Origin of the sequence: Achromobacter sp. Bel (assembly GCF_012928505.1) — a bacterium.
In the GTDB taxonomy this organism is placed as follows: Bacteria; Pseudomonadota; Gammaproteobacteria; order Burkholderiales; family Burkholderiaceae_B; genus Achromobacter.
This window is the reverse complement of sequence record NZ_JABBJN010000002.1, coordinates 168,241-225,911: the sequence shown is the minus strand read 5'-3', so window position 1 is coordinate 225,911 and position 57,671 is coordinate 168,241. Positions and strand designations below refer to the sequence as shown.

At 59.6% G+C, this 57,671-nt stretch carries 41 protein-coding genes (2 of these 41 only partly in view); 25 read left to right on the top strand and 16 right to left on the bottom strand.

Features of this window, described 5'->3' with window-relative positions; genetic code table 11:
* A protein-coding gene (locus HG262_RS02335) for a PQQ-dependent sugar dehydrogenase (protein WP_169269497.1) crosses the window boundary here: on the bottom strand, nt 1-1,145 show its 5' portion. Its footprint begins 28 nt before the window's first position; the window shows 1,145 of its 1,173 coding nt (coding positions 1-1,145); it begins with the start codon at nt 1,143-1,145; its stop codon lies beyond the left edge, outside the window.
* Between the two features lie 136 nt (nt 1,146-1,281).
* Here HG262_RS02335 and HG262_RS02330 point away from each other — a divergent pair, with 136 nt between their 5' ends.
* Entirely contained in the window at nt 1,282-1,893 is a 612-nt protein-coding gene (locus tag HG262_RS02330) for a glutathione binding-like protein (protein WP_169269496.1), read from the top strand.
* 45 nt (nt 1,894-1,938) lie between these two features.
* Here HG262_RS02330 and HG262_RS02325 read toward each other — a convergent pair whose 3' ends face one another.
* Complete coding sequence (locus tag HG262_RS02325; protein ID WP_169269495.1) at nt 1,939-2,910, bottom strand: LysR substrate-binding domain-containing protein; 972 nt, start codon at nt 2,908-2,910, stop codon at nt 1,939-1,941.
* A gap of 120 nt (nt 2,911-3,030) precedes the next feature.
* On the opposite strand from HG262_RS02325, the gene HG262_RS02320 reads away from it, so the two are divergent.
* Genes HG262_RS02320 through HG262_RS02310 form a run of 3 tightly spaced genes read left to right on the top strand, consistent with a single transcriptional unit; the run spans nt 3,031 to nt 6,238 of the window.
* Nucleotides 3,031-4,008: a tripartite tricarboxylate transporter substrate binding protein gene (locus tag HG262_RS02320; RefSeq protein WP_169269494.1), complete on the top strand. Its 978-nt coding sequence runs from the start codon at nt 3,031-3,033 to the stop codon at nt 4,006-4,008.
* Between the two features lie 3 nt (nt 4,009-4,011).
* The gene (locus HG262_RS02315; protein WP_169269493.1) at nt 4,012-5,493 is read left to right on the top strand and encodes a D-aminoacylase; all 1,482 of its coding nucleotides are present in this window, start codon (nt 4,012-4,014) and stop codon (nt 5,491-5,493) included.
* Nucleotide 5,494: 1 nt separating this feature from the next.
* On the top strand, nt 5,495-6,238 hold the full coding sequence (locus HG262_RS02310) for an amino acid racemase (protein WP_169269492.1): 744 nt from the start codon (nt 5,495-5,497) through the stop codon (nt 6,236-6,238).
* A 119-nt stretch (nt 6,239-6,357) separates the two neighbouring features.
* Here HG262_RS02310 and HG262_RS02305 read toward each other — a convergent pair whose 3' ends face one another.
* The 7 genes from HG262_RS02305 to proC form a co-directional block, all read right to left on the bottom strand.
* Nucleotides 6,358-7,059, bottom strand: a complete 702-nt coding sequence (locus HG262_RS02305) for an ABC transporter ATP-binding protein (protein ID WP_054421987.1) — start codon at nt 7,057-7,059, stop codon at nt 6,358-6,360.
* The gene (gene livG / locus HG262_RS02300; protein ID WP_006222166.1) at nt 7,059-7,826 is read right to left on the bottom strand and encodes a high-affinity branched-chain amino acid ABC transporter ATP-binding protein LivG; all 768 of its coding nucleotides are present in this window, start codon (nt 7,824-7,826) and stop codon (nt 7,059-7,061) included. The genes HG262_RS02305 and livG overlap by 1 nt, the downstream gene beginning before the upstream one ends.
* Nucleotides 7,823-9,058, bottom strand: coding sequence for a high-affinity branched-chain amino acid ABC transporter permease LivM (locus HG262_RS02295; RefSeq protein WP_169269491.1), 1,236 nt, complete (start codon nt 9,056-9,058; stop codon nt 7,823-7,825). The genes livG and HG262_RS02295 overlap by 4 nt, the downstream gene beginning before the upstream one ends.
* Entirely contained in the window at nt 9,058-9,984 is a 927-nt protein-coding gene (livH, locus tag HG262_RS02290) for a high-affinity branched-chain amino acid ABC transporter permease LivH (protein WP_169269490.1), read from the bottom strand. Before livH ends, HG262_RS02295 begins: the two co-directional genes overlap by 1 nt.
* 191 nt (nt 9,985-10,175) lie before the next feature.
* Complete coding sequence (locus HG262_RS02285; RefSeq protein ID WP_169269489.1) at nt 10,176-11,291, bottom strand: high-affinity branched-chain amino acid ABC transporter substrate-binding protein; 1,116 nt, start codon at nt 11,289-11,291, stop codon at nt 10,176-10,178.
* 443 nt (nt 11,292-11,734) lie between these two features.
* Nucleotides 11,735-12,289, bottom strand: a complete 555-nt coding sequence (locus tag HG262_RS02280; protein ID WP_169269488.1) for a queuosine precursor transporter — start codon at nt 12,287-12,289, stop codon at nt 11,735-11,737.
* On the bottom strand, nt 12,286-13,119 hold the full coding sequence (gene proC, locus HG262_RS02275; protein WP_169269487.1) for a pyrroline-5-carboxylate reductase: 834 nt from the start codon (nt 13,117-13,119) through the stop codon (nt 12,286-12,288). The genes HG262_RS02280 and proC overlap by 4 nt, the downstream gene beginning before the upstream one ends.
* Nucleotides 13,120-13,313: 194 nt before the next feature.
* On the opposite strand from proC, the gene ugpB reads away from it, so the two are divergent.
* From ugpB to HG262_RS02255, 4 genes are all read left to right on the top strand, one after another.
* Nucleotides 13,314-14,627, top strand: coding sequence for a sn-glycerol-3-phosphate ABC transporter substrate-binding protein UgpB (gene ugpB / locus HG262_RS02270; protein ID WP_169269486.1), 1,314 nt, complete (start codon nt 13,314-13,316; stop codon nt 14,625-14,627).
* 200 nt (nt 14,628-14,827) lie between these two features.
* Nucleotides 14,828-15,709 carry a sn-glycerol-3-phosphate ABC transporter permease UgpA gene (ugpA, locus tag HG262_RS02265; protein ID WP_006219636.1) on the top strand — a complete coding sequence of 294 codons (882 nt, stop codon included), beginning with the start codon at nt 14,828-14,830 and terminating at the stop codon, nt 15,707-15,709.
* Between the two features lie 21 nt (nt 15,710-15,730).
* On the top strand, nt 15,731-16,582 hold the full coding sequence (ugpE, locus tag HG262_RS02260; RefSeq protein ID WP_105558202.1) for a sn-glycerol-3-phosphate ABC transporter permease UgpE: 852 nt from the start codon (nt 15,731-15,733) through the stop codon (nt 16,580-16,582).
* Nucleotides 16,583-16,628: 46 nt separating this feature from the next.
* Nucleotides 16,629-17,717 carry a sn-glycerol-3-phosphate import ATP-binding protein UgpC gene (locus HG262_RS02255; RefSeq protein ID WP_169269485.1) on the top strand — a complete coding sequence of 363 codons (1,089 nt, stop codon included), beginning with the start codon at nt 16,629-16,631 and terminating at the stop codon, nt 17,715-17,717.
* A 95-nt stretch (nt 17,718-17,812) separates the two neighbouring features.
* On the opposite strand, the gene HG262_RS02250 is transcribed toward HG262_RS02255, so the two are convergent.
* From HG262_RS02250 to HG262_RS02230, 5 genes are all read right to left on the bottom strand, one after another.
* On the bottom strand, nt 17,813-18,556 hold the full coding sequence (locus HG262_RS02250; RefSeq protein ID WP_348984355.1) for a MipA/OmpV family protein: 744 nt from the start codon (nt 18,554-18,556) through the stop codon (nt 17,813-17,815).
* 242 nt (nt 18,557-18,798) lie between these two features.
* On the bottom strand, nt 18,799-19,899 hold the full coding sequence (locus tag HG262_RS02245; protein WP_169269483.1) for a serine hydrolase domain-containing protein: 1,101 nt from the start codon (nt 19,897-19,899) through the stop codon (nt 18,799-18,801).
* A 140-nt stretch (nt 19,900-20,039) separates the two neighbouring features.
* A complete protein-coding gene (locus tag HG262_RS02240) occupies nt 20,040-21,347 on the bottom strand; it encodes an ATP-binding protein (RefSeq protein ID WP_169269482.1) in 1,308 nt (435 codons plus the stop codon).
* Nucleotides 21,340-22,041 (bottom strand): response regulator, encoded by a 702-nt coding sequence (locus HG262_RS02235; protein WP_169269481.1) that lies wholly within the window; start codon nt 22,039-22,041, stop codon nt 21,340-21,342. Before HG262_RS02235 ends, HG262_RS02240 begins: the two co-directional genes overlap by 8 nt.
* Nucleotides 22,042-22,262: 221 nt before the next feature.
* Nucleotides 22,263-23,390, bottom strand: a complete 1,128-nt coding sequence (locus HG262_RS02230) for a branched-chain amino acid ABC transporter substrate-binding protein (RefSeq protein ID WP_169269480.1) — start codon at nt 23,388-23,390, stop codon at nt 22,263-22,265.
* 270 nt (nt 23,391-23,660) lie between these two features.
* Between HG262_RS02230 and HG262_RS02225 the strand changes: the two genes are divergently transcribed.
* The 9 genes from HG262_RS02225 to HG262_RS02185 all read left to right on the top strand — a co-directional run bounded on the left by HG262_RS02225 (nt 23,661) and on the right by HG262_RS02185 (nt 46,093).
* A complete protein-coding gene (locus HG262_RS02225; protein ID WP_169269479.1) occupies nt 23,661-24,257 on the top strand; it encodes an alpha/beta hydrolase in 597 nt (198 codons plus the stop codon).
* A gap of 743 nt (nt 24,258-25,000) precedes the next feature.
* A complete protein-coding gene (locus HG262_RS02220) occupies nt 25,001-32,620 on the top strand; it encodes a type I polyketide synthase (protein WP_169269478.1) in 7,620 nt (2,539 codons plus the stop codon).
* Nucleotides 32,621-32,640: 20 nt separating this feature from the next.
* Nucleotides 32,641-33,972, top strand: a complete 1,332-nt coding sequence (locus tag HG262_RS02215; RefSeq protein WP_169269477.1) for an aminotransferase class I/II-fold pyridoxal phosphate-dependent enzyme — start codon at nt 32,641-32,643, stop codon at nt 33,970-33,972.
* Between the two features lie 301 nt (nt 33,973-34,273).
* A complete protein-coding gene (gene wecB, locus HG262_RS02210) occupies nt 34,274-35,416 on the top strand; it encodes a UDP-N-acetylglucosamine 2-epimerase (non-hydrolyzing) (protein WP_169269476.1) in 1,143 nt (380 codons plus the stop codon).
* The gene (gene wecC / locus HG262_RS02205; protein WP_169269475.1) at nt 35,413-36,687 is read left to right on the top strand and encodes a UDP-N-acetyl-D-mannosamine dehydrogenase; all 1,275 of its coding nucleotides are present in this window, start codon (nt 35,413-35,415) and stop codon (nt 36,685-36,687) included. Before wecB ends, wecC begins: the two co-directional genes overlap by 4 nt.
* A gap of 116 nt (nt 36,688-36,803) precedes the next feature.
* Nucleotides 36,804-42,074 (top strand): glycosyltransferase, encoded by a 5,271-nt coding sequence (locus tag HG262_RS02200; protein ID WP_169269474.1) that lies wholly within the window; start codon nt 36,804-36,806, stop codon nt 42,072-42,074.
* Nucleotides 42,075-42,272: 198 nt separating this feature from the next.
* Nucleotides 42,273-43,808, top strand: coding sequence for a heparinase II/III family protein (locus HG262_RS02195; protein ID WP_169269473.1), 1,536 nt, complete (start codon nt 42,273-42,275; stop codon nt 43,806-43,808).
* Nucleotides 43,809-43,877: 69 nt separating this feature from the next.
* Entirely contained in the window at nt 43,878-45,515 is a 1,638-nt protein-coding gene (locus HG262_RS02190) for a heparinase II/III family protein (RefSeq protein ID WP_169269472.1), read from the top strand.
* 20 nt (nt 45,516-45,535) lie between these two features.
* Nucleotides 45,536-46,093, top strand: coding sequence for a hypothetical protein (locus HG262_RS02185; RefSeq protein ID WP_169269471.1), 558 nt, complete (start codon nt 45,536-45,538; stop codon nt 46,091-46,093).
* Between the two features lie 59 nt (nt 46,094-46,152).
* On the opposite strand, the gene HG262_RS02180 is transcribed toward HG262_RS02185, so the two are convergent.
* Nucleotides 46,153-47,229, bottom strand: a complete 1,077-nt coding sequence (locus HG262_RS02180; protein WP_169269470.1) for a glycosyltransferase — start codon at nt 47,227-47,229, stop codon at nt 46,153-46,155.
* Nucleotides 47,230-47,428: 199 nt separating this feature from the next.
* Between HG262_RS02180 and HG262_RS02175 the strand changes: the two genes are divergently transcribed.
* The 6 genes from HG262_RS02175 (at nt 47,429) to HG262_RS02150 (ending at nt 54,450) form a co-directional block, all read left to right on the top strand.
* Complete coding sequence (locus tag HG262_RS02175) at nt 47,429-48,277, top strand: ABC transporter permease (protein WP_169269469.1); 849 nt, start codon at nt 47,429-47,431, stop codon at nt 48,275-48,277.
* 7 nt (nt 48,278-48,284) lie between these two features.
* Nucleotides 48,285-48,938 (top strand): ABC transporter ATP-binding protein, encoded by a 654-nt coding sequence (locus tag HG262_RS02170; RefSeq protein ID WP_169269468.1) that lies wholly within the window; start codon nt 48,285-48,287, stop codon nt 48,936-48,938.
* 18 nt (nt 48,939-48,956) lie between these two features.
* Complete coding sequence (locus tag HG262_RS02165; RefSeq protein ID WP_169269467.1) at nt 48,957-50,063, top strand: ABC transporter permease; 1,107 nt, start codon at nt 48,957-48,959, stop codon at nt 50,061-50,063.
* A 111-nt stretch (nt 50,064-50,174) separates the two neighbouring features.
* Entirely contained in the window at nt 50,175-51,215 is a 1,041-nt protein-coding gene (locus tag HG262_RS02160; RefSeq protein ID WP_169269466.1) for a polysaccharide biosynthesis/export family protein, read from the top strand.
* A gap of 8 nt (nt 51,216-51,223) precedes the next feature.
* Nucleotides 51,224-53,227, top strand: coding sequence for a capsular polysaccharide biosynthesis protein (locus HG262_RS02155; protein WP_169269465.1), 2,004 nt, complete (start codon nt 51,224-51,226; stop codon nt 53,225-53,227).
* Nucleotides 53,224-54,450 (top strand): capsular biosynthesis protein, encoded by a 1,227-nt coding sequence (locus tag HG262_RS02150; RefSeq protein WP_169269464.1) that lies wholly within the window; start codon nt 53,224-53,226, stop codon nt 54,448-54,450. The genes HG262_RS02155 and HG262_RS02150 overlap by 4 nt, the downstream gene beginning before the upstream one ends.
* A gap of 15 nt (nt 54,451-54,465) precedes the next feature.
* Here HG262_RS02150 and HG262_RS02145 read toward each other — a convergent pair whose 3' ends face one another.
* A complete protein-coding gene (locus tag HG262_RS02145) occupies nt 54,466-55,548 on the bottom strand; it encodes a hypothetical protein (RefSeq protein ID WP_169269463.1) in 1,083 nt (360 codons plus the stop codon).
* A 285-nt stretch (nt 55,549-55,833) separates the two neighbouring features.
* Here HG262_RS02145 and HG262_RS02140 point away from each other — a divergent pair, with 285 nt between their 5' ends.
* Entirely contained in the window at nt 55,834-57,390 is a 1,557-nt protein-coding gene (locus HG262_RS02140) for a hypothetical protein (RefSeq protein ID WP_169269462.1), read from the top strand.
* Nucleotides 57,387-57,671: the beginning of a glycosyltransferase gene (locus HG262_RS02135; RefSeq protein ID WP_169269461.1), read on the top strand. The gene runs 885 nt beyond the window's last position; 285 of the gene's 1,170 nt are visible here — the first part of the coding sequence; it begins with the start codon at nt 57,387-57,389; its stop codon lies off the right edge, out of view. Before HG262_RS02140 ends, HG262_RS02135 begins: the two co-directional genes overlap by 4 nt.

The following is a 57,671-nucleotide window of genomic DNA, read 5'->3' as shown; positions in this document are numbered from 1 at the left end:
CGCAGCAATTGGCCGGGAGAGGCGTCGGTCAGCACATACACGTACCCGTCCGGACCTTGCCGGACGTCGCGTATCCGGCTTTTGCGGTCCACCAGCAACCATTCCTGCCCCACCACCCGATTGCCGTCCAGCGTCAGGCGGATCAGATTCTGATTGGCCAGCGCGCCGATGAAGACCGAGTTCCGCCATGCTGGAAATCGGTCGGCGCTATAGAAGGCCATGCCGCTGATCGCGGGCGATTTGGCCCACCAGAACAGCGGCGGCTCGGTACCCGGCGCGGTTTCGCCCTTGGCCTCGGGAATCGGCTGCCCCGAATAATTGATGCCGTAGGTCGCCAGCGGCCAGCCGTAGTTCTTGCCCGGCTGGACCAGATTGATTTCATCGCCCCCGCGCGGCCCGTGCTCGTTTTCCCAAAGGTCCCCGGACCACGGATTCAGCGCCATCCCTTGCGGGTTGCGGTGGCCGTACGACCAGATCTCGGGCCGGGCGCCGGCCTTGCCGGCAAAGGGATTGTCGGGGGGCACCGAACCGTCGGCTTTCAGCCGCACCACCTTGCCCTGGAGCTTGTCCAGATCCTGCGCAGTCGGCCGCTGATTGTTTTCGCCCAAGGAGATGAACAGGTATCCCTTGCCGTCGAACACCAGGCGCGAACCGAAATGCAGGCCCGAGGACAGCTTGGGCGCTTGCCGGAACAACACCTTGAAGTCCTGCAAGCCCGTGGCGTCATCGGCCAGCCGCCCCCGTCCGACGACGGTGCCGCTTTTATCGCCATCGGATTCCGCATAGGACAAATACACGTAACGGTCGGTCGCGAAGTCCGGTGACAGTGCCACGTCCAGCAAACCGCCCTGCCCCGAAGCCGCCACCTTGGGTACGCCCGAGAGCGGCTTGGACAGTCCCCCCGGCGTGCGCAGCAAACGCAGGTTGCCGGGCCGTTCGGTGATGAGCACCCCGCCGTCGGGCAGGAAGGCCATCGCCCACGGGTGATCCAGACCGCCCACGACGGGCGTGACGCGGGCGGCCACCGAGGGCGGCTCCTGGGCGGCTCGCGCAGGCGCCGCAGCGTGGAAGGCGCCCACGACGGCCAGCAATGAGGATACGGCAAGGGGAATCGCGCGCGAGCTCGCGGCGGTGCGTGACGACATGGACATCTCCGGCGGCAACTGGGTTGAATGCGGGCACGGATGGCATGGCAAGATGGCGCGGCCCTGGCCGCGGGTGGCGTACCATAGCGCCCAGGGACGGGTGTCTCCCGTCCTTCCTCTCAGGAGACCCCATCACATGAAACTGTACTACATGCCCGGCGCGTGCTCGCTCGCTTCCCACATTGTCCTGGAGTGGGTCGGCAAGCCTTACGAGACGCACAAGCTCAGCCGTGACGAGCTCAAGGGTCCGGACTTTCTGAAAGTGAATCCGCTGGGCGCCGTACCTGCGCTGGTCGACGGCGACTGGGCCGTGACGCAGAACGCCTCGATCCTGGAATACATCGCCGAACAAGCCCCCGAGAGCAAGCTGCTGGGCGACGGCTCGGCGCGCTCGCGCGCGGAAGTGCGCCGCTGGCTGGGCTTCATCAATTCCGACATCCACAAGACGTTCTCGATGATCTTCGGCGCGTCCCGCTTCCTCGGCGACGAAGACGCGCAGAAAGAACTGGCGGGCTCGGCCTCGAAGCTGCTGACCAAGTTGTTCTCGCAGTTGAATGCGCAACTGGCCGGCAAGCCCTACCTGACGGGCGACGCGCCCTCCATCGCCGACGCCTACCTGTACGTCGTGCTGCGCTGGGCACATGCCAAGGAAGTCGACCTATCCGGCCAGGACAACCTGGCGGCGTTCTTCACGCGCATGGAAGCCGACAAGGGCGTTCAGGCCGCGTTGAAGGCTGAGGGGCTGTAGCGCCAAACCGGGCGGCTGGCGGCTTCCCGCCGCTGCCTTTCCGGTTCAACCTGCATCCGGCGCGCTGGCCGTCCCGCCGGTCAGCGACTCCCCTTCCAGGGTTTTCTTCACCGCCGCCAGGAAACGCCGAGCCAACAGCGGCGGCGCGCTCAGGTTCGAATGCGTGGCCCAGATCTCGACGCTGGCCTCGGGCTCGATAGGCCTGAGCACCATCTGCGCGGCCTGGTCGGGCGCCACGCACCACGCGTCCACCAGCGCCGGCCCAAGCCCCTGCTGCACGAACGAACAGGCCGTCACCGGGGAATGGACCTCAACCGCCGCCGCGCATCGCGGCCCGTCGCCGAAAAAGGGCTGCAACGCCCGTCCCAGCGGCGTGTCGCGCGGGTAGCCGATCCATGCGGCCGACGCGAAATCGTCCGGGCGCACCACATCATGGCTGGCCAACGGGTGCGACTTCGGCATCACGCAGACCACCGGCACCTGCGCCAGCCGGACCGACGTCAGGTTGGGATGATCGGGCGGCTGCATCGAGATGCCGATGTCCGCCTGTCCGGACAGGAAATACGCCGCCAGTTCGTCGAACGTGACGCTGCGGTAGTCCACCCGAGCATCCGCATTCCGCCCTCGAAATCGCTCCAGCGCCATCGGAACCAGGCGTTGACCAAAGCTGGCGCTGGCCACGATCTTCAGCATGCCCGCGCCCGACTGCCCCAGGCTGGCGGCAAGGTCGTTCACGCGCTGGATGCCGCCATACACCTGCTCAACCTCGGCGTACAGCCGACGCGCCTCGGCCGTAGGCGACAAGCGGCTCTTCACGCGTTCGAACAGGCGGTATCCCAGCCGGCTCTCGGTCAGTGCCAGCACCCGGCTGACGGCAGGTTGCGATACATGCAGCATCCGCCCCGCGCCGCTGATCGAGCCGGACATCATGATCGCCCGGAACACCTCGATCTGGCGAAGGTTCAACGGCCGTCCGGCACTGGGCCCGACCTCATCGGCATAGGCATCCGCATCCAAATTTCTTCCCCTTGATCGATAACGACGGATTATAGGATTGCCACATTTTTCGATGATGCAGCGCCGCAATGCGGGTGTAATCTGCGCCCCTCAACACAACAAAACAAGGGGAATACCACCATGCACCGCAATGTTTTCCGCACCCTCTCCGCGCTGGCCCTGAGCGCCTTGCTGATCGGCCCCGCCGCCGCCGGTCCCTATCCCGACAAACCCATCACGTTCATCGTGCCGTCCGCTGCGGGTGGATCGCCCGACGTGCTGTCGCGCCTGATCACCACGCAGTTGGCTCGCGACACCGGGGCGACGATGGTCGTCGAGAACCGCCCGGGCGCCGCCGGCAACATCGGCATCGCGCTGGTCAAGCGCGCCGCGGCCGACGGCTACACCGTGGGCTACGGCAACATCAACACGCTAGCCGTGAACCGCTCGCTGTTCAAGCGCCTGCCCTACGATGTGGACCAGGACCTGACGCCTGTTGCCCACATGTTCGACCTGTACAACGCGCTGATCGTGCCGGCCGATTCCCCGGTCAAGAGCGTGCAGGACCTGATCGAGCTGGCCCGCAAGCAGCCCGGCCGCCTGTCCTATGGCGCCTCGGGCGTGGGCACTACCGGCCACATGGGCGGCGAACTCTTCAAGAGCATGGCCAAGCTGGACGTGATGTTCATCCCCTACAACGGCGGCCCCGCCGCCATCCAGGATCTACTGGGCGGCCGCCTGGACTATCTCTTCGTCAACACCTCGGAAGCGGCGCCCCTGGTCAAGAGCGGCAAGGTCCGCGCCATCGGCGTCAGCAGCCTGAAACGCCTGTCCTTGATGCCTGACGTGCCGACGCTGGACGAATCCGGCCTGAAGGGCTACGAGACGGTCGCCTGGGGCGGCGTCGTGGCGCCCAAGGGCACGCCCGCCGACGTGGTGGCCACGCTGAACGCCGCTATCCAGAAGGCCTTGCAAGCCCCTGACGTGCGCACCGGCCTCGCCACGCTCGGCGCCGTCCCGGCTACCGGCTCGCCCGAGGACTTCAAGCAGCTGATCGATCGTGAAACCGCCAAGTGGCAGAAGATCATCGACACCGCCGGCATCGAAAAACTGGACTAGGCAATGACGGATCGCATCTTGCAGGCAGACTTCATCGTAGCGGGGGCCGCGCTTATCGACGGTTCCGGCGGACCGGCGCGTCAGGGTGACCTGGCCGTGCTGGGCGAACGGATCGTCGCGGTGGGCAGCTTTGCGCACCCCGCCGGCGTGCCGGTGATCGACGGCCGGGGCCAAGTCCTCGCCCCCGGTTTCATCGATTCGCATACCCACGACGACGGCTACCTGCTGGCGCATCCGGACATGCTGCCCAAGGTATCGCAAGGCATCACCACAGTCGTCACCGGCAATTGCGGGATCAGCCTGGCGCCGCTTGAGCGCGAAGGCATCCCGCAGCCGCTGGACCTGCTTGGCCCGTCCGAGCTGTTCCGCTTCGGCACGTTCCGCGCCTGGATGGACGCCCTGCGCGCCACGCCCCCCGCCGTGAACGTCATCCCCCTGGTGGGGCACACGACGCTGCGCGTCGCCGTCATGGACGACACGTCGCGCGCCGCCGACGACCGCGAACGCGCCGCGATGCGCGCTCTGATGCAGGAAGCGCTGGACGCCGGCGCCTTCGGCGTCTCCACCGGCACGTTCTATCCGCCGGCCAGCGCCGCGCCTACCGACGAGATCATCGACGTCTGCCGCCCGTTGAAGGACCTGCGGGAATCGGGTCGCCTTGGCCTGTACGCCACCCACCTGCGCGACGAAGCCGATCACATCGTGCCCGCCATGGAAGAAGCGTTGCTGATCGGCCGCGAACTTGACTGCCGCGTGGTGTTCTCCCACCACAAGCTGGCGGGCGAACGCAACCATGGCCGCACGCGCGAGACGCTGGACTTGATCAGCCGTGCAGCCGCCAGCCAGCCCGTGTGCCTGGACTGCCACCCCTACCCCGCCACCTCCACCATGCTGCGCCTGGACCGCGCGCGGCTCGCCAGCCGGACCATGATCACTTGGTCCAAGGGCTACCCCGAGGCCACCGGCCGCGATTTCAGCGAGGTCATGCAGGAACTGGGCCTGGACGACGAAGCCGCCGTCGCGCGCCTGGCTCCCGCCGGCGCGATCTATTTCCTGATGGCCCCGGCCGACGTCAACCGCATCTTTGCGCACCCGCTGACGATGGTCGGGTCTGATGGCCTGCCCTTCGATCCCCATCCGCACCCCCGCCAGTGGGGCACGTTCACCAATGTGCTGCGCACGATGGTGCGCGAGCAGCGGCTGCTGTCGCTGGAAGCCGCCATCCACAAGATGACGGGTCTGGCGGCCGCCCAATATGGAATCGCCAAGCGTGGACTGCTGCACGAGGGTTATCATGCTGACCTGGTGCTGTTCGATCCTGCCACGGTGACAGATGTGGCCACTTTTTCAGCTCCCATTCAGGCAAGCCAGGGCATCCACGCGGTGTGGGTCAATGGCAAGCAGGTATGGGACGGGGAACGGACTGGCGCTGAACGCCCGGGACAGGTCCTGACGCCCGGCGACGCATTACCTCGGAGTTTATAAAGTGAAGACGTTTTCCCAGGGCTGCTACCTGGGTGTATTGGGCGGCATGGGCCCGATGGCCGGTGCGGCTTTCGCCCTTCGCCTGGCGGCGCTGACGCCGGCCGCGATAGACCAGCAACACATCCCCACGCTGCTGCGCAACGACCCCCGAATCCCCGACCGATCCAGCGCCTATATGGCGGGCGGCGAAAGCCCCCTTCCCTCCATGGTCGACGGCGTGCGTTTCCTGGAAGCGTCGGGCGCGCAACTGATCGCCATTCCCTGCAACACGGCCCACCTCTGGTACGACGAGATCGCCGCGTCCACCGGCGTGCCCGTGCTGCACATCATCCAGGCGGTCATCGACGACCTGCGCCGCCTGGGCCTGCCGCGGGGCCGCATCGGCCTGATGGGCACCGCGGCCACGTTGAAGCTGGGGCTGTATCAGAAGCATCTTGAGGCCCAAGGCTACGCGTGCATCGTGCCGGACGACGAAGAAGTCGAGCGCTACTGTATGGGATCGATCCGCGCCGTCAAAGGCAACCAGCTGGAAGCCGCCTTCGCGCCTGCCGCCGAGTGCATCGCCCGCCTGAAAGCGCGCGGCGCCGACGCCGTGGTGCTGGGCTGCACCGAACTGCCACTGGCCGTGCCGCACGCGCTGCGCCCGAGCCTGGGCGTGACGCTGACGGACTCGATCGACGCGCTGGCCCGCGCCGCGATCGCGCACTACGAAGCCGACCAGGCCAAGCAACTGATCGCGGCGTGAGGGGTGACGCGCGCTGACGGTCTCGGCCATTTCCATGGACGTCGCGCGTGCCACCCGAAAAAAAAGCGCATCTTTCGATGCGCCCCAATTTCCCTTCGCGGGGAATAACGTTCTGAACGTCAGCCGCCCAGGTAAGCCTTGCGGACCTGATCGTTGACCAACAAATTAGCGCCCGTGTCCTGCAGCACGACACGGCCGTTCTCCAGGACATAACCGCGATCGGCCACGCCCAGCGCCTTGTTCGCGTTCTGCTCCACCAGGAACACCGTCACGCCTTGTTCCCGGATTTCGCGGATGATGTCGAAAATCTGAGCGATCACCAGCGGTGCCAGGCCCAGCGTGGGCTCGTCCAGCAGCAACAGGCGCGGACGCGTCATCAGGGCACGGCCAATGGCCAGCATCTGCTGTTCGCCGCCGGACATCAACCCGGCGCGCTGCGCCGAACGCTCTTTCAAGCGGGGGAACAAACCGTAGACGTGTTCGATACCCGCTTCGATTTCCGCCCGCTTGGAAAAAAAGCCCCCCATCATCAGGTTTTCGGCAACTGTCAGGTCCTTGAAGACACGGCGACCTTCCGGCGAAATGGCGATGCCATTGCGCATGATGTGGTGCGTATCCTTGTTGGTGATGTCCTCGCCTTCGAACGTGATCTTGCCTTCGCGTGCCCGGGGATTGCCGCAGACCGTCATCAGCAACGTCGTCTTGCCGGCGCCGTTGGCCCCGATCAAGGTCACGATTTCGCCTTTATTGACGTCCACCGACACCCCGTTCAACGCCTGGATGGCGCCGTAGTAGGTGTGTATGTTTTCCAGCTTAAGCATCATTCCTCCCCCAGGTACGCTTTGATGACGCGCTCGTCGTTGCGCACCTGCTCGGGGGTGCCGGTCGTGATGGGCTTGCCGTGCTCCATGACGAGGATACGGTCGGAAATACCCATGATCAGGCTCATGTCGTGCTCGATCAGCAGCACCGCGACGCCGAACTCGCGCCGCAGTTGGTCGATCAGCGATTGCAGATCGCGCTTTTCCTGAGGGTTCAGGCCAGCCGCCGGTTCGTCCAGCATCAGCAGGCGCGGCTTGGTGATCATGCAGCGCGCGATCTCCAGGCGGCGTTGGTGGCCGTACGCCAGATTACCGGCTTCGCGGTTGGCGAATTCCCGCAGGCCCATGAAATCCAGCCACTGCGCCGCACGCGACAGCGCGTCGGTTTCGGACTGGCGATAGCCCTTGAGCTTCAAGAGCCCCGGCAGCAGCCGGGACTCCACCTGGGTGTGTTGCGCCACCAGCAGGTTCTCAAGCACGGTCAACTGCTTGAACAGGCGCACGTTCTGGAACGTGCGCACCAGTCCATGCCGGGCGACCTTATGGCTGGGCAAGCCGGTGATCGGCTTGCCGTCCATGATGATGTCGCCCGCGGTCGGCGCGTAGAAGCCGCCGACGCAGTTGAACACCGTGGTCTTGCCCGCGCCGTTGGGGCCGATGATGGCGAAGACCTCGTCGGATTTCACTTCGAACGCCACGCTGTCGACGGCCAGCAGGCCGCCGAACCGCATGGTGAGCCCGGATACTTTAAGCAATGCCTCGCTCATTTAGACAGCTCCACGTGGGGACGCTTCATGGGCAACAACCCCTGCGGACGCCACATCATCATCAACACCATCACCAGACCGAACATCAGCATCCGGTACTCGGCAAATTCGCGCGCCAGTTCGGGCAAGACCGTCAGCAGGATGGCCGCCAGGATCACGCCCACCTGCGAACCCATGCCGCCCAGCACCACAATGGCCAGGATCAGCGCGGATTCGATGAAGGTGAAGGATTCCGGGTTCACCATGCCTTGGCGCGCCGCGAAGAACGCGCCGCCGAAGCCGGCAAACGTGGCGCCGAGGGTGAACGCGGACAGCTTGATGCGCGTGGGGTTCAAACCCAGCGAACGGCAAGCGATTTCGTCCTCGCGCAGCGCCTCCCAGGCACGGCCGACCGGCATGCGGATCAGGCGCGTCGACACGAACAGCGTGATCAGCGCCAGCAGCAGCGCCATCATGTACAGATAGATCACCATGTCCTGGTTCTGGAACGTCAAGCCGAAGAACTCATGGAACGTCGTGCCGCCTTCCGTGCTGGCGCGGCGCGTCATTTCCAGGCCGAAGACCGTGGGTTTCGGAATCCCCGAGATGCCGTCCGGCCCGCCGGTCAGCGTGTTCAGGTTGATCAGCAGCAAGCGGATCATTTCACCAAAACCAAGCGTCACGATGGCCAGGTAATCGCCCCGCAACCGCAGCACCGGGAAGCCCAGCACGAAACCGAACAAGGCTGCCATCGCGCCCGAGAACGGCAGCGCTTCCCAGAAGCTCCAGCCACCCCAGTGGTACAGCAAGGCATAGGTGTAGGCACCCACGGCGTAGAAGCCCACGAAGCCCAGGTCCAACAGCCCGGCGAACCCCACGACGATGTTCAGGCCCAGGCCCAGCATCACGTAGATCAGCACCAGCGTAGCGATGTCGACCGAGCTGCGTCCCGCGAAGAACGGCCAGACGACTGCGATTGCCAAGAGCAGCAGTGCAAGCCCTTTATGACTCTTGGCGGGCGCCGACGGCAAGGTCGGCAGCGCGGTCTTCAGCTTCTTGAACGGCGCAGCGATCCATGGGCGCAGCATCTGGAACACGAACACGACGGCCGCGGCAAGCGCCACCAGCCCCCAGTGCGATTCCATTGACGTGCGCGCACCCTGGCGGATCAGTTGCAGGCCGAACACCGGCGTAACGATGACCGCCGTCAACACGGCCGCCATCGTGGCGTTTTTAAGATTATTTTTCGACATCAGACTTTTTCCACCTCAGGTTTGCCCAGCAGCCCGGTGGGACGGAACAGCAGAATCAGGACCAGCAGCGAAAACGCCACGATGTCCTTGTACTGTGACGAGATATACGCGGCCGCGAAGGTTTCGGCCAAGCCCAGCAGCACGCCGCCCAGCATGGCGCCGGGGATGCTGCCGATGCCACCCAGCACCGCCGCCGTGAAGGCCTTGATGCCGGCCAGGAAGCCGATGAAGGGATTCAGTTTGCCGATGGTGATGGCGATCAGCACGCCGCCCACCGCCGCCAGGATCGCGCCCATCACGAACGTGAACGAGATCACGCGGTTGGTGTCGATGCCCAGCAGATTGGCCATATGCATGTCCTGCGAGCAGGCGCGCGAGGCGCGACCCATGCGGGAATACTTGATGAACAGCGTCAGCCCGACCATCAGTACGATGGTGACGACGATGATCATGATGCGCGAATACGGCACCGTCACGTCGAAATCGGACCCCATGTGGAACTGCACGGCGCCCGACACCAGCGAAGGCACGGCCATGTCGCGCGCGCCTTGGCCAAGCGCGACCCAGTTCTGCAGGAAGATCGACATGCCGATCGCCGAGATCAGCGCCACCAGGCGGGGACTGCCGCGTACAGGCCGGTAGGCCACGCGTTCGACGGAAAAGCCGTAGATGCCGGTCACGGTGATGGCGACAAGCAGCATGGCGGCGATGATGAACGGCACCGGCAAACCGCTATTGGTGCCGATGGACGTCAAGGTGACCAGGCCGACATAGGCGCCGATCATGTAGATTTCGCCGTGGGCGAAGTTGATCATACCGATGATGCCGTAGACCATTGTGTAGCCGATGGCAATCAACGCATAGATCGCGCCCAGGGACAATCCGTTGAAGAATTGCTGGGTAAGTTGGGGTATGAGGTCGGACATTATTTCTCTTGCTCCAAATGGTTCCGGCCCCGGTAGCGAGACCCGGAGCCGGAAACCTGGGCGTATTTTATAAGGGCCTGCCGTCAACTTATGCCGGCCGCACAGCGCTTTTGGCGCATCGCTACGCGGATTACGGCACAACGAGGACGACAGGCCCTACACGCCGGCACCGTGCCGGCGGGATCGCGAGTTTACAGCTGGGTCTTCTTGCCGTTCTTGTCCCATTTGTAAACGGCGAATTCGAAGTTCTTCAAATCGCCCTTGGCATCGTATTCGACCTTGCCGATGCCGGTGTTGAACGTGGTCTTGTGCATGTAGTCGGCCACCTTGGCGGGATCTTCGCCCACAGCGTTGATGCTGTCGGCCAGGATCTGCACGGCGGCGTACGCGGGCATCTGGAAGGCGCCGTCCGGATCGCGCTTGGCGTCCTTGAAGGCCTTCACGATGCTTTCGTTGCCGGGCAGCTTGGTGAAGTCGGCCGGCAACGTGACGAGCAAGCCGTCGATCGCCGGGCCGGCGATGGCCACCAGATCCTGGTTGGCCGTGCCTTCCGGACCCATGAACTGAACCTTCAGGCCCTGCTCGCGCGCCTGGCGCAGCAGCAGGCCGAGTTCGGGGTGATAGCCGCCGAAATAGACCAGATCCACGCCTGCGGACTTCAGCTTGGTGATGATGGCCGAGTAATCGCTATCGCCGACGTTGATGCCTTCGAACATGGCAACGTTCACGCCTTCCTTAGCCAGGGAATCCTTGACCTGGGTGGCCACGCCCGAACCGTAGGTCTGCTTGTCGTGCAGCACGGCGACCTTCTGCGGCTTCAGCGTCTTGGCGATGTACGCGGCGGCGTACGGGCCTTGCTGGTCGTCGCGGCCGATCGTGCGGAAGAAGTAATGCGGCTTGATGGTGTCCGTCACCAGCGGCGACGTGGCGCCCGGGGTGATGCCGACAATGCCCTCTTCCTCATAGACCTTCACGGCGGCGACCGTCACGCCCGAGCACGCATGGGCCACGGCGAACTTGGCGCCGGAGTTGACCACGCGGTTGGCGGCCGGCACGGCCTGCTTGGGTTCGCAGCCGTCGTCGATCAGGATCGGTTCGAGCTTCTTGCCCTTTACGCCGCCTTTGGCGTTGATGGTTTCAATGGCGGTCAAGGCGCCGGCCTGGATCTGGTCGCCGTATTGCGTGTTGGGACCGGTCATGGGCTGGGGAATGCCGATCTTGATCGTGTCGGCGGCGTGCGCGGCGCCAGCCAAGGCAAGTGCCCCAAGCGCCATGGCTACCGGGGTAAGGCGATTCAGAAACTTCATGCGGAGTTCTCCAGCGAGGTTTTGAGCGGCTCTGATCGAAACAGGTTATCGGGTGGGTACCCCGCAATCCGTTTCGCGCGTCGCCGGCTTCTTGGGCAAAAACACGGTGTGGCCGGTATTCTGGAAGCAAGCCGCCATACTGTCACTGCGTGTAATCCCCAATATTTTCCGGCCAACCTTTAATCGTGACGGATCAACGCGACAAACCCATGAATTCGCTGGAGAAAACGCAAATCTTCCTCAGTTTTCCAATAGTGTCAGGCAAGCAATTGTGCTTGGTCTGTTATATGAAAAATCATTAATACAGCGTTCGAAATCGCATTTAAATACAGTACTTACGCAGGCCTTACGGATAATGCCGTCGCGTTAATAAAAATGCGCGCATCCGGCGGAGGTATCCGCCACGATGCGCGCATTTTTTTTTGGCCCGGGCCGCGTTGCGGTCAGGCGTTGGCCGGCTTGGCCAGGTTCCACAGCAGCGCCCGGAAAGGCGCCAGCATGCTGATATTGACCGCGAGCTTGATCGCCAGGTCACCCATCATCCAGGTCGTCCAGGGTGCGCCGGTAGCGGCGAACGCCACGCTGAAGAACACCGCCGTGTCCAGGATCGCGCCCAACACGCCCGACACCAACGGGGCGCGCCACCAGCGCTGGTCGCGCAAACGGTCGAACACCTGGATGTCGACCAGTTGCGCGCAAATGTAGGCCAGGCCCGACGCCAGCGCGATACGCGGCGACGCCACCCAGAACGACACGACCAGCGCGGCGGCAAAACCGAACCAGACCACGCGGCGCGCGGCCCCCGGGCCGAAGCGGCGGTTCAGCACGTCGGTCACCAGGAATGCCACCGGATACGACAGCCCGCCCCAGGTCAGCCAGTCGTTCAGCGGCACCTGGACCAGGATGTTCGAGCCCACCACCACCACCAGCATGCACAGCACGGCAACGCCGAACTGCAGACGGCTCATGGCGGGAAAGCCCCGGTTTGCCACGTTCATTTGCCGAACTCCTCGGCCAGCTCGCGCGAACGGCGGGCCGCGGCGGCCATGGCATCTTCCACGATGCCGGCAAAGCCCGCATCGCCGAACGCGGCCAGGGCCGCGGCCGTGGTGCCGCCTTTGGACGTGACGCGTTCGCGCAGCACCGCCAGGGGTTCGGTGGACTCGGCGGCCAGCTTCGTCGCGCCCGCCAAGGTGCCTAATGCCAATTGCTTGGCCTGCGCTTCGGTCAGCCCGACTTTCAAGCCGCCCGCCACCAGGGCTTCCAGGAACAGGAACACATAGGCCGGGCCGCTGCCCGACAGCGCGGTCACGCCGTCCAGCGCGGCATCGTCCGCCACCCAGACCACCTGCCCCACGCTTGCCAGCAAGGTGGCGGCCAGTTCGCGGTCGGCCTCGCCCACGCCGTCCAGCGCGGCAAGACCCGTGATGCCCGCGCCCACCAGCGCCGGCGTATTCGGCATGCAACGCACCAGGCGCTTGAACGGCGCGTCAGGCGAACCCAGCCAGCCGGCCAGCGTGTCGGCCCGAATCCCCGCCGCAACGCTTACCACCAAGGTGTCGTCCTGCAACCACTGACGTGTGGAAGCCACAACGTCTTTCATGTTCTGTGGCTTGACTGCGAACACCCATACGCGACACCGCGCCAGGGCCTCGCCGGGGGCCGTCCCGGTGGTCATGCCGCGGGCCTGCCAGACGGCATGCCCATCCTGGTTTATGTCAATGACATGGATGTTCCCGGCGGGGCATACTTTGCCAGCCAGTCCGGATGCCAAAGCGGCCGCCATATTGCCGCCGCCAATGAACGCAATCGAAAGTTCGTTTTTCATAGCCAGGCATTGTAGACGGTCAGCTTCGTTGGGGAAAAAAAAGAAAATGTTCGTTCGCGCCTAAAACGCGCAATTTGACAGGCGTTTAGAGTGATGTGAAAGTCACGGTTTTGTCACAAACAATTCATAAGGTGTCGTGTTTTCTGTGCCCGGACAACCCGGTCGCAACACGCCCAACTGGAGGAAACCTCACCATGCGATCCCATCGTATTGCTTTAACCTTCGCCGCCATCATGACGGCTTTCGCAGGCGCCTCCGCGCATGCCGCCACCGAGATCCAGTTCTGGCACTCGATGGAAGGCGCCCTGGGCGACCGCGTGAACGGTCTGGTGGACGAGTTCAACAAGAAGAACCCTGACTACCAGGTCAAGGCGATCTACAAGGGCAACTACGGTGAGTCCATGAACGCCGGCATCGCCGCGTTCCGCGCCGGCAATGCCCCGGACATCCTCCAGGTGTTCGAAGTCGGTACCGCCACCATGATGTACGCCAAGGGCGCCATCAAGCCGGTGCAGCAGATGTCCGAAGAAGTCGGCAACCCGATCGATCCGAAGGAATTCATCGGCGCGGTCGCGGGCTACTACTCGTCGGCCGACGGCAAGCTGGTGTCGATGCCCTTCAACAGCTCGACCGTGGTGTTCTATTACAACAAGGACGCCTTCAAGAAGGCTGGCCTGGACGCCGACAATCCGCCCAAGACCTGGGAAGAACTGGCCGCCGCCGGCCAGAAATTGAAGGCCGCCGGCCAGGAATGCGGCTACACCACCTCGTGGCCGTCGTGGGTCCAGCTGGAAACGTTCTCGGCCTGGCACAACGTGCCGTACGCCACCAAGGACAACGGTTTCGGTGGCCTGGACGCCCGTATCGCCATCAACACCCCGCTGCACGTGCGCCATCTGGAAAACCTGGCCAAGCTGGGCAAGGAAGGCATCTTCATGTACGGCGGGCGCGGCGACGAGCCGAACTCGCTGTTCATCAGCGGCAAGTGCGCCATGATCACCGGTTCGTCCGGCCTGCGCGCCAACATCGCCAAGAACGCCAAGTTCGAATTCGGCACCTCGACGGTGCCCTATTACGCCGACGTGCAAGGCGCCCCGCAGAACACCATCATCGGCGGTGCTTCGCTGTGGGTCTTCGCCAACAAGAAGCCGGAAACCTACAAGGGCGTGACCGCGTTCTTCAAGTTCCTGGCCAGCCCGGAAATCGCCGCCCGCTGGCACCAGCAGACCGGCTATGTGCCGGTCACCAAGGCTGCCTACGAACTGACCAAGAAAGCCGGCTTCTATGACAAGAACCCGGGCACCGAAGTCGGCGTGAAGCAGCTGAACGTGGAAACCACGGCGCAATCGCGCGGCCTGCGCCTGGGCTTCCTGCCGCAGATCCGTGAAATCGAAGACGCTGAAATCGAACGCATCGTGTCCGGCAAGGTCGCGGCCAAGGACGGCGCCGAGAACATCGTCAAGCGCGGCAACGAGTTGCTGGAGAAGTTCGAGAAGAGTGTAAAGTAACGCCCTTTCCGGGACGCCGCCTGGCGCATGTCGACTCGCATTTTCCATGCAATGACAAGCACTTAGCGGCACCACCGGTTGCAAGCGCAAGGCTTAAAGCCCTGGTTTTTTTAGGGCTTTAAGCCTATCGTATTTTTATGAAAGCGGTTTCAAGCGGCGGTTAATCCAACCGCCGCTTTTCTGTACCTTGGGTTCCCCCTATGGAAAAACGCGTTGTATTCGGGCACAAGACCTTGCCCTATCTGCTGCTTCTGCCGCAGCTGATCATTACCGTGGTCTTCTTTTTCCTGCCTGCCGGACAAGCCATGTGGCAGTCCATGCGGCTGGAAGATGCCTTCGGTCTGTCATCCGAGTTCGTCGGACTCGACAACTTCATGGAACTGTTCTCGCAACAGGCCTACCTCGATTCCTTCCGCGTCACCGCCGTCTTCTCAGTGCTGGTGGCAGTGGTGGGTCTTGGCGTGTCCTTGCTGCTGGCCGTCATGGCTGACCGCGTGATCCGCGGCGCAGGACTCTACAAGACGCTCTTGATCTGGCCCTACGCCGTGGCGCCCGCCGTCGTCGGCGTGCTGTGGCTGTTCATGTTCTCGCCTTCCGTCGGCATCCTGGCGGTTGCGTTGCGCAAGTCCGGCGTGGACTGGAACCCCCGGCTGGATGGCAACCAGGCGATGATGCTGGTGCTGGTCGCCGCTGTGTGGAAGCAGATCTCGTACAACTTCCTGTTCTTCCTGGCAGGCCTGCAATCGATCCCGCGTTCGCTCATCGAAGCCGCCGCGATCGACGGCGCAAGTCCGGCCCGCCGCTTCTGGAGCATCGTGTTCCCGCTGCTCTCGCCCACCACGTTCTTCCTGCTGGTGGTCAACATCATCTATGCCTTCTTCGACACCTTCGCAGTCGTGGACACCACCACGCAGGGCGGTCCCGGCACGTCGACCTCGATCCTGGTCTACAAGGTGTATAGCGACGGCTTCCGCGGCCTGGACCTGGGTTCGTCCGCGGCCCAGTCCGTTGTACTGATGTTCATTGTGGTTGCCTTGACGGTCGTACAGTTCCGGTACGTCGACCGCAAAGTGCAGTATTGATTTTGTTCGAGGCTGATAACAATGGTTGAACGCCGTCCCTGGCTGGATATTCTGGCCCACGTCATTCTGCTCTGCGGGGTGGCAATGGTGGCATTTCCGCTTTACATCACTTTCGTCGCGTCTACTCAGACGGCGCAGGAAGTGGCGCAAGCGCCGATGTCGCTGATTCCCGGTCCGCACTTTGTCGATAACTACATGCAGGCGCTGTTCGGCGGCTCGTCCGGCGGTTCGTCGGGTGCGCCCGTGGGCCGCATGATGTATGTCAGCCTGATCATGGCGCTGTCGATTTCCATCGGCAAGATCGCGATCTCGCTGCTGTCGGCTTTCGCGGTCGTGTACTTCCGCTTTCCCGGCCGCATGTTCTTCTTCTGGATGATCTTCGTCACCCTGATGCTGCCCGTTGAAGTCCGGATCGCGCCCACCTACAAGGTGGTGGCGGACCTGGGCCTGCTCAACAGCTACGCTGGCCTGACGCTGCCGCTGATTGCGTCGGCCACGGCCACGTTCCTGTTCCGCCAGTTCTTCCTGACGGTGCCGGACGAGCTGATCGAAGCCGCGCGCATCGATGGCGCGGGCCCGGTGCGTTTCTTCTTCGACGTGCTGCTGCCGCTGTCCAAGACCAGCATCGCCGCCCTGTTCGTGATCCAGTTCATCTATGGCTGGAACCAATACCTGTGGCCGCTGCTCATCACCACCCAGGAAGACATGTACCCCGTCGTCATCGGCATCAAGCGGATGATCAGCGGCGGCGACAGCGTCACCGAATGGAACATCACCATGGCCACCGCCATGCTGGCCATGATTCCGCCGGCGCTCGTCGTCATCCTGATGCAGAAATGGTTCGTCAAGGGTCTGGTCGACACTGAAAAATGACCCCCACGCCGCGCCCACCCGAACACGACTCCGAACACGAATAAACATGGCTACTCTCAGCTTCCGCAACGTCAAGAAAACCTACGCCGGCAACGTGCCGGTCATCCATGGCATCGACATGGATGTCAAAGACGGTGAATTCATCGTCATCGTCGGCCCGTCGGGCTGCGGCAAATCCACGCTGATGCGCATGGTCGCCGGCCTGGAATCCGTCACCAGCGGCGACATCGTGATCGACGACAAAGTCGTCAACACGCTGGAACCCGCCGAACGCGATATCGCAATGGTGTTCCAGAACTACGCGCTCTACCCGCACATGACCGTGTTCGAAAACATGGCCTACGGCTTGAAGATCCGCAAGTTCTCCAAGGACGAGATCAAGAAGCGCGTAGACATCGCTGCGCAGATCCTGGAACTGGGCCATCTGCTGGACCGCCGTCCGCGCGCGCTCTCCGGCGGCCAGCGCCAGCGCGTCGCCATGGGCCGCGCCATCGTGCGCGAACCCAAGGTGTTCCTGTTCGACGAACCGCTGTCGAACCTGGACGCCAAGCTGCGCGTGGCGATGCGCCTGGAAATCATGAAACTGCATCGCCGCCTGGGCACTACCAGCCTGTACGTGACGCACGATCAGGTCGAGGCCATGACCCTGGCCCACCGCATGATCGTCATGTACCAAGGCGTGCCCGAGCAGATCGGCACCCCGATGGAAGTGTTCGAAAAGCCCGCCTCGACGTTTGTGGCGGGCTTCATCGGCTCGCCCCCGATGAACCTGATGGAAGTGCAGGTCGCCGGCGACGGCACCGTGCAGACGACCGACGGCCTGGCGCTTGAGATCTCGCCGTTGCAAGTGCCAGCCCAGGTGCGCGGCCGCAAGATCATCATGGGCATGCGCCCCGAGCACATGCTGCTGAACACGCAAGGCGTGCCGGCGGAAGTTGAAATGGTCGAGACGCTGGGCTCCGAGCAACTGGTCCACTGCCGCTGCGGCAAGACCACGCTGGTGGTGCGCTGCACCACCCGCCAGTTGTCCGAGTCGTCTGCCAAGGTGACGGACCGCGTCAACGTGGGCCCGGACGGCCGCCACCCGTTGCACTGGTTCGAAGCCGACACGGGCCGCCGCGTCCAGGGCCTGTAAGCCTTTCTGCGCATCCGGGAAGGAACCGGCGGCCAAGCGGTTGCACGGTTTCTTTCCAAACTCGCTGCCTGCCGGCGGCGAGTCCCCTCCCCGCCTCAATACGTGTACGTCACCATCGTTCCGATGGTGTACTGGTTCCGGTCTTTCACGATCGGGCTGTCTGCCGCGTCACCAAACAGCCGGCGCGCCTCGGCCGCGACAGTCCAGGACCAGGACTGGCTGACCGGCAGCGTCCAAGTCGCACCCAATCCCATGCTCTCCAGGCCGCCTTTGGGGTTGTAGCGGCGATAACCCGATTTTCCCGATTGCCGGTCGCTGACCCCGTACCACGTGCGCATGTAGTTACCGTCGCCCAACGTGCCGCTCAACGCCAGCGACACGGAACCGGCTGAACCTTCGTACACCGTCGTGCTCGCGCCCAGATTGAACATCGTGTAAGCGCTGCCCACATCTCGGTCGTCGCCCTTTTTGAACGCGTGCGCCACTGTCGCCGACAGCACCACGGGCCCTAGCGCGGTCTCGGCGTCCATGCCGATCTGGGCACGGCTTTTGATGTCGCCCATGCCGCGCAGCTTGTCCGAACCCTGGAAGCCCTTCTTGTGGTCCTTGCGCGACGCACTGGGCGCCACATAAAAGCGGAAAGTGCTGTCCAGCGCCTGCGTTTCCCAACCCAGGCCATGGTCGGTGCTCAGGAAAAACCCGTTGGGGCTGCGCACGCCCAAACCAACGATCGGCACGACGGAACTCTCGTCGCTGCCGCTGTACCGCGGCGCATAGCCCACGCCGGCCGTGCCGTAGAAGGTCCATTGGCCTTCCGGCCGCTCGTCACCGGTCGCCACCGTCAAACCCCGAGAGCTCGCGCCCCGCTGTCCATAGACTGAACTGGCATCCGCGACTGACAGATCGGCGGCGACGGCGGGCAGACCCGGGGCCGCAGCTAACAATGCTGCCGCGGCGGCACGGCGCGGGGCAAACGACAAACGGGGAAATCGCTTCATAAATGCATCCAGGAAACGAGGTTGATGAACGGAGCAGGCTCAGCGCGCCTGCGAGGCGCAAAATATTTGATGTCGGCCGGGGGTTAGTCGAGGCCGGTGCCTTGCTTGGCCTGTCGCATCAAGTGCATCGCCAGCGTCGACACAGACGCCACCAGAGGCTCGCCCGTATCCGCATTGCTCATGACCAACACGGCAAGCTTGTCTTGCGGGGCCAACAGATATCGGGCATGAAAGGCTTCAGTGGCGCCACTGTGCTCGTGCAGCGGAGCGCCGCCTACGATGTCCTCGCCGCAGGGCGCGGCCAGCCATGACAGGGCCAGGCGGCAACTCAGGTCCAGACTGGCGCCGGATACCGTTTCCAGGTTCAGGACGGCGGTGGCGGATTCATCCTTCAGCACGCGCGCGCCCCGATACACGCCGCCCGCGAACAACATGCTGGAAAACCGCGCCATTTCGGAGGTGCTCATCCATAGCCCGTCGGCCGCCTCGTTGGGCTGCGGGCCTTCAGTCCAGGGAACGCCACGGCGATAGCCCGCCGCGCGCAACTCAAGCATGCGAGCGTTTGCCCGGTACCCCGCTCGCGGCATGTTCAGCGGTTGCAGGATCGTGCGCCGCACATAGTCGTCCAGTGGTTCACGAGCCACATGCGCCACCATGTCCCCCAGCAAGGCATAGGCCATGTCGGCGCGGGCGCGGCCCATCGTGTCTTCCAGCGTGGACGGATGCAGGGTCAGCAGGTTGCGCGCGGTGTAGGGATCTGCCCCCATCCACTGCAGGGCGTTGCGGCGCGGTTCGACATGCCATTCGGGCAGGGACTGTCCGGCCGGCGCATCCAGCGGCAAGCTGCCGTCATCCGCGGCACGCAAGACGCCTGCCGCTGTGACGAGCTTGCTGATGGCGCCCACCCGGTACAGGGTGTCGCCGGTTGCGCCGCGATGTCGAACGGGATCCGCGTAGCCGAAACCCGTGCTCCAGACGATGCGCTGGTCGTCCACGATGGCGATCGACAGGCCAGGCACCTTGTGCTTGCCCATGTCGTAAGGAATGCGGGCTTCCAGATAGCCCAGAACCGCTGCGTAGTCGCCTTTTGCGACGGTGGGCGCCGCCGCCGGAGGCAGATGCTGGCAGCCGCCGGCCGCGACCAGCAACGACCCGATGGCGACGAGGCGGCTAAGGGAAAACATGGCAGGCGGCAAACCCTCTTCAAACAGAATGCCGTCATGCTATCCACGTGCCCAAGTCGGATCTTTCCCGCTTTGTATGGAGTTTGTGAAGATTCGGAGCGCGCTTTGTGAAGTTTCTTTACGCCTGCACGCAGCGGGCGTCAGACCGCCTTCCAGCTGACCACGAAACGTGCGCCACCCAAGGGGCTGTCGGTGGCCAGCGCCGTGCCGTTATGCCACCGCGCCACCCGGCTCACGATGGCCAACCCCAACCCGGTGCCGCCCGTGCCGCGGTCGCGGCTTTCGTCCAGGCGAATGAACGGCTCGAAGATGCGTTCGCGGTCGGCGGGCGGCACCCCAGGCCCGTCGTCATCCACCGTCAGTACGTATTCCTGCGGGGCCGGGCTGATCAGACTGACCTGCACTCGCCCGCCAGCGTGGCGGATGGCGTTCTGCAGAAGATTCAGCAGCGCCCGCGTCATGTAGCGCTGGTGCAGCCGCACTTCGGTCAGGTCGCACCGCGACACGGCGCAATGCACACCCGAGACGCCGGCCTCGTACGCCGCATGCTGGACGACGGAGTCCAGCCACCCGCGCGCGTCCTGCGCCCGCAGCGCGACGTCGTCGTTCTTGTGTTCCAGGCGGGCGTACATCAGCAGTTCGGATGCCATGCTGTCCAGTTCCGCCACGTCGTTCTTCATTTCCTCGACCAGCCGCTTGCGCGCTTCGGGGTCGGCTTCGCGATCGATCATGTCCAGTTCAAAGGACAGGCGGGCGATCGGGGTGCGCAGTTCGTGCGACACGGCATTGGTCAGGTCACGCTGGTTGCTGATCAGCGCGCCGATGCGGTCGGACATCTGGTTGAATGTCTCGCCCAGGTTGCGGATGCTGGAATGGCGCGACAGCCGCGCCCGCGCCTGCAAATCGCCCTGCCCCATCCGCTGCGCGGCAGTCTTCAGCGCCTCCAGGTCACGCCAGATGGGCAGCGCCCAGACCAGCATGAACGCGCACAGCAGCAACCCCAGCGCGGAATAGATGCCGGCGATCACCCACGGGCCGATCGGCGGCTCCGGAGGCAACTTCACTTCGATCCACTGTGCCCCCGGCCCGGGAATGGCGGTCACGAACGTCATCAGTTTGTCGCGCAGGAAAAAGCCGCCTTCGGCGATCGTCTTGCGTTCTTCTTCCGTCAGTTGATAGCTTGCGGCCTCGTAGTCCGCGGGGTCCAGCACTTTCAGCCCCAGGCCGTAATGCGGCGCCAGCGCATCGCGCACATAACTGGCGCGCGCCTCTGGTGCGACCCGCCCTACTTCCTGGGTCAGGCTGTGGAGTTGCCCCCGAACAGCTTCGCGCGCATACGCCGCATTCACCGGCTCGAAGAAGTAATTCGCGGTGCGATCCACCACTTCGTTGGAGATGACGAAACCGATCGCCATCACCACGAAGAGCCGCAGGACGAACTTAAGCATCGCCGCCCTCGTGCGCCTTGGGCGAGAACAGATAGCCCTTGCCCCACACGGTCTTGATGCGCGCCGGATCGCGCGGGTCGTCGTCCAGTTTGCGGCGCAGCTTGCTTACGCAGACATCCACGCTGCGGTCCAGCCCGTTGAATTCAATGCCCCGCACGGCATTGAGCAAGTCGTCACGGGTCAATACCTGGCCGGCCTGGCTGGCCAACGCCCAGAGCATCTCAAATTCCATCGTCGTCAGATCGACTTCGACGCCGGCATGGACGACGGCGCGCGTGCGCCGGTCGATGGTCAGCGGCCCGAACTCCAAGTGCTCCGGCGGCTCGTCCAGCTGGTTGTGGCGCCGCATCAGTGCACGGATTCGCGCAAGCAGCACGCGGGGCTCCACGGGTTTGATGACGTAATCGTCAGCGCCGGACTCCAGGCCCAGGATCTGGTCCAGATCGTCCTCGCGCGCGGTCAGCATCAAGATGGGCGCGGACGAAAATGCGCGCAGGTCGCGGCACACTTGCAGCCCGTCCCGGCCGGGCAGCATCAGGTCCAGGATGGTGATCGCCGGCTCGTGGCGGCGGAACGCTTCCACGGCATGGTCGCCACGGTAGGCCTGGGCGACGTTGAACCCGTGTTGCTCCAGGAACTGCGCGATCAGGCGCGACAGCTTGGGATCGTCTTCGACTAATAGGGCCTTGGTCATAATGTGCGGACAAGAGTAGGTCTAGGGGCCGCTGCGCTTTCGCGGGCGGTGGTCCGGCCGTTCGACACCGCAATGGCGGTCCGGTTCCCGGCTGGTGGCGCTCAAATGCAAAAACCGGGCCGGAAGTCTGTGGCTTCCGGCCCGGTGGTCATGCGGACGCTTGCGGGTCCGCATCCGATGCCGCAGGCGATAGGGCCTGTCGCCCTAGGCCTGCTGCGGCATCACTTGTAGACGGTCTTGGAACCATCCTTGTGCCAGGTGAACACGTCGAACGAGAAGTTCGTCAAGTCGCCCTGCTTGTTCCACGACACCTTGCCGATCGGCGTATCGAAGGAATTGGCATGCATGTACTTGGCGACCTTGGTCGGGTCGTCCGAACCCGCGCCCTTGATGCCGTCCGCAATGACCTGGGTAGCCGTGTAGGCCGTCATCTGGAAGGCGCCGCCGGCGTTGCGCTTCTTGGCTTCGAAAGACTTGACGATGTCGGCGTTGGCGGCGTTCTGGGTGAAGTCGGCCGGCAGCGTCAGCAACATGCCCTCGACGGCGTCGCCGGCGATGGCGTTGATGTCCGGGTTGCCCGCGCCTTCCGGTCCCATCCACTTGGCCTTCACGCCTTGCTCGGCTGCCTGACGCAGGAGCAGGCCCATTTCCGGGTGGTAACCGCCGTAGTAGACGAAATCGACGCCTTGGCTCTTCAACTTGGTGATCACGGCCGAATAGTCGCTGTCGCCGGCATTGATGCCTTCGAACACTGCGACCGGCACGCCGCCCTTCTCCAGGTCATTCTTGACGGCCGTGGCGATGCCCTGGCCATACGACTGCTTGTCGTGCAGCACGGCGGCCTTCTTCGGCTTGATCTTCTCCAGCACGAACTTGGCGGCGGCGGGACCTTGCTGGTCGTCGCGGCCGATCGTGCGGAAGATGAACTCGTAGTTCTTGCCGTCCGTCACGGCCGGCGCCGTGGCCGACGGCGTCACCATGACGACGCCTTCATTGTTGTAGATGTCCGCGGCGGCAATGGTCGCGCCCGAGCACACGTGGCCCACCACGAATCCGATCTTGCTATTGACGACGCGATTGGCGGCGACCGGGCCCTGCTTGGGCTCGCAGCCGTCGTCGATCACAACGGTTTCGAGCTTCTTGCCATTCACGCCGCCAGCGGCGTTGATACGCTCGACAGCGGTGTCGACGCCTTCACGGACCATATCGCCATACTGGGTGACGGCGCCGGTGGTGGGACCCACCACGCCGATCTTGATGGTTTGCGCTTGCGCTCCCGCCGCAAACGTCAGGCCAGCGGCGACGCCCAGCGCCGCGATGACCGGGGTCAGACGAAATACTGGCTTCATGAGTGGACTCCTCTAATCGCTTGTAATCGTTGGTTTTTGAACCGGGCGGACGCCGGAAACCGATGTGGTCACGCCCCGTTACTGTGCATGTGCACGGCAAGCATACACTGAAAAATCCCTGTATTTGGAGCCCATCCGGCCCGACTTCCGGCGCGCTCCGGGCACGTGGGTGCCGCATCATGCACAGGCCGCGCTTTATACCCGCCGCCATCTATGCAAAGGACGATATATTCGTTTGAGTTACTAGGGCTCCGCGGCATGATGGCCGCCATGAGACTCCAACCGATCATCGTCCCCGGATGGAAAAACTCCGGACCGGACCACTGGCAATCCCGCTGGGCGACGCTGCTGCCCCATGCGGTGCGCATCCAGCAGCGCGACTGGGAAAACCCGGCGGCGCCAGAATGGATTTCAACCCTCGCGGCAGAAATCGACCAGGCCCGCAGCCCGGTGCTGCTGATCGCCCACAGCCTGGGCTGCCTGATCAGCGCCGCCCTGCCTGTTCCGCTGAGGGTAAAGGTCGCTGGCGCCCTGCTGGTGGCGCCAGCGGACGTGGAACGCGCCGATGCCCCGGCCTGCCTGCGCGGGTTCGCCCCCATCGCGCGCCAACCACTGTCATTCCAAAGCGTGGTAGTCATCAGCGACAACGACCCCTACTGCCGACTGGAACGTGCCCGCGCCTTCGCTCAGGACTGGGGCAGCCGGGTGGTCGTGCTTCCCGGCGCCGGGCACATCAATGCCGAAAGCGGCCTGGCCGACTGGCCCCAGGGACTCAAGATATTCGGCGCGCTGCGCCGCCGCGCATCCTGGCGAATCCCGACGCCCGCCAAGCGGATCCCGCCCGTGCCGGTTTGCAGCTTGCCCTGATTTGCGGCGACAATACGCCCAGCCGACTATGAAACGCGTCTTTGACGCGTTTTTTTTCGCGCTGAATCTGTGGGGTCAACAGCTTGGGGCCAACGACTTGGAATATTCCGAATTTCGACCGCTTGCGACCCAATCATTGCAAGCTTTGCAGGCAGTAACGCAAATGAACCCGGTTTTCATCGGATCTGAATCGTTTTGATTAATCTTGCCCAATAAAAGTTACATATGATTGATATCCTACGCCCCCAAGAGGCTTGAAGACAGCGAAATGAAAGGCTTGCCCGTGTTTGCCAGAGAAGCCAGCGGCGGCGTGCCTTGGCCTGTAATCAGTTGAATCTCGGCGTACAGTAAAATCATTCTGTTTAAATCAAATTGTTTCTGCTCGTGCACCGCACAAATGCCCCGCCTTTGTCCTGACAGGTGGAAGAGAAGGCGTCGGTCTAGCTGGAAAACACAAGACTCAAGTAATGAGAATAACGAGAATTTTCAAGGCGCTCCGGCAGCGGCGCCCGCGCAGTGTCCAGTACAAGGGGGCCGTCCGCGCGATGGCAGCAACAGGGAGAACCGCCATATCGGGCCGCATCGGCCGCACTTGACCATCAGGCACAGACTCAGTCTTGGTCTGATCGACAAGGCGTCCGGCCATTCCGGCACCCTGGCCGTTACCGGCTCCCATTCCCCTTGCGGCTTGACCGCATTCTCATATTCCACGTCGCAGCACGACGCGGCAAGAAGGACACTGCATGGCTAAGCGCGTTGCCGTCATCGGATTATCGTTCCGATTCCCCAGCACCACTGTAGACAACTACTGGCCAGCGCTGCTGGAAGGCCGTGACCTAGTCTCCCGCGTTGCCGAGGACCGCTGGTCCGCCGACGCCTATCTGCACCCCGCCAAGGATCACCCGGGCACGGCCTATACCTTTGCCGCCGGCTCGATTGGCGACATCGCCGGTTTCGATGCCGGCTTCTTCGGCATTTCCCCGCGCGAAGCCGCCCTCATGGACCCCCAGCAACGCCTGCTGCTGGAAATGAGCTGGGAAGCCATGGAACAGGCGGGCGTGCGCCCGTCCACCCTTCGCGGCACGAACTGCGGCGTCTACATTGGCATCGCCAGCTCCGACTACGCGTATCGCCTGGCTGAAGACCTGAACGCCGTCGACGCATCGATGGCGACGGGCAATACCGCCAGCATCGCCGCCAATCGCCTTTCGTATTTCTTCGACCTGCGCGGGCCCAGCATCGCCATGGACACGGCATGTTCGTCATCGCTGGTGGCTTTCCACCAGGCATGTCGCGCCATCGTTTCGGGCGAATGCAGCCAGGCCCTTGCTGGAGGCGTGAGTCTGCACCTCCACCCTTACGGTTTCATTACATTTTCCAAGGCATCGATGCTGTCGCCGCGCGGGCGCTGCAATGTCTTCGACGCGGCAGGTGACGGCTACGTCCGATCGGAAGGCGGCGGCATCTTCCTGCTGAAGGACTACGACCGGGCCGTCGCCGACGGCGACAACATCCTGGCCGTCGTGGCCGGGTCGGCCGTCAACACCGACGGCCGCAAGTCAGGCTTGACGGTGCCCAGCGCCGACGCCCAGGCCACGCTGATGCGCCAGGCCTACGAACAGGCGGGCATCTCGCCCGCCGACATCGATTATCTTGAAGCGCACGGCACCGGCACCGCGGTCGGCGATCCGATCGAGACGCGCGCCATCGGCGCCGCCCTGGCCCAGCAGCGCGGCAAAGACGCGCCGCTGCCCATCGGTTCGGTCAAGAGCAACCTGGGCCACCTCGAAGCCGCCTCCGGCGTCGCCGGCCTGGTCAAGGCGATGTATGTGCTGCGACATCGCGTGGTGCCGGCCACCATCGGCATCAAGACGCTCAACCCCAAGATCGAGTTCCAGAACTGGAACCTGGACGTCGTCACCCAGAACCGCAAGCTGCGCCAGAAGGGCAAGCTTGTCGTCGGCGTGAACTCGTTCGGCTTCGGCGGCGCCAATGCCCACGTGATCCTGGAAAGCGCGCCACAGCGCAGCCCGGCCGCGGAAGGCAAAATGGCCAAGACCGCTCCGATTCCGGTGCTGGTGTCCGGCAAGTCCCCCCAAGCGTTGAAAGCCGCGGCGCGGCAGATGGCGGAGGCCTTGCGCGGCCAGCCTGCCAAATTCCTGTACAACGCGGCTTATCACGCCGCGATGCGGCGCGACTGGCACGCAGAACGCGCCGTGGTCTTCGGTACCCATTGCAACACCGTTGCCGACCTGCTCCAGCAATTTTCCGACGATGCTGAGCCCAATCCTGAAGTGACAGTCGGTACCGCGCTGAAACAAGCGCGCGGCCCCGTCATGGTCTATTCGGGCAATGGTTCGCAATGGGCCAAAATGGGGCGCCGCTTGTTGGCAGACCCGGTTTTCGCCACCGCCATCGACGAAGTCGACGCCCTGTTCTCGCAGTACGCGGATTTCTCGCTGCACAAGGAACTGGCCGGCGAGAACGGCGACGACCGCTATGAACGCACCGAAATCGCCCAGCCCGCGCTGTTCGCGCTGCAAGTCGGCATCACGCGCATGCTGGCGCAACGCGGCGTCGTGCCGTCCGCCGTCATCGGCCACAGCGTCGGCGAAGTCGCGGCCGCCTGGGCCTGCGGTGCCCTGAGCCTGCCCGACGCCGTCTGCGTCATCTTCCAGCGCAGCCGCCTACAAGGCGAAACCAAGGGCCAGGGCCGCATGACGGCCGTGGGCATCAGCGGTGAAGAAGCGCTGGCGCTGATCGCCCAGCACAACCTGGGCGACCGTGTCTGCGTAGCTGGCTTCAACAGCAGCCGCGGCGCGACCGTGGCCGGCGCGCCCGAAGCCTTGAGCGTGCTTGAAGGGGCGTTGGCCGAGCAGGCCCTGTTCTTCCGGCGCCTGGATCTGGACTACGCTTTCCATAGCCCGGCCATGGATGGCATCGAAGCGGGCATCTACGAATCGCTGGCGGGCATCCAGCCGCGCGCGAACGACGTCCCCTTCTACTCCACCGTCACCGGCGCCCCACTCGACGGCGCCTTGCTGACCGCCGACTACTGGTGGCATAACGTACGCGAACCCGTCCGCTTCGAGCAGGCCGCCAATCAGCTGGCCGCCGAAGGCAACAACATTTTTGTCGAAGTCGGTCCGCATCCGCTGTTGCGCTCGTACCTCAACGACACGCTCAAAACCGCCGACATGCAGGGCCGAGTGCTCAGCACTGCCACGCGCGGCGGCGACGATCCCGAAAAAATCTGGACCGCTGCCGGGCAAGTCATCGCCAGCGGCGGCCAGCTCGACCTGCAGTCGCTCTTCCCGTGGGAAGGCACGGCGGTCGACTTGCCGACCTATCCTTGGCAGCGCGAGCGCCATTGGCATCCCACCACGCCGGAATCGCTTGGCCTGCTGTCGCGGCGCCAGGTGCATCCGCTGCTGGGGTACCCGTTGCAGCAGCATGAGCATTCCTGGCAAAACCAGCTGGACACGCAGTCTCATCCCACGCTGGCCGACCACGTCGTCGGTGACGCAGTCGTCTTTCCCGGAACCGGTTTCGCCGAAATCGCCCTGGCAGCCGCGCTGCAGTGGCAGGATGGCGACTATGCCGAGCTGGAAGAACTGGAAATCCACGCCCCGCTGCTGCTGAACGCCTCGCCCAGTAAATTGACGCGTTTCCTGCTGGACGACGCCGACGGCCGGTTCCGCATCAACGCCAAGGACAACAACAGCACGGAACCGTGGGTCAAGCACGCCAGCGGCCGCCTGCTGCGCGAAGCCGGCTCGGCGCGCCTCACGCAGGCCAAACTGATCCTGCCGACCCGCGCGCCAGACTTTACCGGCGACTCCCATGAAGCCCTGACCCGCGCCGTCGGCCTGGATTACGGTACGGCCTTCCGCGCCGTATCGCACGGCTGGATGGAATCGGACAGCAGCGTCGTGGCGGTCCTGCAAGCCGATCCCGTCATCGAAAGCGAGCTTGGCGCCACGCATCTGCATCCTGCGCTGCTGGATTGCACGTTCCAGCTGATCATCCAGTTGCTGCGCAATGATCCGGCCATGGGCCAGGGCATTGCTTTCGTGCCCTCCAAGATCGGGCGCCTGAGCCTGCACGCGAAGGCCGGCCAGCCTGCGGCCGCGCGCGTGCGGCTGGAACGCCGGGCACCGCATTCGCTGACCGCCAGCTTCGAACTCTACAACGCCGCCGGCGAACAGATTGCCGCCGTCGAGCAGGCGCGGTTCCGCAGCATCCGGCTGCGCAAGCCGGCCGCCGACCATCTCAATTTCCTGGACATCGTCGCCACGCCGCGTCCGTACGCGCCGTTCGGCCCTACGTCCTTGGACCACGCCACACTGCGCGCCGCCCTGGCCGACGCGGTCGCCGATTGCGTCGAAGACGGCGCGCATGCGCGCTACGCGGAAGAAGTCGATCCGCTGCTGGAAAGCCTGTGCTATGGCTTTTCATTGGATGCGCTGCGCCAACTCGCGCCAGACGGCCGGCTTGTGCCGTACGCGCTGATCACCGAACTGTGCCGTTATGCGCCGGACTCCGCGCTGCTGCTGCAACACACCATCGCGCGCGTGACGGCTGCGGGCTACGCGGAAGCCATCGCTGCAGGCGTCCAGTTGCCTCTGCCGGACAACACCGACAGCGGCTCCGCGGACATCTGGAACACCCTGCTGCGCGAGTATCCGGACTACGCGCAGATCGTCCACGCGGTCGGCCGCGTCGGCCTGCACCTGCCCGCCCTGTTGCGCGGCGAGGCCACGCTGGATGCCGTCTGCCCGCGCGCCAGCACGCCTGCCTCGATCGGCCGCAGCGCCTTGGGCGCCGCCAGCGGCCAACGATTGGGCACCGCCTTGCGCACCGTGCTGTCGCAGGCGCAAGCCAATCGCCTTGCGGGCCAGCGCCTGGCCGTGATCGAAGTCGGCCAGGCTGCCCCCCTCTTCGCCTTCAGTTGCTGTGACGCACTGGATTTCAACGTGGCGGACTACTGCTACGCGTCGAATAATGCGGATGTGCTGGAACACGTCGTCCATCAGCAAGCGGAACGCTACCCCAACGCCCGCACCGAACTTATCGGTGAAGGCGGCGTTGCCCCCACGGCCCAGTGCGACCTGGCTATCTTCCACTGCGAATTCGACACCCTGGAAGCCGCGCGCGCCGCATTGCGCCACGCACGCGCCAGCCTGCGCGAGGATGGCGTACTGCTGGTTTGCGGCGCCCACCCCGCCGCGTGGGGCGATTTCGTTTTCGGCGGCCGCCAGAACTGGTGGCAAACCAGCGAGGACGGCGCGCAGCTGTCCACGCAGCAACCCGCCGACTTCTGGCTGGATGAACTCCGGTCGCTCGGATTCCTGTGCGACAGTCCGCTGGAATTCTCGGCGTCGTTCACCAGCGGAGCCTATCTGCTGACGGCCCGGCTGGAAGGCGAGCAAGCGCCGATGGCCCTCGTGGACGCCGACGCCGGAAACTCCCCTGCAAACTGGCTGATCCTGGGCGACCGCAATCCCGAGCATGGCGCCGGTTTGGCGCAATCGCTGGAGGCCAAGCTGAAGGCCGCCGGCCACCACGTCCGCTTGGCCATTCAAGCAGCGCCCGATGACTTGGACGGCCTGTTGCGAAACGGCGCGACCGGCCCGGTCAACCACGTGATCCATTTGGACGGACTGGCTTGGGCCGACGCGCATCAGACCCCTGAGGCGCTGCTCGCCCTGCAGACCCGCCGCTGCGCCACCGCAGCCGCGGTGATTCAGGCTTGCGAACGCACACAGACGGCCGCAACCGTATGGTTGGTCACCGCGGATGCCGTGCAGTATCTGCGCCACGCGCCCGAAGCCCCCGCAGCCATGCACGCGCTGAATGACGCCGCGCTGTGGGGCTACGGCCGCACCCTGGCCAACGAAGCCTCCAATTACCGCATCCGCATGGTCGACCTGCCGCTGGCGCATGCCGGCGACCTGGTCGACGCGCTGATCCGCGAACTGACCTGCGTGGACAGCGAAGACGAGATCATCTTCGACGAAAGCGGCGCGCGCTACGCCCCGCGTCTGCGCCACGCCCCGCGTCCTGCGCATGCCGCCGCCAGCGATGCCGCATCGCACGCCGTGCGCCTGGGCTTCGAGTTTCCCGGCCAATTACGCAACCTGCGCTGGGAATCGTGCCCGGCCCCGGCGCCGGCCGACGACGAACTTGAAGTCCGCATCGAAGCCACCGGCCTGAACTTCCGCGACGTCATGTACGCGTTGGGCCTGCTGTCCGACGAGGCCATCGAAAACGGCTTTGCCGGCCCGACGCTTGGCCTGGAATTCTCGGGCACCGTCACCCGGGTCGGGTCGGACGTGGACGGCTATGCCGTGGGCGACGCCGTCGTGGGTTTCGGCCCCGCCAGTTTCGGCGACCGCGTGCTCACCAAGCCCAGCGCCATCTCGCACATCCCGGAGGGCTTCTCCTTCGAAGCCGCCGCGACCATCCCCAGCACGTTCTTCACCGTCTACTACGCCCTGCATCACCTGGCGCGCCTGGAAGAAGGCGAGAAGATCCTGATCCACGGCGCTGCCGGCGGCGTCGGCATCGCCGCCATCCAATTCGCGCAATGGCTGGGCGCAGACATCTACGCTACCGCGGGTTCCGACGAAAAACGCGACCTGCTGCGCTTGCTGGGCGTGCGCCATATCTATGATTCGCGTTCGCTGTCATACGCGGACGAGATCCTGGCCGACACTGGCGGCCGCGGCGTCGATGTCGTGCTGAACTCGCTGGCCGGCGAAGCCATCAACCGCAACCTGCGCGTGTTGAAACCGTTCGGCCGGTTCCTGGAACTGGGCAAACGCGACTTCTACGAGAACACCCGTATCGGCCTGCGCCCGTTCCGCAACAACATCAGCTACTTCGGCATTGATGCCGACCAACTGATGAACGAGCGCCCGGACCTCACCCAACGCCTGTTCGGCGAGATGATGGCGCTGTTCCGCGAAGGCGCGCTGCACCCCTTGCCGTATTCCGTCTTTGACGCGAACGATATCGTCGACGCCTTCCGCTATATGCAACAGGCACGCCAGATCGGCAAAATCGTGGTCACTTACCGCAACGGCATCAGCGGCGTCCATACGCCCATACCGCAAGCCGCGCCGGGCTTGGCGTTGCCTGCCGACGCCACCTATCTGGTCACCGGCGGTCTGGGCGGATTCGGTTTGCGCACCGCTCAGTGGTTGGCCGACAAGGGCGCCCGCCATCTGATTTTGATCAGCCGCAGCGGCCCTGTCACCGAGGCCGCACAAGCCGCCCTCTCGGCGTTCGAAGCGCAAGGCGTACGTGTCCACGCCGCCGCCTGCGACGTGACCGACCGCGAGGCCCTGGCGCGCCTGCTCGACGATACCGCTCGCAACATGCCCGCCCTCCGGGGCGTCGTCCACGCGGCGGTTGTCATCGACGACGGCTTGGCCCGCAGTGCCACGCCCGCCCAGATCGAACGTACGCTCGCTGCCAAGGTGCTGGGCGCCCAGCACCTGCATGAACTGACCCGCGCCTTGCCGCTGGACCTGTTCGTCTTCTATTCGTCGGCCACGACCTTGTTCGGCAACCCCGGCCAAAGCAACTACGTTGCCGCCAACGGTTGGCTGGAACGCCTGGCCGCGCAACGCCGCGCGGAAGGCCTGCCGGCCACCTGCGTGCGCTGGGGCGCCATCGACGACGTCGGTTTCCTGGCGCGCAACCAGAAGATCAAGGACGCACTGCAAAGCCGCATGGGTGGCGGCGCGCTGGCGTCGCAGGTCGCCCTGGATGCGCTTGAAGACATGATCGTCGCCGATGTTTCGGGCCTGGGCGTGCTGGAGCTGGACTGGCGGGCACTCAGCCGTTTCCTGCCCAGCGCCAATTTGCCGAAGTTCTCGGAAATCGCTCGCCAGGCGGGCGATAACGGCGACGACGATAGCGGCGCCGACGACATTGCCCACCTGATCGCCACGCTGGACGATGCCGCGCTCCACGAACGGTTCACCGACATGCTCAAAGCCGAGATCGGTGAAATCCTGCGCGTCTCTCCCGACAAGATCGAAGCCACCCGCTCGGTCTACGACATGGGCCTGGACTCGCTAATGGGCGTGGAACTGGTGGTGGCGCTGGAGAACCGGTTCGGCATCCGCCTGCCGGTGATGGCGCTGAACGAAAGCCCCACGCCTGCCAAGCTGGCCGAAAGACTCGTGCTGCTCTTGCGCGACGAACACGACGATCAAACCGATGCCGTGACCGCCAGCGTTCAACAGGTGGTCGCCAGCCACGCAGCGGAAGTCGGGTCCAGCACCGTCTCGGATTTCGTCGACGAAATCAAGATGAACGGCAGCCTCCCCATGCAACGCATGATCCAGTAGGTCAGAATTAATTGAGCACCATGAAGAAGTTGCCTGGCCTTGCCGCAGGCATCAAAGACAAGCTGATCCAGCAAGCCTTGGAGCGCAAGCTGCGCCAGGCCGCCTCCCCCGGCGGCCAGGCGCCTGCGCGCCCCGCCGAGAAAAAGGCCGAGATCCCGGAGGAACACTACCGGTTCCACCTGCATCCCGGCTATCAGCAATTGCGCATCATCAACGATGGCGCTAAACGCCTGGGCGTTAAGAACCCCTTTTTCAAGCTGCACGAAGGCACCGCCGGCGCGGACACGCACATTGGCGGGCGTGAGTTCATCAACTACGCCAGCTACAACTACCTGAACATGTCGGGCGACCCCGCGGTCACCGCGGCGGCAAAGGCCGCCATCGACCGCTACGGCACGTCGGTATCCGCCAGCCGCCTGGTCTCGGGTGAACGCCCCGTGCACCGCGAACTGGAAGAGGAAATCGCCGCGCTGTACGGCGTGGACGACGCCATCACGTTCGTCAGCGGCCACGCCACCAACGTATCGACCATCGGCTACCTGTTCGGTCCCCGCGATCTCGTCGTCCACGACGAACTGATCCACAACAGCGTCCTGCAAGGCATTCAGTTGTCCGGCGCACGCCGACTCCCCTTCCCGCACAACGACTGGGAAGCGCTGGACACCATTCTGAACGAGCAACGCCATCAGTTCGAACGCGTACTGATTGTGCTGGAAGGCATCTACAGCATGGACGGGGACTACCCCGACCTGCCCCGCTTCATCGAAATCAAGCAACGCCACCGCGCGTTCCTGATGGTCGACGAAGCGCATTCGCTGGGCGTCATGGGCGCCCGCGGCTATGGCATCCGCGAACACTTTGGCGTGGATGGCAAGGACGTCGATATCTGGATGGGCACGCTGAGCAAGACGCTGGCGGGTTGCGGGGGGTATATCGCGGGAGAGACGGCGCTGGTGGAGCATTTGAAGTTCCTGGCGCCGGGGTTTCTTTATAGCGTCGGAATGCCGCCGAGTGTCGCGGCCGCGTCATTGGCCGCACTGCGAAGGATGAAGGAATTGCCCGATCGGGTCGCGACCTTGCAGGCACGGGGGAAGTTCTTCCTGGAGCAAGCCAAAGCCGTGGGGATCGATACAGGCACAAGTTCCGGCATGGCGGTGGTGCCAGCGATTACGGGAAGTTCATTAAAGGCGACCCGCTTGTCAGCGGCATTATTCAAGCAAGGCGTCAATGTGCAACCCATCCTGTACCCGGCCGTACCCGAAAAGTCGGCCAGATTGAGATTCTTTATTTCCTGCATGCATACCGAGGACCAGATCCGACACACGATTTCGTCATTGAAAAAGCATATCTGAATATGCAAGCACTTCCATGTGCAGTCGCGCAGCCTCGAGGGCATCAGTTGCACAAATCGGATGGATCACCCTCGCGCGCAGGTTACATCGAAAAATTTCAATCCAAAGCGGCGAATAGATCAATAAATTGACCTCTTTTTTAATTCACAGCCAAATTGAAATCTTACTCGCGTATCATCCGCCCCGTCGGGGCCAGCCCAACAAGGCCGATTTGCGAAGAGATATAGCTTTTGATTATGTCTGGCGTGATTAATTCAAGGTGGTATTTCACACCTTTTTTCCTGTGGAGCTTCAGCTTTTAATGAAAGTCCTCACCGTATTTGGGACACGACCCGAAGCCATCAAAATGGCCCCCGTTGTCGCGGCACTCAGCGCAAATACCACGATTGAGTCTCGCGTATGCGTTACTGGCCAGCACCGACACATGCTTGACCAGGTGCTGAATCTGTTCGGCATCAAGCCCGACTACGATTTGGACATCATGCGGCCGGGCCAGGATCTGTATGCAATCACAGCGCGCGTACTGGAAGGCATGCGCGATGTTCTGCAGGATTTCCGCCCGGACTATGTGCTCGTGCATGGCGACACGACCACGACGTCGGCAGCTGCGATGGCCGCGTTCTACGCCCGCATTCCGGTGGGACATGTTGAAGCAGGGTTGCGGACGCACAACATCTATTCACCGTGGCCTGAAGAGGCCAATCGCCAAGTGACTGGTGTACTGTCGTCTCTGCACTTTGCGCCGACCGAGCAGTCCCGGCAAAACCTTCTCATTGAAAACAAGCCGGATTCGGCCATTCACGTCACTGGCAACACTGTCATTGATGCGCTGCTTGTGGTCCAGGACAAGGTCAAGGAAAACGGGCAGCTCAAGACCGCGCTGCATGCGCAATATCCGTTCCTGAACGGCGACGCGCGGATCGTTCTTATCACCGGCCATCGCCGGGAGAACTTCGGTGGCGGATTCGAAAACATCTGCCAAGCGATTCGGGATCTGTCCCAACGCTACCCCGCCATGCACTTTGTTTACCCCGTGCATTTGAATCCCAACGTACGCGAACCGGTCAACCGCCTGCTGAACGATCTGAATAACGTGCACTTGATCGAGCCTCTCGAATACGAGCCGTTCGTCTACTTCATGAGCAAGAGTTTTCTGATCTTGACCGATTCCGGTGGCATTCAGGAAGAAGCCCCCTCTCTGGGCAAGCCCGTTCTGGTCATGCGCGACACGACGGAACGCCCTGAGGCGGTCGCTGCTGGCACGGTGCGCATGGTAGGCACGGACGCACATCGCATCGTGCAGGCCGTCAGCGAACTCTCAGATGACCAGAGCACTTATCAAAAAATGGCCTATGCACACAACCCGTATGGGGATGGCCAAGCATCGCCTCGCATTGTCCAAGCCCTGTTGAACCACTTCCAACCAGAAAAGATCTCGAAATGACGCACAACGCCACTCCCTCCACTGTTTCCGTCATCGGCCTCGGATACATTGGTTTGCCTACGGCAGCCGTGCTGGCCTCTCGGCAGGTCAAGGTCATCGGCGTCGACATCAATCAGAACGCGGTCGATACGATCAACCGTGGCGCGATCCACATTGTCGAACCCGGCCTTGAACAAATCGTCCAGTCCGTCGTGAAGGAAGGCTGGCTTCGAGCCACCACGACGCCTGAACCGGCGGATGCATTCCTGATCGCCGTGCCCACGCCCTTCAAGGGAGATTACGAGCCGGATTTGTCGTACATCCGCGCGGCTACGGAAGCCATCGCCCCGGTCCTGCGCCCTGGAAATATCGTCATTCTTGAGTCGACCTCTCCCGTAGGCACCACAGAACAAATGGTGCAATGGCTTTCCGAATTGCGCCACGACCTGAAGCTGCCGCTGCAAGGCAGCGTCGATAGCGACGTCTATGTTGCCTACTGCCCGGAACGCGTACTGCCCGGACAAGTCGTGCGCGAACTCGTCGCCAACGACCGCATCGTGGGGGGTATCAATCCCATATCTGCTCAAAAGGCAAAGAGCGTCTACAGCCTTTTCGTAGAAGGCCAATTGCTCGAAACGAACGCGCGTACCGCAGAGATGTCTAAGTTGACTGAAAATGCGTTCCGCGACGTGAACATCGCGTTCGCCAATGAGCTATCGCTGATCTGCGACAAGCTCCAAATCAATGTCTGGGAACTCATCGACCTGGCAAACCATCATCCGCGGGTCAAAATCCTGCAGCCTGGCGCCGGCGTGGGCGGCCACTGCATTGCCGTAGATCCGTGGTTCATTGTCAATAAGACGCCGGAGCAAGCGCGTTTAACGCGCACCGCCCGAGAGGTCAATGACTCGAAGCCGCATTGGGTTTTCGGACAGATCGAAGCGGCGATTCATCAGGTCGAGGCCCATGGCACGCCGAAGGGCAAAGTCAAGGTCGCCCTGCTCGGTTTGGCGTTCAAGCCCAATATCGATGACTTGCGCGAAAGCCCTGCTTTGCACATTGCACAAGAGATCAGCGAAAGGATCGATTGCGAACTCAGCTTCGTGGAACCTTTCGTGGATGAGTTGCCTGCTTCGCTCAAGCGAGGCGAACTGGCGACGCTGTCCGATGCACTGAGCCAGGCTGATGTGGTCGCTGTCTTGGTCAAGCACAGCCTTTTCACCGAGGCGCCCCTCCGCGTCAAGGAAGGTGCACGCTTGGTCGATGTCGTCGGCATGCCCAGCAGCCATTAACCCCAATCTGGCAGAGCGGCGCGCTCGTGGAACGCCACTCTGCTCGAATGAGAACCCGGACGCTCAACCTGGCACATCCTGCCTGTTGAGTGTCCTCATTTTTTACGACGAGAGCTATGTCAGCCGTACTTACGATGCAGCAACGAGGATGGGAAGCCTACGCCGGGAAACTGGGCGTGGAGCTAATGCAGAACACTCAAAAATTCCTGGATTGGCTCTGCGGCCAAGTGGAAGGTGAGTTCATTCTGGATGCCGACTGCGGTCAGGCCGCAATCCTTATGCTGCTTGCCCGCGAAGGCAAGAACGTCGTAGGACTTAGCTCTGATGCCGCGATCCTTGGGCAGGCCCGCGCCTTCATCGCAGACGAACCTTCGCAAGTACAGCGCAACATCACGCTGCATAGTGGTTCGCTGTTGGATGTCAATGCGCTGGTTGACCGCAGTTTCGACACCATACTTCTTCCGCAAGGCATTGCGCTGACCACTCAGCCCGAAGATTCCATCGAAATCGCGTTCCGGAAACTCAAACCCGGGGGCCGCCTGATCTCACTATGGCCGTTCGGCGCGTTATCCCCCTCCGGCTCCGCGTACTACTTGAGAGAACCGGCCAATTTGTTGGCTCGGCATTTCGAGACAACGCTGGTCCGGCTCTTCGGCGACACGATGGTCATCATCTGCAAACCGCGGGCCAAGGTGCTGGAACGCCTCCCCACCATCGCCGCATGGCCGGACGACGTCATTCAAGAGGCGGAATCCGCCCTGACCGCGAGCCAAATGGCCTCCAAGGCGCAATGGAATACGACGCAGGGTGAACTGCGAGAACTGAAGCGCGAACTCGCCCGTGCCAGTACCGAACTCGAAACACTCAGCCAACTGCAGGCGCAGCACGAGTCTCATGCAACGACGCTGAAGGCTCAACTCGAGGCGATCCAGCACGCCGAACGCGATGCGGTGGCAAACGTTCAGGAAGAACTAGGCCGACTGAAGGAACAGCTCAAAGAAAGCCAGGCCGCCGCAGAAAGCGCTAAGCACACGGCCAGCCAGGTACAGGCGCAGTCCCGCATCCTGGAGCTTGAGAAGGCGCAGGAAATTGCAGTGCTGCGGCATGAAAAGCTTCAACGTGACGTAACAATCCAGGACGCGCGTCGCGAAGCGGAACACCATGCCGCTCAAGCTCAACTGCAGATTCAGGAGGCCGACGATGCGCTCAGGACAGCTCACGCCGCTCGTGATGATGCTCTGCAGCGTTTGCACGCCGCGGAAACCGCCGTCAAATCCACGAGCTCTATGCTTGAACGGCGTGTGGACGAACTGCGGAGCGCATTAGCAGACAAGCAACAGGACATCGACGACTCTCAACAGCGAATCGATGAGCTGAGGGCACTGACTCTACAACGAGCACAGGCAATTGAAGTCCTCCAGGCGGATCATGCGCACTTGACACAGCAACATGAGCGCACGCTTGAGGAAAAGCAGAAGTCGGAGATTCGTCTCGAGAGCGAACTTGAAGGGTTACGGCATGACCACGACAGAATGCGAGCAGCCAAGCAGCATGCGGACGCACGGATTCAGACTTTGGAAAAAAGCGTTGCGGATTCCACCACCGCTCGCGAAGGGTCCGAGCAAGAACGTTCGAAATTGCAATTTTCGCTCAATACGCTCACAACCCAACTGTTTCAAGCCCGGACGGCGCAGCGGGACGCCCAGAGTGCGGCCATCAGCAAGATCCAAGATATTCAGACCCGGCTCACTCTCGCAGAAAATCAGGTAGCAGAATCTGAGGGGCGTTTGAAAGATGCTCAATTAAAAGCAAGAGCCATCGTTGCCCAATTTCGAGAAACTCAAAAGAATGAGAAAGAGGCGACGGAGAAAATTCGCCATCTTGAACGTCGCCTGCGCAACCTCCAGCTAGAAAAAGAGCAGGCGCTGCAGCAAGTCGAGCAAACTAGAAAGACGCTTTCGTTCCAGTTGGGCTACGCATTACTGCACGGCTTCAAATCCTGGTCCGCGTTTTTCTCCTTGCCATCGGAGTTCGTTCGTATCCACAAAGAAGGAAAGATCCGCCGCGAGAGGAAGCGTTTGAAACAGGCGGCTGTCGGCCAAAAAACGGTTAAAACGAATGCAGCTCACCAGCCGCCTGTGACAAAAATCCATGCCGACCCCATCATGCTTGCAGGAATTTCCGCACAAAACAGCAAAATGCGTGTAGCGGGCATTATGGACGAGTTCACGTACCACTCCTATGCGCCTGAGTGCGAGTTGCTCCAATTACGCCCCGAAACATGGCAAATGGAAGTGGAAGAATTTAAGCCGGATTTGATTTTCATTGAATCGGCGTGGAAAGGCGTGGAAGATCTATGGCAGCGCAAGATCAGCAACTGCGCAGAAGAGGTGCGCGCGCTACTTGCGTGGGCAAAGAAAAACCACGTACCCACCCTATTCTGGAATAAGGAAGATCCCGTCCATTTCAGCACATTCATCGAACTTGCCTCGCTCGTCGATCACGTGTTTACGACGGATATCGACTGCATCCCGAAATACAAGAAGATACTCGGTCACGGGCGCGTCTATCTTTTGCCGTTCGCTGCTCAACCCGCGGCCCACAATCCGATCGAAATCCACGAACGCAAAGACGCCTTCAATTTTGCGGGATCTTACTATTTGCGCTATCCCGAGCGTCAGCGCGATTTTGCTGCCTTAGTAGATACCGTAAAGAAATTCCGTCCGATTGAGATCTATGATCGAAATTACGAGAAACCACACCCGCACTATCAATTTCCCGAAAAATATACGCCATACATTTTGGGAAATTTGAAATTCGATGAGATCGACCGCGCCTACAAGGGCTACCGGTATGGCATCAACATGAACACCATCAAGCAATCTCAGACAATGTTCGCGCGACGCGTCTTTGAGTTGCTTGCATCAAATACCGTAGTGGTTAGCAACTTCTCTCGCGGAACAAGGTTGCTGTTCGGCGACCTCGTGATAGCCTCGGACGAAGCAACGCAAATTGAATCGCGCATTAGCACGCTCTATGCGGATGAACTGGCGTATCGCAAATTCCGGCTTGCCGGTTTACGCAAAGTTATGGCGGAACATACCTATCGCCATCGACTCTCCTATATAAAGGCCAAACTTTCATCGACTGCTTACAGTCAACAGATTCCGGCGGTGTTATTCGTCGCGCTAGCCGATTCCTCGCAGAGTTTGACATCCATTCAGGATTCTTTTCTGCGACAATCTCACGGGAAATGTCGCCTATGCGTCGTTACTACAGGCGCTACATCGGTGACGCCGCACGACCCTCGCATCAGCTACTTCAGCAGCGTTGACTCCCTCACCGCAGCGGTGCGTAATTTTGCGTCTCAATTCGAATTGATAGGCACACTGCATCCGCGAGATTACTACAGCACACACTATGCGGAAGATCTGGCTTGGGCTTCGACATATGGCAGCTCCGCCAGTGCATTCGGCAAGGCGACACGCTACACCTACCAGACTGGCGAATTGGCGTTGCTTGACGATGGAAAGCAATATCGCCCTGCAGCGGCCATGCTCCTCCGTTGCTCGGTCCTGCGCATCAAAGCGGTGACCGACACGGACATTACGCGCTGGCTCGAAACGCCAGACACTGCCAATAGTGAAGGTCATCAAGGCCTGTCGATCGACGAATTCAACTATTGCGAGGAGGGTGCCGCGGCTGACTCCGAAACACTTCTAACGACGCAGGATGCCACGCTGATCAATAAAGGGGTCTCATTCGACCAACACCTGGCACCTTTAGCCGAAGCGATTAAACCCGCGACCGCAATAAGTGATGATTCGGATGATGACCTTCCTTCCATCTCCGGCGCGGAACTGGCTAAGCGGTTGCGAGCGCCGGCATCCAAAATGATCACGCTTTCGGTAGAGGGCGATACGTTGAGCGTACGATCCAAGCTACCTCAAGAGAGTTTTGCTTACGTCTACGTTAAAGAATCCTCGCCACGTGCAGAGTTGAACATGGAACTCAATAGCCAGTTCACGCTGGTGTGCGATGATCCAGGGGAAGTACGCACGGTTTTCGAATTCCAGGACAAGGACAGGAAAAAGCTGTCACATTCAATTGTCGGAGCGGAAGGAACCCACGCTCTCGCGATCCCCAACGAATGCGTCTACATCCGCTTTGGCTTGCGGATTCAGGGGAATTGCAATCTCAAGATTCATAAATTAGTACTAGGTAGCCATGGCCAAAAGCCCTCAATCGTGATTGGTCGCTCAAACACATTAGTGCTTTCAAAGCAATATCCGGCCTACGACGATCTCTATAAGTACGGATTCTTGCATACCCGCGTCCGTGCCTATGCTCAGGCAGGACACGCCGTGGACGTATTCCGTATTAGCGCCCATCCTGGCCAGCCATATCGAGAATTCGAGAATATAGATGTAGCGAACGGGAACGCCGCCCTCTTGCGACAGTCCCTCGAATCTGGTCGATACACCAATGTGCTAGTGCATATACTCGACAAATCCATGTGGGACGTGCTCAAGGATTTTCTGGAACAGATAAATATCACAGTGTGGGCGCACGGATCGGAGATTCAAGTCTGGCAACGGCGCGCATATGAATTCTCCGACCTGAGCCCAGACGAAATCGCCCGAAAAAAGAAGCTCAGCGACAATCGGCGAAAGTTCTGGCGTGACGTATTCAGTAATACGAGCCCCAATCTACGATTTGTGTTCGTCTCGGAATGGCTGAAGCGCACCACAGAAGAGGACATGGACGTCTCCCTGACCGCAGACCGTTACATGGTGATTCCGAACCATGTCGATGGTGCCATATTCGACTACACGGTAAAGCAAGCCGGAGACCGCACGAAATTGCTCTCGATCCGCCCCTACGCAAATCGAACTTATGCAAATGACCTCACAGTTCAGGCAATTTTGAATCTGAGCCAAAAACCCTATTTTCAAAATCTGTCAATCGAACTTTGCGGCGACGGGGAGTTGTTCGATGAAACAACCGCCCCACTTGCCAATTTCCCTAACGTGAAACTCACTAAAGGTTTCTTGACACATACTGAGATATCGGCCAAACATAAGTCATACGGCGTTTTCCTGACGCCCTCGCGTATGGACACGCAGGGAGTTTCGCGAGACGAAGCGATGTCCAGTGGATTGGTGCCAATTACGACAAATACGGCTGCTATATCTGAATTCGTGTCGAAGGAAGAAGGGTTTCTCTGCCATCCCGAAGATGCTACCGCCCTATCCGCCGCGGTCGAACATCTTTTTCAGAATCCGGAAGACTTTCTTAAAAAATCAGAGGCTGCGAGTAAGCGGGTAGCGCAAACATTGGGTGTCGACAAGACGATAACCCGCGAACTTAACTTGTTTACACGGTGATCGACCACAGGGGGCCCGTTTAGCGAGGCCCCCCGCCAATTCGTCTCCGGCCGGCAAGGTAAAAGCCGGCTTAAAAAAACCGGCGGAGGTTCCATCGTACAATGTTGGGAAAGGCACAAAGCCCTCTCGTGCCCCCAACAGTCAGCCCGTGCCCCACCCGCCTTCGCGCGGCACGCAGGCAGGAGTAATAAATCAAATATGCAGATCGCTCCCGCAGCCTCCCCCCTCTCGTGTGCAGACATTTCGATGGACCCTATCCAGGTGCAACATGCCGCATTTCCGGCAGTCGCACTGTCGGATCCTATAGATTGGGCGATTAACCCTTACAATTCACCCGCGTGGCTCCATCATTTCATGAGTCTACGGTGGATTCCCGCCAATTTCGACGCGGATCTGTTGTTCCATATCGTCAAGAGTTTCCATCAGTTTCATTGCGCCAGAAAATCCCGCAACCCCTACTACACGCATCTCCGGGGCGATCACGCTGCGGTCATACGCATTGAGCAAGTTCTTTCTTTTCGTAAGCGGTTCAGTGAACTGGATAATATTCCGGCGATGGGGATATGCGACAGAATCATCAGAGCGGATGCACTTAACCTTCAGCGTGCAGAAATGTATAGGAATGGACACAATCACGGATTGATGGTGGACATTGCACTTTTAACGCTGTGGAATAACCACCCTGCCTACCGCGGCAGCATTGATCCCGTTGCCGTCGCAGCTAGGGGGCAAGCCACCCTCGACGAAATGTTCACATCTGGTGGAATCACTCGAGAACATTCCATCTCCTATCAGGAACACAATTACCCGCTGGCCATCCAGTTTCTTGATTTGCATCCCCAACACGATGAGGCCCGAATCAAGAACCGCAAATCCACGCTCGCAAAAAACACGAGGAAAATTCTCGCCTTCGCATTACGCGATTGTGGAGAATATCTAGCTGTGGGTGATACCCTTCGCGCACCAAACAAAAATATACGCGCGTCACATCCCGAGATCGCAGCCAATCAAAATGAACTGGCTAATCTTGGATTGAAAGGGCACAGGCTATACTCTGACACGGGATTATTCTTCTACAAGAGAAGAAAATCGGACGGCGACAATTTCCAGAAAAACATACACCTTTCTGCAACCTGCGGTTGGAATTCTGTAAATCACAAACAAGATGACGAGCTTTCTTTTTGCTTGGAAATCGATGGCGACCTAGTATTCGATGATCCGGGCTACACCGTAAATGTAATGTCCCGCGACCGAAATATCCGCAAGGCATCGGCCCATAGTACCGTCGAGATTACCGAAAAGCCATTTTGCGATGTCGGAGCCACCCCTCGGGGAAGCCGAATCGACGAATGGTTCGAAACTACGAATGGATTCGTCGTGGGCATGAGTCATGACAGGGTAGCTGACCACGCGATATCAAGAGAAATATCTTTGTATAGCGATTACTTGACTATCCGAGACAAAATACATCGTAGCGATTTTAGCAATTCGCTCCTAGCCTTCCACAATTTCGTGCTTCATCCGGACATCTCCGTCGAGATATCCGATCTTAAGGTCAAGCTCCATGCCAGAGGAAGCGCCTTAGTGGCGGAAATTGACGTCATAGAAGGGAATGGCTGCTGGAGCTCCGAAAATTTGGACTACATCGGACTCGATAAATATGTATATCTGAGCACCACAAAACTGGTGTTCAAGAGCCCACAAGAATTCTGCGAATTCAAAATAGAATTTTGAAATATAGCCACCATCAATCTAATGAATCTTAATCTTCTCCGCGACAGTCTAAATAATATAATAAAGAACTTGGATTTCTCCACCAGGGGCGAAGAAATCGTGAGATCCAAAAAAGTTCGGCTAGGGCCGTTCCCGCTCGTGGACTACACGCTCGATTGGGACCAAAATCCTTTAGAGAACCGCACATGGCAGTGGCGATGGGGTTCGCTGTCCGCACTACTTTATATTATCGCCTACCACCACACCACGTCAGATCGCAGTGCGTTGGACGTCGGCATCGCACTGATCGACGAATGGTCAAAGCTGTTTTCCGATTCTCGCCCTGAAGACAAGGATCTCTCAGAGTTCGTATGGCATGATCACGGGACGGCGCTGCGCGCAGAACACATTCTATTGTTCCTTGGATACCTCTCTGAACTTCCTGCAACGAAAATTGACGAAGAAGCACGCGCACGCTTCCTTCATGCCTCAAATTCGCTGCTGGAAAGGCACGCTGCAATCTTAGCAGAGGATGGATTTTATTCTGCCCATACTAATCATGGATTGGAGCAGGCACGCGTCCTGCTCCTCCTGGCTTCCATGTTTGAGGACGTCTGGCAGCATGCGATGGCTTGGCAAGCGACTGCGCTCGCGCGGCTGCAGTCAGAACTGGATTTCGCTTTTACCTCGGAGGGCGTCCATGTCGAAAACAGCCCTGCGTATCACATTTTTGTTTTCAAGACATTTATCTCTATTGTCCAAACCTACACGAAAACCGGGCATTTAGAACTGGCAAAGGCATTTATTCCAAAAGCCAGGAAAATACTGGAGTATATTGTCTACGTGCTGCGCCCAGACGGACATGTGCCTATTATCGGCGACACCGAAAAGCTCCGTCCTACAGATGCATTCAAAGAGTTGCTGGGCGAGAGCCAGGAATATCAGGAATTCCGTTACGCCCTAACCGCCGGAAAGTCTGGCGCCAAACCTCGCTTTCGATTCAAGATCTATCCAATATCAGGATATGCGATATACCGCGACACCTGGGATAACCAACGTGCGCTGCACGGCATTTTTAAAGCGGGCGCACTCAGCTCCTATCATCGACAAGAAGATGAAGGTAATTTGGTCGTATACGCATTTGGCGAAGATTGGCTCATTGATTCTGGCATGTACAACTACAATCATGGCGACCCGGTCCGAAAGTACGCGCGATCTAGATTTGCGCACAACGTCGCAGTTTTAGACGGCACGGCCTATAAGAAAAATTGGCCAGAGCTCAAAAATAGTTGGACATTGATAGATGAGAGATTAACTGGCACAAATAATCAAAGCACTATGACATTCTACGGATTCGTGGGTGCATCTACTGAACGCACCACGCAATTCGAGCCTCGGCGCATAACAGTCACAGACTCTTTGGTATGCGTGGACGGAACAGCCCGCACAGCACGAACGCTATGGCATGTAGATAATCAAAAAGATATAAACGTCGTAGACAACAACACCGTGCTCGTGCGCTCAAGAAAATCCGGGGCCACTATGACCATAACTACTACCGGGAAGACCCTTGGCTCAATAACGGTGCGAAGCGGGATCAGTGGAGCTAAGGTCGTGTCGGTGACATCAGACCGAGCCAACAAGTACGTACCGTCCAGTGTCATTGAATTTATTTGCGCGTCAGCGGTTAAGCACGAATTGAAAACCGTGATAGCCTTTTCGCAATAAGCTCTCTTTCCTCAAACGCCATGAAATACGATGCCCTGTTAGCCCTAATGGAGCCAATTCTGGCTCATCCAACGACAATAACAGCCCTACATAATGAAGCCAGAAACTGTCTCATCGCGGGTGACCTCAATAAATCCAAGCGTTTAGAGCAACTCATCAAGATATTTCACAATTCCTATGTTCCGGCAACGGTACAAATAGGCGCGGGAACAACGTTTGCCTATGGCGGAATAGGAACAATCATTCACGCCCAAGCAAAAGTAGGAAGAAACTGCTCCATAGGTTCGAATGTCACCATCGGCGGCGGTCAAGGAACACATCCAGCCACTAGGCTTTCGGTGCCTAAAATTGAAGATAACGTTTATATCGCCACAGGTGCCAAGATTTTCGGTCCTGTTCTAGTAGGAAAGTTCTCAATCATAGGTGCTAACGCCGTCGTCACCAAAGACGTCCCGGCTTTCACCATCATGGGAGGAAACCCGGCGAAGGAGATAAAAAAAATCACGAAGGATAATTACACCAGATACAAATCCTTCATTGGCCGGAATATCGAATATTCCGAAGGCATTTTCACTTGAGCACGATCTGGCGGCGGGGATATACATACCCCACGCTAGCACGTGAATCTTCAACTTTCCTAAAAAATCGAACTATCCTCGAGCTGCCGCAGCCGATGAGCCCAGGTATGTTTTTTCAACACCAATTGCGAGCCGTGCCGGGCCCGTTCCTGCGCCATCTCATATTGGCTAGCCGACCAGGCAACCACCTCCTCCATAGCCCCCCTCGAGGAGACGATATGGCAATACTCGGAGAATAGCTCCGACGCAGCCAGAGATGGCGTCGTGATCGCAACGCCTCCCACCGCAAGGATTTCTATTAAGCGGCGGGAGTACATTGTCGGCGAGGATTCGACCGTATTAACATTCAGATTGAATTTATAACTCTTATATAATGAGGCTGTTCTTTCGTACGGCACTCGGGACCGCACGATCAACCCCGGTAGCCGCGGATAGCGGTAGTGCAGAGATTTTCTGCCGGAGTTCCTATCATAGACATCCAGTCCTTTGGCAGAGAAAACTTCGAAAAGAGAATCTTGCCATTGCCTCCGTGTGGGATGGACATGCGTACCATAGCTTCCTATAAAGCAGCTATAGCCCCGATTCGCTCTCCCCTTCACTTCAGGATGGTGGAACCTCGGCTGGACGGGAAATGGAAGCGCCTCAATTATCGCTGCATTCGGAGAATCGGCTCGGTATTGCTCGATACAATTCTCATCGACAGTATAAATATACCTAAACAGTCGGGCGCTTCCAATAAATCTGGAATAGTGAACTGAATCTTCTTTATTCCAGAATACCGCGGGAATTCCTTCTCTCTCAGCGGCATCCAACATCCTGCGCAAATGCAAATTTGTTCGTTCCGGATGATCCGGATAGGAGGCTATACAGTATTTCCAGCTATTTCGAAACCCTTGCCAGGCAGACTCGACAAAAAGAACATCCGGGCGCCAATCGCGAAAGACACGCTCGAAATTTTCCGGTGTGACATTCCTTACTGTGCATTCGACCTCCAGGGACGCCTGTGTCAGAGCATCCGAAACCAAGGCCACCTTGAGCCTTGAAAACTCACCTGGAGAATGCTTGGCACGAAATGCGGAATTAAAGTAGTTCTTCAAAAAATACACAGGAATTTCTCGGAATTGGCCAACAGCCATTGGTCATGCCAAACATTTTTTGACAGATATTTAACATTTAGAAAAATATGGGCCAGCAATTTGCTGGGCATAGCAATGCATATATTTCAGATCTCATCTGAACGCAACGCCATACACAAAGCTTTGGCGTAAAAATCGCAGCAATTAGACAAGCAAAGCTGAAATTCAGCTGTTTTAAGGGGTTTAGCAACACTTTCGAATGCTGCCACGCCCCCTTACACAGTCAGTTATTGTACAATCAGCCGCGCTCAGCACCAACTACAATCCTATGCGTTTACGATCTCCGTTAGAAATCACCCGCTCCGTTGTTTTTGCGCTCGTCTTGCGCGAGATGCGCGGACGTTTTGGCCGCATTAGGCTAGGTGCCGTATGGGTTATCCTCGAGCCTATGTCCCACATGATCGTTTTGGGGACAATAATGAAACTACGCAGCGCGGCGTCGCCAAGTTATGAATTTCTCGTATTCTTGCTGATGGGCTTGGCGCCCTTTCTTTTATACAAGAATATCGTACTGAAGCTCATGGGCAGTGTCGAGGCCAACAAATCGTTGTTCTCCTACAAACAGATTCAACCCGCCGACGCCTTTTTCGCCCGGACAATCGTTGAATTTTGCATCTCCTCGATCACCTTTTTGATCTTATATATTGCGCTAACTTGGTACGGCTACTCTACCGCGATAACCGACCCAATCGCGTGGCTCTTTGCAATTTTTCTCGGCATCGCGTTCTCATTCGCGCTGGGAATATTTTACGCAATGCTCGCGGAAGCAATCCCCGAGTTGAGAACGCTTCTTAGCCTTACATTCATGCCGCTCTATCTGCTATCGGGTGTTATTTATCCGATAAATAGGTTACCTCATTCCATTATTGATTATTTATTGTGGAATCCGTACCTTCACATTATTGATCTTATCCGTGCCGCGACCTTTAAGCATTACAGGCTCTACCCTGGAGTTTCTTTTGAGTATGTAGTGAAGTGCACGATCGTCGCTTCATTCGCCGCTTATGCAGCCTACCGCGTACGCAAATATCGATTAATGTCTCTTTGACTCGACCATGTTCGAAGTAAGAAATATTACAAAATCCTATTACACCCCGCGTGGTCGAAGGTACGTATTTCGAGACATCTCGTTTTCCATTCCGCCGGATAGGAATATCGGGTTGATTGGAAAAAACGGATCCGGCAAATCTACATTGATGAGGCTGCTGGGTGGCGCAGATACGCCAGATCGAGGGAAAATTGTAACAAACAAGAGCGTATCGTGGCCGGTCGGGCTTACTGGCGGTTTTCAAGGCAGTATGAGCGGCAAAGATAATGTCAAGTTCGTCTGCCGAGTATATGGAGCGGTGGGCCCGCGTATGTCGGAGGTTCTTCAATATGTCCGCGACTTTTCCGATTTGGGGAAATGGTTCGATGAGCCTGTTCGATCGTATTCATCGGGCATGAGATCTCGCCTGGCGTTCGGCTTAAGTATGGCATTCGATTTTGACTATTACTTGATCGACGAAGTCATGTCTGTTGGAGACTCTCATTTCAAGAAAAAATCCAACCAAGTTTTTGCAAAGAAAATGAAGACTTCCAACATCATCTTGGTCAGCCATTCAATGGAAGACATTCGTCGTTTGTGCAACTTGGTCTTGCTCGTCGAAAACGGCACCATAACAATGTTTGATGATGTCGAGTCCGGCATCGCTGCTTATCAAGCCTAACGGCCTGCAGGAATTACCGTGTTGAATCTTGAGAAACTCAAAAAAACACCACTATTCATTTACATGGTGGTAATACCGATGATCGTGGTCGGCATTTACTACGCCTTTCTGTCACTTGACAGGTATGTGAGTACAGCAAAAATAGTTGTCCGCCAACCGCATGAGGCAGCAGGGGCCAATATCCCCAGTTTGGCTCTTTTGATGGGCAGCACGAACCCGACGTCGCGTGAAGAAACATTGTTTATGCAGGACTTTATTCAGTCCATAGACATGATGGATCATCTTCAGCAGAAGCTGAATTGGGTTGACGCGTATGCGGAGCAGATGAGTGATCCGCTTTTCTACATATCTAAGGACGCTCCCGCAGAAGATCTGCTCAAATTCTATCGTCGCGTGGTGGAAACGCATTTTGACGAATTCACAGGTCTTCTTCAGGTGGAGGTGCAAACTCCCGTACCAGCCCTTTCCAAAGCGATGCTGGATGAAATCCTGAATGAGAGTGAGCGTTTCGTAAATGAACTTTCGCACAAAATTGCCCGTGACCATTTGGGCTTCGCTGAACGTGAGCTAGGAAATGCCCGCCGCAACTATATCAAGCAGCGGGATATCTTGATTGCATTCCAGAATGCAAACAACCTTCTGGACGCAAAGTCGTCTGCGGCATCACGATCCGCAACACTCGCTGGGCTCGAAGACCTATTGACGAAGGAGCGCGCGCACTTGAAGGCACTACGCTCCACATTGGATGCCCAATCGCCCCAGGTCAGACAACAACAGGTAAAGATTCGCGCGATCGAGCAACAACTTGCGGCCGAAAAGAAAGAGTTGATTTCCGCAGTTGGGGGAGAGCAACTCAACGTCATAGCGTCTGAATTTCAGAATTTGACTGTGGATGCGGGGATTGCTGAAGAAAGCTACAAGCTGGCTGTCACGGCTATGGAAAACGCCAGAATCGAGGCATCTAAGAAGATTCGTAGCTTGGTCACTATTGTGCGACCGGCAGTCGCGCAACGCGCTATATATCCCGAGCGTCTCTACAATCTCGCAACGCTATTTATCCTTTTGGTACTGCTCTATGGCGTTGCGCGCTTTGTGATTGCCACGATCGAAGATCATCGAGACTAACAATTCACAATCGACATGACTGCAGCCTCTGAACACACGCCACATCCCTTCCATATGTTTCATCCGACTCTGCGGGCAGGTGCACCCCGACTTGTGCGTGCAGCCCTCACTATGGCAATCGCGGCTGCCCTGAGTGGTTGCGGCATCCTATCGGGTGCAGGCCCGTACCGCTTAACGATTGCCGCAGAGGAGAGTTATTCCGATCCCAGGTACGAGGTCGTCGACCTGGATGCCAAGACAATAGGCAGCTACATGCGGCCGGCGATTCCTGAACTCACGTCCACGGTGTCGCAACTGCCTGTCAGCAATGTATTCCTCATACCGGGTGACGTTATCTCTCTGATGATTTCGGACAGTGGGCAAGAAGGCGCACTGTTCTCGCCCTTGAGCGCAGGGGGTACGAATTTTCCACAACTTCGCGTTGATGCTGACGGAAGGATATCGCTACCTTATGTAGGTGAACTGAAGGTGTCCGGCATGACGTTGCCCGATGTCGAACGCAGCGTACGCCAAAGACTCAAGGGAAAGGCAATTGACCCTCAAGTGCACGCCGCAATGGTGGGGGATCTTTCCGGGTCCGTGCTGGTGGCGGGAGGAGTCAAGACGCCAGGACGGTTCTCGGCACTTCAGGGTCCGCTGACATTGCTGGACGCTATTAACCAGGCCGGGGGACCCGTACTCGAACCGCATCTGGTCAATGTAGTCGTGCGCACCGGAAGCCAGGTTTATACCTACAGGTACCAAGACCTGCTTCAGGGAAAAAATCAGCCCGTCCCCCCACGATCCGAAATTGTGGTTGAGCGGGCGCGACAGCGATTTGTGGCTATGGGCTCGGTCAAAACGCCCGGGCTGCACGACCTACCCTCGGCGAGCTCTAGTTTGCTTGAAACACTTGGCTCCGTCGGCGGGTTGGAGGAATCGAAAGCCGACCCCACTGGCGTATTCATTTTTCGTCTTGTAGAGGATGATCCCGCCAATCCGCACGCGATCGTTTTCCGTCTCAACATGCGTAATCCAGAATCCATATTTCTCGCTAAACAGTTTTTGATGCAGCCGGAAGACGCGATCTATGTGACAAACGCAGCCGTGTACGAATGGCAGAAGATCATTACGCCTATCGTACAGGCGCTCTTACTCGGCCAGCGTTTCTGACGTCCGCCATGGCTGGCACTCTCGCCGCAGTCCATTGGCTTGACTGGGGATTATGGAGCCAACGTCAACTGGCATCGAGACTTGATGCCAGCGTGGCAATTACAGGCGGGCTCCTACCCTACCGAGGCGGCGCGGCATACATCGGCTGGGGTCTGAAGAAAAGCGGTTTGCGTGCGCTTGCTCTATCAAAACGCTTCGACGGACACTGCTGGCTGCTGGAGGACGGATTTCTTCGGTCGTTGGAAGGCAGCACGAGCCCCTCTTACTCCCTCGTCGTTGATGACGTGGGGATTTACTACGATGCATCCCGCTCCTCACGCTTGGAGCGCCTCGCCGCCATTTCCCTTGACGATGCGCAGCAGGATCGTGCTCTTCGTCTGCTCCAAGCCTGGCGATATCATCGGCTATCGAAATATAACGGCGGGCCCGACCCTATTCCGAACGCCCTTCCTAAACCGTATGTATTGGTGGTAGACCAAACGGCAGGCGATGCTGCCATTGCAGCTGGCGGTGCGAGTGCCACCAGTTTTCAGCAGATGCTAGGCGACGCACTTGCCGCGAATCCTGATTGCCGTGTCGTCGTGAGAGTGCATCCGGAGGTCGTACAGGGGCGTAAACATGGGCACTATGACCTCGCGTCACTTCGAGCGAACCCGCGAATAGTGGTTGTAGCTGACGGCTCTCATCCGGCACTGTGGATTAAGCATGCGCACGCGGTGTACACGGTTACATCGCAGATTGGATTCGAGGCGTTGCTGTGGTCCAAATCCGTGCACGTCTATGGCATGCCCTTCTATGCAGGCTGGGGCTTGACTCAGGACTTGCTGCCCGCACCCTCCCGACGCAAACACATCCCTCTTGAGCAACTGGCATACGCATGCCTGATCAGGTATGCGCGTTACTTCAATCCCGAGACCGGGTTGGGGTGCGAAATCGAGACGCTTATGGAATGGATGGGCCTGCAACGAAAACAGCGTCAACGATTTCCCGCGCGTCTGCTTGCTTACGGGTTCTCGCGCTGGAAACAGCCATTTGTCCGAGACTTTCTTGCCGGCAGCAAAACGGTATTCACGCAAACGCTCCCTCCAGCCGGCCCCTCCGATTATTCGATTGTCACGTGGGGGCACAAGCACAGCGCCGAGCTTGAGAATGCCGGTTTTCGAGAGCACGTGCTACGTATTGAAGATGGATTCCTTCGTTCCGTTGGATTGGGCGCGGACCTCATACGGCCGCTGTCCTGGGTCATCGACCCTGAAGGCATCTATTACGATGCACGCTCCCGCTCTCGGTTGGAGCGCATCCTTGCCCAAGAGCCTTTTACCGACGCGCTTCGCGAGCGCGCGGCTTTGCTGCGCCAATTGATCGTCGAAGCTGGCGTTACCAAGTACAATTTACAGCACCCTGAACAATGGCAGCGCCCCTCTGGCAAGAATCAGGTCGTCCTCGTTATCGGTCAGGTTGAAAGCGACGCCGCAATACGTTATGGCGCGAACACTGTACGCCGCAACCTTGATTTGCTGAAATCGGTCCGACAGGCCCGACCGAATGCTTGGTTGCTATATAAGCCTCACCCAGACGTGCGCGCAGGACTACGGAAGCAAGGCGAAGGCGAGTCCGATGCCCTGAGGTGGTGCGATGAGATCATTGGAGATTATTCTTTTGAAAGCCTTCTTCCTCATGTTGATGAGGTCCATGTATTGACCTCACTTGCAGGATTCGAAGCGCTGCTCCGCCATGTCCCGGTAGTAACCTGGGGCCAACCCTTCTACGCTGGCTGGGGATTGACCGAAGATCATGAGATGACCCCGCAAGTGCAGGCCAGGCGTACCAGGCGCATAAGCCTGGACGATTTGGTAGCGGCCACGCTGATTCTCTACCCTACCTACGTCAGTCGCGTCACGCGCAGTTTCTGCTCGCCAGAACGCGCCGTGCAAGAGTTGTTGGCGTGGCGCAGCGAACGCAAGCCCTCCCCTTTGCGCCGGATTGTGGCTCGGCTGACGCGCAAGCCATGAGCAAACGTTTTCTGTTTCTCCAAGGCCCTTGCTCGCCCTTTTTCAGCAAACTGGGCCGCGCGACACGCGAGGCCGGGCACAATGTGCAACGCGTCAACTTCAATGCAGGAGACTGCTGGTATTGGAACAATGGCGGAGCGCACTATTTTCGCAAGTCCGCGGACCAGCTCGACGCTTGGTACGCGGACCTTTTTGCCCGCGAGAATCCTACCGACCTGGTACTGTTCGGAGACCAGCGTCCCGTGCACCAACCTGCCATCAAGCAGGCAAAGGCCAACGGCATCCGGGTGCACGTATTTGAGGAAGGCTACTTTCGGCCGTATTGGGTATCGCTTGAGCGCGGCGGGGTGAACGCGAACTCGCAGTTACCGCGCGACCCGTCGTGGTATCGCCGAATCGGCCCAAGGATTCCGGACTACGGAAATGGCAGGGGCTTTGCCCCGTCATTCGCAGCTCGCGCATTCCACGATGTGGTGTATCACGTTGCTGGCATACGCAATCCCATCACCTACCCCGGTTACCGGACCCACTCACCCATTCTTGCGCACCACGAATACACCGCATATCTACGCCGTGCCGTCAAGCTGGCAAACCTGAAGCGCCGTAATCTGGCAGCGATCCAATCATTGATCTATGGGCGCGTCCCGTTCTGGCTCGTGCCGCTACAGCTGAACAGCGATGCTCAGATCCGGCATCATTCCCCGTTCTCTAGTATGACGGATATGCTTGAAATGACGCTGACCTCGTTCGCACGGATGTGCCGGCCGGATTCGGTTTTGGTCATCAAGAACCACCCCCTGGATACGGGCCAAGAGGATCACGCTTCGATCATCGACGGAATTCGTGAACGCGTAGGACTCAAACGCGAACGGATCCTATACTTGGAAACGGGTCCGCTGCCCGCCCTGCTCAATCATGCGCGCGGAGTGGTGACAGTGAACAGCACTGTCGGAGGATCTGCACTTGTGCATGGCAGGCCTTTGAAGGCCTTAGGCAATGCCATATATGACATGCCAGGCCTCACTTTTCAGGGAGCCCTCGACTTGTTCTGGCGTTACACCAAGCAACCTGATCAACGCTTGTTTCGCTGGTTCCGAAATACGGTTATCCATGGAACGCAGATCAACGGCGGGCTTTACAGCCGGGAAAGCATCGACTTAGCCATATCCAATGCGTTGCCGCGGCTCTTGTCAGATAAAAGCCCGTTGGAAAAATTTCTGTAGCATTACCAGGATAAGTCACTTTGCACATGTGGCTTTTCCTTGAGATCTATCGGCATAGCTTTCGACGTTTCGACCCTCAATCCGATTGTCTCGCAGCTCCAATTCCTCCGACGCGCATTCCTTTCTCGCGATTTGGCGTTGGACGCACGCCTTGACGCCATCGTTACAGTACCACTGCGAAATTGCGTGCACATCACCAGGTTTTGTATTATCCGAAGCTGAGCCAAAGATATTCCCAGAAATACGGTTCTTATCAGACTGATCTCTGATCCGGATCGGATCCCCAGAAAAATCGTCGAACTTGTTCCCGACGATATCGTTTCCTTGAGACATGTTCGATATATATATCGCGTGCAAATGCCCACGACCATAGGCTTTCAACGCAGTTTCGCCAATATCTAGATTTATAATATTTTTGAACGAATTCCCCTCGATCCGCCCTTGCCCTACGCCTTGTAGCCGTACCGCCGCGGTACACCCCCCCCGCGGCTGATTCCCACGCTTCACCGGATCAAATTTGCTTCCGATATCAACGAAGTTGCTATTCCGGACGACCACATCACGCCCCCCAGGCCTGCGAACTTCGTCAGACCAAGATTGAAAACTTAAAGCTTCGCAATAGCGTTGGAACGTCAGCCCCGTAAATTCCAACTTCATCGATACGGGCGCAGAATCACGAGTGGGAGTACTGGGAAGTGCTTTAAAGAAGACAGACTGCTTCCCTCCCTGTCCGTCGAACACAACAGCGCTCCCAGGCCGGGCAGGCATGAAGCGCGTCCATACCCCTGGAAACGTGCGCCATTCAACGCCTTGCCCCCGGTACACACCCGGGGCAAATAGCACTCGCACCTCATCATAGCCACGTGCCTTTTCAGCCACGAGCTCCTGCGCCTTAGCGAGGGACACAATGGGGTTATCAGCGCTCAGCCCGGAGGCGGTATCGACCCCCTTGGGCGCCAGATAAATGTCCAAGGACTTGCCAGCAGCAGTTGCGCTACCGCACATACTGAGAGTCAACAACCCCATACCAACAACAAATGAATGCAGCGCTTGTTGACGGATTGCAAAAGAAGACTTCAAGACGATCCCCCTGCTCAATTAGTTCTCCAAATCGACAGTCTCGCGTACTCAGCAACACCTCTGATTCAAGCGGTGGTCCCGCCACCCTGCAGCCGCAGGAAAAGCGGCAATTTTCCACCTATTCTCCTGGCGCTGCGGTCTCCAGCTATGACTCATCATCCTGAAGCCGCGAACCCGTATGGGCGACGGTCGATCCGGCGCTCAGACTAGGCTAGGCTAGGCCTTGGTTTTCGTGCATGATGACACCGAATTGCGCCGACGACATTACGCCGATCAAATTAGAACTCCAAGCCAATTCCGACAATGCCTGCAAGTATTTCCAAAAGAATCAAAACAGACAAAGACGTAAAACATGCGCTCGCCGCACAGGCTGGCCCAGTGAACGATGACTGGCGGGAAGTCACCTTGGCGCCCGATGAAACCCTCATACTTAGTAGGAACGCTTCAGGGTTCCTTGATTGCATTCGCCTGATTTTGGCGGCCAACAGCCGCCTTGTCCTCGAGCGCGCCAACTGCATACTGGAAGTGCAGACGCGAGGCCCGCACGATGGAGTCTGCACGGTACGCGTGAACGACAATTCGAACGTCGTTCTCTTGAAAGGCGTTCAGGGCGAAATGCCCCTGCAGCTGGAAATTGGAACCGGCGCGTGTGTCGAGCTGGACGGTCCGATGTTTCTCGCCTCCTCATCGGCGCCCGTGCGTGCCGCCTTCCGGAGCAATGGCTCTGGATGCCTCTCTGCCATTTGGAGCAACTCCGCATTTGCCGTTCCCGAACTTGAGGTTTCTGGCATGGTGGCTGGCGACCAGCTGAATCTGAGCTGTATGGATGATGTCGGCACAATGCACAGGATCACATCCCTGGATGAGGTTGCAGCGGTGCCCCTGGCCCCGTCTCAGTCGCTGCCTCAGACAGCTGCTGTGTCGCCCATTCCGGTGCGCTTCGCGGCTTCTGGCCACCTGACAGGCATGTCATGGTGCGCAGACTTTCCCCCACCCCCTCGGTTCGAAGGCGTCTGGTCCGATACTCCTCTTGCCGAATCGCACCAACAAGTCGTGTTTTGCGGACGGATCCCGCATCACCTGCGCGCGGAACTTGGGCCGATACAGCTTGCAGCCAACGCGTTGGCCCCGGGCGTTCCTTCTGCGCCACTTGCCTTGGCTCCCTGGCAATTATTGGATTACCACGGCATTGCCGTATATGCCCATCAAATGCTCAACGGAAAAACCGTTACTCAGCACCCCCATTGGCACTGGCTTCGGTACGACGTCCCTCCCCCTCTTGTTAAAAATTCTCACCAGACAAAAGGGCTACTGCTGAGGCCAGGCCGGGGCCATTGGATACACACCGGACGCCGGGAAACGGAGAGCTGTCGCCAACGCATGCTGAACTACACCGCTGAAACCTTGGCGTTGGAATTGGTGTCGCAGCCGGCATTGCGGCTGGATTTCAACGGGCAGGTTATACCAGGAACTTCCTCGCCCGATGGGCGCCGCTGGCGCTTCCAATTGCCGCCAACGCTTGAACCCTGCCCATGCAGAATTCTCTCTCGCAGCGCCGTCGCCAAAGAGACAAGCATTCTCGATCAGGAAGACCGGCGCACGCTCGGAGTGGCGCTTCAGTCTGTAGATGTGCTGGCTAACGGCGAACGACGCAGGCTGGATATGAATCATCCCGACTGGTGCGGTTTGCATGCACTGTCAACCTTGCGCGGCAGTACGCTGCGCTGGACAAATGGCATGGCCGCTCTGCCTCATTCCGCACATGGCCTACGCGGTGGGGAGATCCTTGAGATAGACGTGGGAGCTACCGTCCACTATTGGCACCTGAGCAAAGATAAAACGACGAGCGACAAGCCATGAGAATCGACGACCTGGCTAGCGGCGCGCAGACTTGGTCAAGCGCATTTGTTTCGGCAGTACTTGGCGGAAAGACAGGCCAAGGCCTGCCCGACCTGCTCATGTACTACCCGGTGGCGCAAGTCAATCCCTACCAGCCTATGCTGTACGCGAGCGCGGAAGCACACGCACTTTCCGTGCTGCCCGTCCTGCGGCTGGAATCGTTAGACGATATCGCATGGCAAGGGCACGGCATCGTCCATCTGCATTGGTTGGCAAGCATTTTGCAGAAGGCCGCGACAGAG

Bases quoted from the DNA above. Each gene is read 5' to 3' on its own strand.
- HG262_RS02330 (WP_169269496.1), top strand. From the start codon at position 1,282: ATGAAACTGTACTACATGCCCGGCGCGTGCTCGCTCGCTTCCCACATT.
- HG262_RS02320 (WP_169269494.1), top strand. From the start codon at position 3,031: ATGCACCGCAATGTTTTCCGCACCCTCTCCGCGCTGGCCCTGAGCGCC.
- HG262_RS02315 (WP_169269493.1), top strand. From the start codon at position 4,012: ATGACGGATCGCATCTTGCAGGCAGACTTCATCGTAGCGGGGGCCGCG.
- HG262_RS02305 (WP_054421987.1), bottom strand. From the start codon at position 7,059: ATGCTTAAGCTGGAAAACATACACACCTACTACGGCGCCATCCAGGCG.
- livG (WP_006222166.1), bottom strand. From the start codon at position 7,826: ATGAGCGAGGCATTGCTTAAAGTATCCGGGCTCACCATGCGGTTCGGC.
- HG262_RS02295 (WP_169269491.1), bottom strand. From the start codon at position 9,058: ATGTCGAAAAATAATCTTAAAAACGCCACGATGGCGGCCGTGTTGACG.
- livH (WP_169269490.1), bottom strand. From the start codon at position 9,984: ATGTCCGACCTCATACCCCAACTTACCCAGCAATTCTTCAACGGATTG.
- HG262_RS02285 (WP_169269489.1), bottom strand. From the start codon at position 11,291: ATGAAGTTTCTGAATCGCCTTACCCCGGTAGCCATGGCGCTTGGGGCA.
- HG262_RS02280 (WP_169269488.1), bottom strand. From the start codon at position 12,289: ATGAACGTGGCAAACCGGGGCTTTCCCGCCATGAGCCGTCTGCAGTTC.
- proC (WP_169269487.1), bottom strand. From the start codon at position 13,119: ATGAAAAACGAACTTTCGATTGCGTTCATTGGCGGCGGCAATATGGCG.
- ugpB (WP_169269486.1), top strand. From the start codon at position 13,314: ATGCGATCCCATCGTATTGCTTTAACCTTCGCCGCCATCATGACGGCT.
- ugpA (WP_006219636.1), top strand. From the start codon at position 14,828: ATGGAAAAACGCGTTGTATTCGGGCACAAGACCTTGCCCTATCTGCTG.
- ugpE (WP_105558202.1), top strand. From the start codon at position 15,731: ATGGTTGAACGCCGTCCCTGGCTGGATATTCTGGCCCACGTCATTCTG.
- HG262_RS02255 (WP_169269485.1), top strand. From the start codon at position 16,629: ATGGCTACTCTCAGCTTCCGCAACGTCAAGAAAACCTACGCCGGCAAC.
- HG262_RS02245 (WP_169269483.1), bottom strand. From the start codon at position 19,899: ATGTTTTCCCTTAGCCGCCTCGTCGCCATCGGGTCGTTGCTGGTCGCG.
- HG262_RS02240 (WP_169269482.1), bottom strand. From the start codon at position 21,347: ATGCTTAAGTTCGTCCTGCGGCTCTTCGTGGTGATGGCGATCGGTTTC.
- HG262_RS02235 (WP_169269481.1), bottom strand. From the start codon at position 22,041: ATGACCAAGGCCCTATTAGTCGAAGACGATCCCAAGCTGTCGCGCCTG.
- HG262_RS02230 (WP_169269480.1), bottom strand. From the start codon at position 23,390: ATGAAGCCAGTATTTCGTCTGACCCCGGTCATCGCGGCGCTGGGCGTC.
- HG262_RS02225 (WP_169269479.1), top strand. From the start codon at position 23,661: ATGAGACTCCAACCGATCATCGTCCCCGGATGGAAAAACTCCGGACCG.
- HG262_RS02220 (WP_169269478.1), top strand. From the start codon at position 25,001: ATGGCTAAGCGCGTTGCCGTCATCGGATTATCGTTCCGATTCCCCAGC.
- HG262_RS02215 (WP_169269477.1), top strand. From the start codon at position 32,641: ATGAAGAAGTTGCCTGGCCTTGCCGCAGGCATCAAAGACAAGCTGATC.
- wecB (WP_169269476.1), top strand. From the start codon at position 34,274: ATGAAAGTCCTCACCGTATTTGGGACACGACCCGAAGCCATCAAAATG.
- wecC (WP_169269475.1), top strand. From the start codon at position 35,413: ATGACGCACAACGCCACTCCCTCCACTGTTTCCGTCATCGGCCTCGGA.
- HG262_RS02200 (WP_169269474.1), top strand. From the start codon at position 36,804: ATGTCAGCCGTACTTACGATGCAGCAACGAGGATGGGAAGCCTACGCC.
- HG262_RS02195 (WP_169269473.1), top strand. From the start codon at position 42,273: ATGCAGATCGCTCCCGCAGCCTCCCCCCTCTCGTGTGCAGACATTTCG.
- HG262_RS02185 (WP_169269471.1), top strand. From the start codon at position 45,536: ATGAAATACGATGCCCTGTTAGCCCTAATGGAGCCAATTCTGGCTCAT.
- HG262_RS02180 (WP_169269470.1), bottom strand. From the start codon at position 47,229: ATGGCTGTTGGCCAATTCCGAGAAATTCCTGTGTATTTTTTGAAGAAC.
- HG262_RS02175 (WP_169269469.1), top strand. From the start codon at position 47,429: ATGCTGCCACGCCCCCTTACACAGTCAGTTATTGTACAATCAGCCGCG.
- HG262_RS02170 (WP_169269468.1), top strand. From the start codon at position 48,285: ATGTTCGAAGTAAGAAATATTACAAAATCCTATTACACCCCGCGTGGT.
- HG262_RS02160 (WP_169269466.1), top strand. From the start codon at position 50,175: ATGGCAATCGCGGCTGCCCTGAGTGGTTGCGGCATCCTATCGGGTGCA.
- HG262_RS02155 (WP_169269465.1), top strand. From the start codon at position 51,224: ATGGCTGGCACTCTCGCCGCAGTCCATTGGCTTGACTGGGGATTATGG.
- HG262_RS02150 (WP_169269464.1), top strand. From the start codon at position 53,224: ATGAGCAAACGTTTTCTGTTTCTCCAAGGCCCTTGCTCGCCCTTTTTC.
- HG262_RS02140 (WP_169269462.1), top strand. From the start codon at position 55,834: ATGCCTGCAAGTATTTCCAAAAGAATCAAAACAGACAAAGACGTAAAA.